General features: G+C 44.5%; 43 protein-coding genes and 1 tRNA gene (1 of these 44 cut by a window edge). 19 read left to right on the top strand and 25 right to left on the bottom strand.

The features are described from left to right. Position 1 precedes the first annotated feature (1 nt). From AAEO56_RS13325 to AAEO56_RS13335, 3 genes are all read right to left on the bottom strand, one after another. On the bottom strand, positions 2 to 292 hold the full coding sequence (locus AAEO56_RS13325; protein ID WP_341697565.1) for a GIY-YIG nuclease family protein: 291 nt from the start codon (positions 290 to 292) through the stop codon (positions 2 to 4). Between the two features lie 56 nt (positions 293 to 348). Beyond that, positions 349 to 422, bottom strand: a tRNA-Ile gene (locus AAEO56_RS13330). A gap of 79 nt (positions 423 to 501) precedes the next feature. Further along, positions 502 to 1,113 carry a hypothetical protein gene (locus AAEO56_RS13335; RefSeq protein ID WP_341697566.1) on the bottom strand — a complete coding sequence of 204 codons (612 nt, stop codon included), beginning with the start codon at positions 1,111 to 1,113 and terminating at the stop codon, positions 502 to 504. A gap of 126 nt (positions 1,114 to 1,239) precedes the next feature. Between AAEO56_RS13335 and AAEO56_RS13340 the strand changes: the two genes are divergently transcribed. Further along, entirely contained in the window at positions 1,240 to 2,592 is a 1,353-nt protein-coding gene (locus tag AAEO56_RS13340; RefSeq protein WP_341697567.1) for a Fic family protein, read from the top strand. Here the strand turns inward: AAEO56_RS13340 and AAEO56_RS13345 are convergent. After that, complete coding sequence (locus tag AAEO56_RS13345; protein ID WP_341697568.1) at positions 2,589 to 3,203, bottom strand: 2'-5' RNA ligase family protein; 615 nt, start codon at positions 3,201 to 3,203, stop codon at positions 2,589 to 2,591. The two genes, AAEO56_RS13340 and AAEO56_RS13345, sit on opposite strands and share 4 nt — an antisense overlap. Positions 3,204 to 3,394: 191 nt before the next feature. Beyond that, complete coding sequence (locus AAEO56_RS13350; RefSeq protein ID WP_341697569.1) at positions 3,395 to 3,952, bottom strand: 2'-5' RNA ligase family protein; 558 nt, start codon at positions 3,950 to 3,952, stop codon at positions 3,395 to 3,397. A 175-nt stretch (positions 3,953 to 4,127) separates the two neighbouring features. On the opposite strand from AAEO56_RS13350, the gene AAEO56_RS13355 reads away from it, so the two are divergent. Both AAEO56_RS13355 and AAEO56_RS13360 read left to right on the top strand, forming a co-directional pair. Next, positions 4,128 to 4,964: an AraC family transcriptional regulator gene (locus tag AAEO56_RS13355; RefSeq protein ID WP_341697570.1), complete on the top strand. Its 837-nt coding sequence runs from the start codon at positions 4,128 to 4,130 to the stop codon at positions 4,962 to 4,964. A gap of 64 nt (positions 4,965 to 5,028) precedes the next feature. After that, positions 5,029 to 6,000 carry a c-type cytochrome gene (locus tag AAEO56_RS13360; RefSeq protein WP_341697571.1) on the top strand — a complete coding sequence of 324 codons (972 nt, stop codon included), beginning with the start codon at positions 5,029 to 5,031 and terminating at the stop codon, positions 5,998 to 6,000. Positions 6,001 to 6,074: 74 nt separating this feature from the next. Here the strand turns inward: AAEO56_RS13360 and AAEO56_RS13365 are convergent, their stop codons facing one another. After that, positions 6,075 to 6,410 (bottom strand): hypothetical protein, encoded by a 336-nt coding sequence (locus tag AAEO56_RS13365; protein ID WP_341697572.1) that lies wholly within the window; start codon positions 6,408 to 6,410, stop codon positions 6,075 to 6,077. Positions 6,411 to 6,664: 254 nt separating this feature from the next. Here AAEO56_RS13365 and AAEO56_RS13370 point away from each other — a divergent pair, with 254 nt between their 5' ends. Beyond that, a complete protein-coding gene (locus AAEO56_RS13370) occupies positions 6,665 to 9,130 on the top strand; it encodes an AsmA-like C-terminal region-containing protein (protein ID WP_341697573.1) in 2,466 nt (821 codons plus the stop codon). Positions 9,131 to 9,258: 128 nt separating this feature from the next. Here AAEO56_RS13370 and miaE read toward each other — a convergent pair whose 3' ends face one another. The 3 genes from miaE to AAEO56_RS13385 form a co-directional block, all read right to left on the bottom strand. Continuing rightward, on the bottom strand, positions 9,259 to 9,840 hold the full coding sequence (gene miaE / locus AAEO56_RS13375; protein ID WP_341697622.1) for a tRNA-(ms[2]io[6]A)-hydroxylase: 582 nt from the start codon (positions 9,838 to 9,840) through the stop codon (positions 9,259 to 9,261). A gap of 139 nt (positions 9,841 to 9,979) precedes the next feature. Continuing rightward, positions 9,980 to 10,756, bottom strand: coding sequence for a TIGR03915 family putative DNA repair protein (locus AAEO56_RS13380; RefSeq protein ID WP_341697574.1), 777 nt, complete (start codon positions 10,754 to 10,756; stop codon positions 9,980 to 9,982). A 25-nt stretch (positions 10,757 to 10,781) separates the two neighbouring features. Then, positions 10,782 to 12,041, bottom strand: a complete 1,260-nt coding sequence (locus AAEO56_RS13385) for a putative DNA modification/repair radical SAM protein (RefSeq protein WP_341697575.1) — start codon at positions 12,039 to 12,041, stop codon at positions 10,782 to 10,784. A 421-nt stretch (positions 12,042 to 12,462) separates the two neighbouring features. Between AAEO56_RS13385 and AAEO56_RS13390 the strand changes: the two genes are divergently transcribed. Next, positions 12,463 to 21,417 (top strand): T9SS type B sorting domain-containing protein, encoded by an 8,955-nt coding sequence (locus tag AAEO56_RS13390; RefSeq protein ID WP_341697576.1) that lies wholly within the window; start codon positions 12,463 to 12,465, stop codon positions 21,415 to 21,417. A gap of 282 nt (positions 21,418 to 21,699) precedes the next feature. Here AAEO56_RS13390 and AAEO56_RS13395 read toward each other — a convergent pair whose 3' ends face one another. Further along, on the bottom strand, positions 21,700 to 22,290 hold the full coding sequence (locus AAEO56_RS13395; RefSeq protein WP_341697577.1) for a riboflavin synthase: 591 nt from the start codon (positions 22,288 to 22,290) through the stop codon (positions 21,700 to 21,702). A gap of 53 nt (positions 22,291 to 22,343) precedes the next feature. Between AAEO56_RS13395 and pdxA the strand changes: the two genes are divergently transcribed. The 6 genes from pdxA to accC all read left to right on the top strand — a co-directional run bounded on the left by pdxA (position 22,344) and on the right by accC (position 27,407). Further along, on the top strand, positions 22,344 to 23,408 hold the full coding sequence (gene pdxA, locus AAEO56_RS13400) for a 4-hydroxythreonine-4-phosphate dehydrogenase PdxA (protein ID WP_341697578.1): 1,065 nt from the start codon (positions 22,344 to 22,346) through the stop codon (positions 23,406 to 23,408). Between the two features lie 103 nt (positions 23,409 to 23,511). After that, positions 23,512 to 24,051 (top strand): YceD family protein, encoded by a 540-nt coding sequence (locus AAEO56_RS13405; protein ID WP_341697579.1) that lies wholly within the window; start codon positions 23,512 to 23,514, stop codon positions 24,049 to 24,051. 13 nt (positions 24,052 to 24,064) lie between these two features. Beyond that, positions 24,065 to 24,259 (top strand): 50S ribosomal protein L32, encoded by a 195-nt coding sequence (rpmF, locus tag AAEO56_RS13410; RefSeq protein ID WP_082482157.1) that lies wholly within the window; start codon positions 24,065 to 24,067, stop codon positions 24,257 to 24,259. Between the two features lie 159 nt (positions 24,260 to 24,418). Continuing rightward, positions 24,419 to 25,417, top strand: coding sequence for a beta-ketoacyl-ACP synthase III (locus tag AAEO56_RS13415; protein ID WP_341697580.1), 999 nt, complete (start codon positions 24,419 to 24,421; stop codon positions 25,415 to 25,417). Positions 25,418 to 25,442: 25 nt separating this feature from the next. Further along, positions 25,443 to 25,931 carry an acetyl-CoA carboxylase biotin carboxyl carrier protein gene (gene accB / locus AAEO56_RS13420; RefSeq protein ID WP_341697581.1) on the top strand — a complete coding sequence of 163 codons (489 nt, stop codon included), beginning with the start codon at positions 25,443 to 25,445 and terminating at the stop codon, positions 25,929 to 25,931. A 129-nt stretch (positions 25,932 to 26,060) separates the two neighbouring features. Continuing rightward, entirely contained in the window at positions 26,061 to 27,407 is a 1,347-nt protein-coding gene (gene accC, locus AAEO56_RS13425; protein ID WP_341697582.1) for an acetyl-CoA carboxylase biotin carboxylase subunit, read from the top strand. A 121-nt stretch (positions 27,408 to 27,528) separates the two neighbouring features. On the opposite strand, the gene AAEO56_RS13430 is transcribed toward accC, so the two are convergent. Then, complete coding sequence (locus AAEO56_RS13430) at positions 27,529 to 31,362, bottom strand: ice-binding family protein (RefSeq protein ID WP_341697583.1); 3,834 nt, start codon at positions 31,360 to 31,362, stop codon at positions 27,529 to 27,531. Positions 31,363 to 31,634: 272 nt separating this feature from the next. Here AAEO56_RS13430 and AAEO56_RS13435 point away from each other — a divergent pair, with 272 nt between their 5' ends. The 5 genes from AAEO56_RS13435 to AAEO56_RS13455 all read left to right on the top strand — a co-directional run bounded on the left by AAEO56_RS13435 (position 31,635) and on the right by AAEO56_RS13455 (position 34,771). Next, a complete protein-coding gene (locus AAEO56_RS13435; protein WP_341697584.1) occupies positions 31,635 to 32,015 on the top strand; it encodes a hypothetical protein in 381 nt (126 codons plus the stop codon). 27 nt (positions 32,016 to 32,042) lie between these two features. After that, positions 32,043 to 32,477, top strand: coding sequence for a hypothetical protein (locus AAEO56_RS13440; protein WP_341697585.1), 435 nt, complete (start codon positions 32,043 to 32,045; stop codon positions 32,475 to 32,477). A 105-nt stretch (positions 32,478 to 32,582) separates the two neighbouring features. Continuing rightward, positions 32,583 to 33,815, top strand: coding sequence for a serine hydrolase domain-containing protein (locus AAEO56_RS13445; protein WP_341697586.1), 1,233 nt, complete (start codon positions 32,583 to 32,585; stop codon positions 33,813 to 33,815). Positions 33,816 to 33,882: 67 nt separating this feature from the next. Further along, positions 33,883 to 34,269, top strand: a complete 387-nt coding sequence (locus AAEO56_RS13450; RefSeq protein WP_341697587.1) for a hypothetical protein — start codon at positions 33,883 to 33,885, stop codon at positions 34,267 to 34,269. A gap of 103 nt (positions 34,270 to 34,372) precedes the next feature. After that, positions 34,373 to 34,771 (top strand): hypothetical protein, encoded by a 399-nt coding sequence (locus AAEO56_RS13455; RefSeq protein ID WP_341697588.1) that lies wholly within the window; start codon positions 34,373 to 34,375, stop codon positions 34,769 to 34,771. A gap of 57 nt (positions 34,772 to 34,828) precedes the next feature. Here AAEO56_RS13455 and AAEO56_RS13460 read toward each other — a convergent pair whose 3' ends face one another. The 5 genes from AAEO56_RS13460 to AAEO56_RS13480 form a co-directional block, all read right to left on the bottom strand. After that, entirely contained in the window at positions 34,829 to 36,028 is a 1,200-nt protein-coding gene (locus tag AAEO56_RS13460) for a C1 family peptidase (protein WP_341697589.1), read from the bottom strand. A gap of 77 nt (positions 36,029 to 36,105) precedes the next feature. Beyond that, complete coding sequence (locus AAEO56_RS13465; RefSeq protein ID WP_341697590.1) at positions 36,106 to 38,007, bottom strand: S9 family peptidase; 1,902 nt, start codon at positions 38,005 to 38,007, stop codon at positions 36,106 to 36,108. 695 nt (positions 38,008 to 38,702) lie between these two features. After that, on the bottom strand, positions 38,703 to 39,818 hold the full coding sequence (locus tag AAEO56_RS13470; RefSeq protein WP_341697591.1) for an NAD(P)/FAD-dependent oxidoreductase: 1,116 nt from the start codon (positions 39,816 to 39,818) through the stop codon (positions 38,703 to 38,705). Then, entirely contained in the window at positions 39,815 to 40,546 is a 732-nt protein-coding gene (locus AAEO56_RS13475) for a DedA family protein (protein ID WP_341697592.1), read from the bottom strand. Before AAEO56_RS13475 ends, AAEO56_RS13470 begins: the two co-directional genes overlap by 4 nt. A gap of 26 nt (positions 40,547 to 40,572) precedes the next feature. Further along, the gene (locus tag AAEO56_RS13480) at positions 40,573 to 41,805 is read right to left on the bottom strand and encodes a dicarboxylate/amino acid:cation symporter (RefSeq protein ID WP_341697593.1); all 1,233 of its coding nucleotides are present in this window, start codon (positions 41,803 to 41,805) and stop codon (positions 40,573 to 40,575) included. Between the two features lie 249 nt (positions 41,806 to 42,054). Between AAEO56_RS13480 and AAEO56_RS13485 the strand changes: the two genes are divergently transcribed. The 3 genes from AAEO56_RS13485 (at position 42,055) to AAEO56_RS13495 (ending at position 47,461) form a co-directional block, all read left to right on the top strand. Beyond that, the gene (locus tag AAEO56_RS13485) at positions 42,055 to 45,663 is read left to right on the top strand and encodes a GEVED domain-containing protein (protein WP_341697594.1); all 3,609 of its coding nucleotides are present in this window, start codon (positions 42,055 to 42,057) and stop codon (positions 45,661 to 45,663) included. Between the two features lie 170 nt (positions 45,664 to 45,833). Next, positions 45,834 to 46,511, top strand: a complete 678-nt coding sequence (gene mtgA / locus AAEO56_RS13490; protein ID WP_341697595.1) for a monofunctional biosynthetic peptidoglycan transglycosylase — start codon at positions 45,834 to 45,836, stop codon at positions 46,509 to 46,511. Continuing rightward, complete coding sequence (locus AAEO56_RS13495; RefSeq protein WP_341697596.1) at positions 46,511 to 47,461, top strand: lipid A deacylase LpxR family protein; 951 nt, start codon at positions 46,511 to 46,513, stop codon at positions 47,459 to 47,461. Before mtgA ends, AAEO56_RS13495 begins: the two co-directional genes overlap by 1 nt. Positions 47,462 to 47,610: 149 nt before the next feature. On the opposite strand, the gene AAEO56_RS13500 is transcribed toward AAEO56_RS13495, so the two are convergent. The 9 genes from AAEO56_RS13500 to mscL all read right to left on the bottom strand — a co-directional run. Beyond that, on the bottom strand, positions 47,611 to 49,728 hold the full coding sequence (locus AAEO56_RS13500; protein ID WP_407934965.1) for a prolyl oligopeptidase family serine peptidase: 2,118 nt from the start codon (positions 49,726 to 49,728) through the stop codon (positions 47,611 to 47,613). A gap of 153 nt (positions 49,729 to 49,881) precedes the next feature. Further along, a complete protein-coding gene (locus AAEO56_RS13505; protein ID WP_341697597.1) occupies positions 49,882 to 50,256 on the bottom strand; it encodes a DoxX family membrane protein in 375 nt (124 codons plus the stop codon). A 140-nt stretch (positions 50,257 to 50,396) separates the two neighbouring features. After that, the gene (locus tag AAEO56_RS13510; protein WP_341697598.1) at positions 50,397 to 50,960 is read right to left on the bottom strand and encodes a type 1 periplasmic binding fold superfamily protein; all 564 of its coding nucleotides are present in this window, start codon (positions 50,958 to 50,960) and stop codon (positions 50,397 to 50,399) included. A gap of 18 nt (positions 50,961 to 50,978) precedes the next feature. Further along, positions 50,979 to 53,393 carry a TonB-dependent receptor gene (locus AAEO56_RS13515; RefSeq protein WP_341697599.1) on the bottom strand — a complete coding sequence of 805 codons (2,415 nt, stop codon included), beginning with the start codon at positions 53,391 to 53,393 and terminating at the stop codon, positions 50,979 to 50,981. Between the two features lie 176 nt (positions 53,394 to 53,569). Beyond that, positions 53,570 to 53,914, bottom strand: coding sequence for a hypothetical protein (locus tag AAEO56_RS13520; protein WP_341697600.1), 345 nt, complete (start codon positions 53,912 to 53,914; stop codon positions 53,570 to 53,572). A 188-nt stretch (positions 53,915 to 54,102) separates the two neighbouring features. Beyond that, positions 54,103 to 54,447: a DHCW motif cupin fold protein gene (locus tag AAEO56_RS13525; protein ID WP_341697601.1), complete on the bottom strand. Its 345-nt coding sequence runs from the start codon at positions 54,445 to 54,447 to the stop codon at positions 54,103 to 54,105. 78 nt (positions 54,448 to 54,525) lie between these two features. After that, positions 54,526 to 55,890 carry a hypothetical protein gene (locus AAEO56_RS13530; RefSeq protein ID WP_341697602.1) on the bottom strand — a complete coding sequence of 455 codons (1,365 nt, stop codon included), beginning with the start codon at positions 55,888 to 55,890 and terminating at the stop codon, positions 54,526 to 54,528. A 70-nt stretch (positions 55,891 to 55,960) separates the two neighbouring features. Then, on the bottom strand, positions 55,961 to 56,950 hold the full coding sequence (locus AAEO56_RS13535) for an aspartate-semialdehyde dehydrogenase (RefSeq protein ID WP_341697603.1): 990 nt from the start codon (positions 56,948 to 56,950) through the stop codon (positions 55,961 to 55,963). A gap of 433 nt (positions 56,951 to 57,383) precedes the next feature. Beyond that, a protein-coding gene (gene mscL, locus AAEO56_RS13540; protein ID WP_341697604.1) for a large conductance mechanosensitive channel protein MscL crosses the window boundary here: on the bottom strand, positions 57,384 to 57,671 show its 3' portion. It continues 114 nt past the right edge of the window; 288 of the gene's 402 nt are visible here — the last part of the coding sequence; the start codon falls outside the window, past its right edge — the gene reads right to left on this strand; it ends in the stop codon at positions 57,384 to 57,386.

Genomic DNA, 57,671 nt, shown 5'->3' on the forward strand with positions numbered 1-57,671 from the left:
CTCATTTATATTTTTGTTTCAGGTTATCGATAATTTCGGGATAAACTTTGAGATTTTGAATGTATTTTTTGCTTTTCATAGCTTTAATGTGCTTTTCGATTTTAAGCGCTTGCGATACCGACATGCATTCGATTAGGATATAAACTTCCCACTTCCCCGCTATTGTTGCGGTATAGCTTTTGTCATAGAAGCCTGAGTTATGCTTTTCCAGCCTTTCATCCATGCTTTCTTGTGTAAAGCCCACATAATATTTGTTCGAAAAAAGATTATAGAGGATATAACAGGCTATCATTAAATCAAATTTATAAAAAAACCCTTCACATTGCTGTAAAGGGTTTGTAAAACCAGTGGTCCCACCTGGGCTCGAACCAGGGACCACCTGATTATGAGTCAGGTGCTCTAACCAACTGAGCTATAGGACCGGTTTTGAGGTTGCAATATTACCACTATTTTTCATTGCATCCAAATTATTTTTAGGTAAATCTTACAATAATTCCCGGCTTAATTGGTCTTTATACTATTAGTAACCTTGGAGCCGCCTTTCACTGTCTTGTCTATCAGGGCAAAATGTTTTTTAAGGTAGGGCACAAAATCTTTTTTAACCTTATAGACCAGTTCTTTCTCGGTAGTTATAACCTTAATTTCAATGATGCCGGTAGTCATAAGAGTATCAAAATTCTGCTGCATGGTTTCGGTTGTGCCACCACCTTTTGGCATAAGTGCAAAAGCGCCATGGAAGGCAGCATTGTCACAATCCGAATCCGATATCTGTATACACTCTATCTTTGTGCCGTCCTCCAGTGTAAGGATAGCGCGGCTTTCCAGTTGCCTGAGGCACCCCAGCCTGTTATCGTTATGGACTATGTTGAGGTCAATATAATAGGTACCAACAAGTTTCCCCGCAGTGGTAGCCGACTGGTAGCCCGCCGCAAAGAATATGACCCCGCGGTTGCTCACGCTATCGTCCAGGTTAATTTCGCCGCCGCCCTTCTGGTTGCTCGTTTGTACAATACGGTTACCGGCAGTGTCGGTATTGTTTACAAATATCGTTTGTGCCTGGGTAGCCGTTCCGATAAGCAGTGATAATACCAGTGCCTTAAGGTTTACTTTCATTGTGTTTCGTTTTATATAGTGGCGATAAAAATACAAATTTAAGATTATACCATAACTGAAATATGATATTAGGTGCATTTTGGTAATAGGATGCTTTATAATATCTTTATAGGATAATTTTTTAATATGGGTTATAAAGATGTAAAGCATGCGATTGATACTTTAAGGGAGAAGATTGAAACTCATGGAAAACTTTCTGAAGATCAAAAAAAGAAGATAAATTATAAGTTCAGGCTGGAATGGAATTACAATTCCAATAGCATGGAAGGTAATACACTGACCGTTGAAGAGACGCGTAGTATCATGGTGGGCAATGTAGATATTCATCAAAAGCCCATTAAAGATGTTATCGAGATGAAGGGTCATGATGAAGTAATAAGTGATATTATTAAGATAGGAAAAGGTCAGTTACGGCTATCGGAAAAAAGGATAAAAGACATTCATTCCGGTATAATGTATGAAGACAATGAAGATGACAGGAAAAAGATTGGCCAATGGAAGGCCGTCAATAATTATATTATCAATAGAAAAGGTGAGCGTTATGATTTTCTTTCGCATGAAGAAGTTGTGTTTGCTATTCATGATTTGCTGAATCGTACAAATGCAGATATTGACATGCTTATTTCGCAAAAAAAAAATGCAAAGCATCCAATAGACATTGCATTTCAATTCCATTTGGAATTTTTGAACATTCATCCATTTTATGACGGTAATGGGCGTACAGCACGCATATTGACAAATCTTATATTAATCGCTTTCGGATATCCGCCTTTTTGGATTACTGAAAAGGAGCGCGACAGCTATTATTCTTATCTTGCAGACATTCAGGGGTATGGTGGGTCTGTTGGGTTGTTAGATGAGTATATGGCAAACCTAATATTACGTTCACAGCAGTTGGTTATGGATGCGATAGAGGGTAAAGATATTGAAGGGGATGATGATTTGCAGAAAGAAATCAGTATTTTAAAAAGACAACTTGAAGGAGAAAAATTTACTAAATCGCCCAAAATATTTTATGAAATTTTCCAGCATTCAGAAGCAAATATATGGCCTGAAATTGAAGGCCTTTTAAATAGTTTTAATGACTTCTTTGATGACAATAAAACATTTAGATATGTTAATCACATTAAAGAATTAGTGGAGAAACAAACTCTGGCAGCAATGTTTCAATCTTCAAAACATCCCGACACTCCCAAAATTTTTGGGCACGATATCTATGAAACAGATATCTTTAAAATAAAGTGGGAAAATCGTAGATATGGTTTGAAAAACGCAAAAAATGTTTCTGAATATACTATAGCGTTTAATCTACTGTTCGATGCAAAAAGTTATTCGATCGACATTGAGATTAATGATACACCTATTTTTGAATTATATTATGCTTATAACGAATTTCCTGATAAAGTAACAATTAAAGAATTGAAAAAAGTTTTAGGAAAAAAATTGCTGGAAAATATAAAATCCTCAATAAAAAACTAACTCCCCAGCGGCACCTCACTCACCGGCGAAAAATGTCCCGTACTCCCTGCAATGCGTCGTAGTATGGTAATGCGTTCGCAAAGCCATTCAGCGTTGTAATCAAAAGCAGCAAGGTCTTCAATGCGGTCAAAATCAGCGACCGGTATGTTCCGGGCAATGGTAATGTGCGGATAAATTGTTTTTTTAGGGCGTTTAGGCTTGTCGAGGATAGTTGTCTGGCGATAGCTGCGCTTTGGTTCGGGGGTTGGGTTCAAAAGCTCCATAATGGCGGTAACAGGCTCCGGGTTTTCTATCTTAAGGCATAGCGTGCGCGAAACATTGCCATGCTTAAGCACTTCATGTCCGGCAAGTGTAACAGTAAACGGCTCCATCCCTGCGGCTGCCTTCTTTACCAGCTTAATTATGGGCGCATTATCGGCCGCCTCTTTTTTGAACAGCGATACATGCGCCACCGAATTCCGGTTGTATGCCTCCAGCCCTATCATGCCGTGCAGTTCCTCCTTCATGCGATCCACTTCCTCTTTTATAATATCGGACGGGGAGAGCAGTATGAGGTACTCATAGACAGTCTCTTCAAAAAAACTCAATTGTCCGGTATTCTTCCTTGCCATTTTGGGGTTTTGTGGTGCAAAAATAACGTTTTTCGCGAGAAGTTGATTTCTTTATCACTTGATAAGGTTGTTCAGTATAAACGACACATAAGAGTGAGCACGTTTCGCTCCCTTCTCCTTGCGAGAGGGGCCGGGGGAGAGGACCTATCGGGCAAGAGTGAGCAACCCAAACTCCAAACCCAAACCTGTTTTTATTCCAAAGAATGCTCTGCTACCACATTCCATTTTTCCCCGTCATGCCGGAGCAGGTAAAAACGGTCGGCCATGAAGGAAGCGCTGTACTTTTTATGCTGGTAAACATCAATAGCCCGTGCATATTGTTCGGGTGTAAGGTCACGGTAGGCAATCGTCATGTGCGGATGAAAGCTTCTTTCGGTATAGGGGATAGAAATATACGGGTAGGCAAATTCAAACCCTTTCAGTATCGTTTTTTGCAGGCCTTCGAGCTTTGGGGTCATTACCGGCTTTACGTAGATCACGGGATTGTTCTTGTTGTCAAAGCTCCCGAAATCTTCAAGCTCTATTGTAAAAGGCTCCTTTTCGGGGCGCAGGTTCTCAAACCATTCCAAAAGGACATCATGCTCGCGGGCTTCAAGCTTAAAAGGGGCTTTCAGGGTAATGTGTGGCATGCTTTTAAGCGCCCTACTGCTATTGTAGTTCTGCGCAAAATCGTTCTTGAAGGCGGTCACTTCGTCAGAAACGGCATCATGGGGAATCAGGGCTATGAAGTATAGATTTTCGCGTGGCATATACAAATATAAGTTTTTTATCCGTTCGGTCATCTTCAAACGTTTTAGTGAAGTAAGTGTAAAATTTTTTCAAAAAAAGTTTCTATTTCACTGTCACTTTTTGCAATTATTTGCGTCTATAGGAAAAGTAGTGGTAAAATTGAGGACACTATAAATTGTTAGAATCTTAGTTTTTATGAAAATTACGTACGAAGAATTCAGTCCCTCTGCCGATTTGGCGCCCTATGTAGAATGCTATTGGGTACATTCTTTTACCGGCGAATCAGGAGAAGATTCGCCAGTGCAGCGCTGCCTTCCGTTGGGCATGGTGGAGGTGATCATTCACCCTGATGAGAACATTTCCGATCTACTGACCGAAGAGCAATGGCAACAGCTGCCTCGTTCGTTCTTTCACGGCATCTATAACAATCCCGTGTATTGGAAGATAAAAAGCAATGCACGCCTTTTTGGTATCCGTTTTAAGCCCGAAACATTTTCCACTCTTTTTAATGTGCCGGCGGCGTCGCTGTATTGCCATTTTGTAAGCCTCGAAACATTTTTGGGTAGGGAAGTCAGCGGCCTGCACCGTCCGCTATATGGTATAAAAGATATTGCCGCTATGGTAGCGCATTGCGATGGCTTTCTTTCGAAGCGCCTCGCCGACCTCGAGCTGCAGCACAATTATATTACCGAAGCTGCCGATATTATCCGCCATACAAAAGGAAACATTTCCATAGAAGAGGTGAGCAATTCGATATCCGTGAGCATGCGGCAATTGCAGCGAAGTTTTAAGGAAAACCTTGGCACCACCCCGAAAGGCTACCTGCGCATCATTCGTTTCAGGAATGCATTTTCGGCATTGGAGAGCGAACATGAATGGGCTGATATCACGTATGACCTTGGTTATGCCGACCAGGCGCACTTCATCCGTGAGTTCAGGGAATTTGCCGGGGATACCCCCAACAGTATCATCAGGAATGCCGAAAACATAAGGAAGAAGCCTTTCTCATTCACCGACAGCATCTTTTTATAGGATGTCGCTTTTTTTCAATGGAAAGAAAAACGGGCATAGCATCTTTGCAGTAAAATAAATACAAATGAAAAAGTTTTTAAAGATAGCAGGCTATATCCTGCTGATAATAGTGGTATTACTACTTGGGGCAATTGCTTACATCAAGATCGCATTGCCAAACACGGGCGAACCGGAATATGTAACTATCGAAAGGACACCCGCGCGCATCGAACGCGGAAAATACCTTGCCAATAATGTGGCGGTGTGTATGGACTGTCACAGTACCCGTAACTGGGGCCTTTATGCAGGGCCGATGGATCCGTCCGGATTTGGGGCAGGCGGCGAAGTGTTCAATCAACAAATGGGATTCCCCGGAGTTTTTTATGCACCGAATATCACACCTTATGCGTTAAAGGACTGGACGGATGGGGAGCTGCTTCGTGCCATTACTACAGGTGTGGATAAAGATGGCAAAGCGCTGTTCCCCGTAATGGGTTACCACCGTTTCGGGAAAATGGACAGGGAAGATGTATACAGTATGATTGCTTACATCCGGACTATTTCGTCTGTTGAAAAGGATATACCGGAGTCGCAACCTGATTTCCCGGTGAACCTGCTCATCAACACCATGCCTGCAAAAGCCGATTTTCAAAAGATACCTGCAGCATCCGACACGGTAAACTATGGCGCTTATCTTATAAATGCGACGGGATGTGTGGACTGCCACAGTAAAACCGATAAAGGCACTATTGTTCCGGGGACTGAATTCGGCGGGGGTATGGAATTCCTGCAGCCTGGAGGCATTGTGCGTTCACCTAATATTACATTTGATAAAGAAACAGGGATAGGAAGCTGGACTGCAGAAGCATTTACAGCACGGTTCAAAATGTATGCACATCCCGATTATAAACCGGCACAATTAAAAAAGGACGACCTCAATACCCCTATGCCGTGGAACATGTACGCGGGCATGAAGGAATCTGACCTGAAAGCCATTTATGCCTACCTGAAATCGCTGAAGCCGATTAAAAACAGAGTGGTGCGATACGAAAAATAAAGCAGTACGTATAAAATAGGTTTAGGTTTATTTTTTATCAGTAAATGCAGGTGCGGTTGTGCCTGCATTTTCATTTACTCGCCTACCAGTTTTGTTATATAAACATCGTCACCCATTACTGTTATTGCATATTTGCTTTTCCTCAAAAAGCCATGGACGGTCAATGGCACTTTTCGTTCAGTTTCGGGGCGTGCAATTACATGCCGGGTCTCAAAGGTTTCCTTACCGTCAAAAGTATAGTATATGGCGTTGGTAAACCTGTACCTGATGATAAGCGTGTCGTTGCTGTCAGCATCGGGCACATGGCTAAAGTACAGGAGTTTGATTTTCTTCTTTTTTTTTGGCAGTATTTCAAACGCGCGCCGGATTATTTGCACGCGTTGCGACAACCCATTTAGTAAAGCGGTCATAGTAAGGTGTTTTTTTAGTTGGTTTTTTAGCGTAGGGGTACGCACTTGTTGCACTGCGAAATTAAATGAAGAAAGCCAAAATAGGCCTGAAAAACACGTTTGTCTATACTTTATCTATATTTAGGATATACTAAATACTGGTTATGAGCGGGTAGATGGCACTATGCAGAATGCTAAATTTAACAAAGTTTAGGGTCTTTTGCGTTCGCAGAAGTGTAATTTTAATTGCTTGTCCCAATACGTAGCCGCAGAACATGAAAGAAAAATACACACGATTTAAAAAATTTGTAAAAGCAATAGCCATGCCCCGATGGGCAAGATGGGTTTTTCGCGGTGTGCTGGTGACTTTTTTATTTATGATCGTATCCTATGTTTCGCTGGCGTGGTATATCAATACCCACAAAGAGGAGGTGTTGGCATCAGTCACTGCCGAACTTAATGAAGGCCTTACAGGCACACTCGAAATAGGCGATATGGATCCAACTTTCCTGAGCGGCTTTCCACGTGTTTCATTACGGCTCGAGAAAGTTGTACTGAAAGACAGCCTCTATGCCAGGCACGGCAAAACATTGCTTAAAGCCGAAAGCCTCAACATTGCTGTAAATGCATTGGCATTGATGCGGGGTACTATTGAGATTAAAAAAGTTTCTATTGAAAATGCAGCTATAAACATGTATACCGATTCGCTTGGGTACAGCAACGCATCGGTATTTAAAAAAGGGAAGAAGGCGGGTGGCGAAGGAGGCGGTAGCTTCCCGGAATTGCGAAAGCTGGACCTGGAGGATGTGACATTTGTTATTGACAACCAAAAGTCGGGTAAGTTGTACAACTTTGCTATAGACGATCTCAGCGGCGGCATTGAGTACACTGATGGTGGCTGGGATGCTGATATAAGGCTGAACACAGTGGTACACAGTATGGCTTTCAGTACCCGTAAGGGTAGCTTTATCAAAAACAAAAGGGTGGAAGGAAAGTTTGATATCAGCTACGAAGAAACAGACAGCCTTATCGTTATCAAAAAGAACCCGCTCGAAATAGGAGGGGAAGACTTCTCTGTTGCGGCCCGCTTTAAAACGGGGGGTACTGCTGCAAAGTTTGCTATCAATATAGAAAATAAAAGTATCCTATGGCGTAATGCAGCCAACCTTCTTTCTCCGAACATTACCGGTAAGTTGCTGATGTTCGACCTTAAAAAACCGATTGGAGTAAAGTGCGATATCATTGGCGATTTTAATGAGAAGGGCGATCCGCTTATCCGTGTAAATGCGGAAGTGGAAGATAACACCCTCGATACGCCCGGCGGAACTTTGGGTAATTGTAGTTTTTTTGGTGTATTTTCCAATAATCATGTAAAGGAAAAAGGATTTAACGATGCCAATTCAGCTATAAAGCTATTCGGTTTTAAAGGCGACTATTCGGGCATACCCATCGCCATGAAAAAGGTCTTCATTCTTGATCTTGAAAAGCCGTTAGCAGTAGGTGATTTTTCTTCCAACTTTAAAATGGAAAAACTCAGTGGTATTATTGATACCGACCTGCTGAAATTTTCAAAAGGCACTGCCAATGTAAAATTGAACTTTAGCGCCGATATTGTTGATTTTAAATTATCGAAACCATTGGTTAAGGGCGTTGTATCGATAGAGGGCGCTAATGTAAGCTATGTGCCGAGAAAGCTGGATTTTAAGGATATCTCGGTAGCGCTTAATTTTACTAAAGACGACCTTTTTATCAGCAGGATAATCCTCAAAAGCGGAAAAAGCATCGTGAATATGGATGGGAGCATAAAAAACTTCCTGAATTTGTATTATACCGATCCTGCCAAGATCGTACTTACCTGGAACATCTATAGCCCGCAGCTCCACCTTGGCGAGTTTATGGGGTTTTTGGGCAGCAGGCAGCGCACCCGTGCAGCCGCAGTTAAAGCAAGCAAGGGCAACGTCACCGAAGACCTGAACCTGCTTTTTGAAAAGAGCAATGTAGATATGAAGCTAAGAGTGGACAAGTTGTATTATAACCGTTTTTTTGCAACAGATGCCAAGGCTGATGTGTTGCTTACCGATAATGGTGTAGTAGTGAAAAATGCCGGACTGAAGCATGCGGGTGGCAGCCTTATAATTAATGGAACTATGCTGCAGCAGGGGAAAATCAATAAATACAGCCTGGATGCCGTGATAAATGATGTTGATATCAATAAGTTCTTTTATGCCTTCGATAATTTTGGTATGGAAACGCTGAAATCCAACAATCTGAAAGGGCTTATGACTTCAAAAGCATCAATTACCGGCAGTATTACGGATTCAGGTATGATGGTGCCAAAATCGATGTATGGCAACGTTACCTTCGGGTTGAAAAAAGGAATGCTCCTCGATTTTGACCCGGTTAAAAATGTCGGAAAATTTGCTTTTCCTTTCCGCGACATGAAAAATATTGAGTTTTATAACCTGAACGGCAAGCTGGACGTAAAAGGCGAAAAAGTCACCATACACCCAATGAAGATAAATTCGAGCGTACTGAACATGGATGTAGAGGGTGTGTATTCTTTTGGCAGAGGTACTGAAATATATGTAGATGTGCCACTTAGAAACCCTAAAAAAGATAAAGATATCACTGATAAAAAAGAACTTGCCGAACGCCGGAATCGCGGCATCGTACTTCACCTGAAAGCAGTAGATGATGGAGACGGGAAGGTAAAAGTCAGGTTGGGAGGGAAGAAGGAGTAAAAATAGTCGGATGTCGGAAGTCCGATGTCTGGAACTTTGAAGTTGAAAGTCCGATGTATCATGTTCCGAATCTACGCTCAGGCTTCCAACCTCGACCTCGGACTTCGGACCTCCGACTTAAAACTTCCCTACCCATGTATCGCTTCTGAGTTTCCGTAACTTTGAATGAGTTCGCCTTCATATTCCAGCCATTCTGCCCAACGCTTATCTACATCTACGTCTTCGGCATACTTTCGGGCAAAGCCTAAAAAGGTAGTGTAGTGCGTAGCCTCCGAAACCATAAGGTCATAATAGAATTTTGCCAGCTCCTTATCTTTTATATTTTGTGATAATACCCTGAAACGCTCGCAGCTACGCGCTTCGATCATGGCAGCAAAGAGCAGCCTGTCAATAAATGAGGTATTGCGGCTACAGTTTTTATGGGCAAATTTCATTAACTGGTTTACATAATCATCACGCCTTTCCCTGCCGAGGGTATAGCCGCGCTGTTTTATAATTTCGACCACCTGCCTGAAATGTTCCATCTCTTCCATGGCGATCTCAGCCATTTTTATTACCAGGTCCGCGTGTTCAGAATTATTTGTGATCAGGAATATAGCATTCGAAGCCGCCTTCTGCTCACACCAGGCATGGTCGGTAAGAATTTCTTCCAGATTCGATTCTGCAATATTGGCCCAGCGGGGATCGGTAAGGAGTTTGAGTCCAAGCATAACATAAAATATCAGTGCCAAAAATACGAATTTCGATTTAAGTTGTCAATGCGGTTATTTGGTTATACGATTATTTGTTCCAACGCGGCATGCCTGTCATCTACTGCCAAATAACCGAATCGTCAAATAACCAAACAGACTAGTTCTTCCCTTCCTTCTCATTCAGGTATTTCCAGTACCGTTTCGGTACATGCTGAATGTGCAGTTTCATGTTTTTCCGCGCAGGGATATTGGTACTGTTGAAATAGTCTTTCCATAAAATAGAGGCGAGCTCCTCTTTTTCGTCGGTCAGTTCTGCCGGCAATAAGACTTTTTTAGTGTCGATGTTTGCCACAAATTCATACGTAATCTCAGTAACTGTGTGCAGGTCGTAGTACAGGCCATATTTCCTTCTGATATCATAAATGATCCATTGCTGATCGGCATAGCGGTCTTTAAAAAATTTTGAAACCAATGGCAGTACATTGAAATCGGGCTCAATCGGGCAGTAATAAATACCATCAGCTGTTTTCTGGAAACGGATAAATGCCTTCATCCGGTGCCTTTCCCGGCTTACGCTGCGTTCCATTTTCGATACGGCAATAATATGCGGGTTACCAAAATTATTTTCGGCGCCTGCCGGATTATCAAAAATATAACGCGCAAAATCGAACAGGTGCTGGAATGTCGCAGGGTCTTCCGAAAGATAGGTTTTGTAAAATTTCATACCCCATTCCGGTGCGATTTTTTTCCGTAGTCCATCCCAGACACGCTTTGCTTTTTCTTCGTCATTGATGATTTCGAGGGTTTCCTCAAGCATTGCAGGTTGGTAATATCTATTCCAGACCAACCGCGCTGCCTTTTCCCTGCGGTCATAAAATTCGAATAGTGCGGTAAGCAAACCTTCAAAAGAGCCGTCAAAAATATAAATAGTCATTCCCGCAAGATTTAAGATTCAACATTTAAAACAGGCTTAATTGGGTTTGGGGTACTTTCAGGTATTTGCTGGTGCTTTCGGCCAGGATGAGGTTCTTAAGGTGCGGTGCATCGGGTTCGTTGAGAAGGAATACGCTGTCGGCACAACGGATAAAATGCTTTGCGCGGCCATAGGCAATACCTATTTTTTGGAGTTGTGCGCTCCTCAATTTTCCAAACCTGCGCGCCTGCACGATCTTCTGAGCCGACCGTACACCAATGCCCGGCACACGCAGAATCATGTGGTAATCAGCGGTGTTTATGTCTACCGGAAACTGCTCCAGGTTGCGCAGCGCCCAGCTTAGCTTAGGGTCGATATCAGTATCCAGATGAGGGTTCTTCGGATTGAGCAATTCCTGGACGCCAAAACCGTAAAACCGCATCAGCCAGTCGGTTTGGTACAGCCGGTTTTCCCGAAGCAGCGGAGGCTGGCTGCCTATAACTGGCATGCGCGTATCATAACTGATGGGTATATAACCGGAATAATAAACCCTTTTGAGGCTGTAGTTTTTATAATACTGGTCGGCGCTGTACATAATTTCCATATCGGTTTCGGGAGTAGCGCCAATTACCATCTGGGTGCTTTGGCCGGCAGGCACAAATTTTGGGATACTTTTTATCAGCCCGGTTTTCTTCTCGTCCTTAAACTGGGTAATAGTATCTTTTATAAAACCAAGCGGCTTCTTTACATCCTCGTGCGATTTATCGGGTGCCAATAGCTTGAGACCGGTCTCTGTAGGCATTTCGAGGTTGATGCTCATCCGGTCGGCATACAGGCCCGCTTCGGTTAGCAATTCAGGACTTGCGCCCGGTATGGTCTTCAGGTGGATGTAGCCGTTGAAACGCTCTTCAAGCCTTAGCTTTTTCACAATGCGGACAAGACGTTCCATTGTAAAATCGGCATTTTTAAAAATCCCGGAGCTAAGGAACAGTCCTTCAATATAGTTGCGCCTGTAAAAGCTCATAGTTAGCTCCACAACTTCATCAACAGTAAATGCGGCGCGCTTTACATCGTTACTTTTTCGGGAAACGCAAAAAGCGCAATCAAAAATGCAGTGGTTGGTAAGCAGTATTTTAAGCAGCGAAACGCACCGCCCGTCTTCGGTATAGGTGTGGCAGATACCGTTACTGCTATCGCCAATTCCCTTATTGTCATTTTTGCGATTGCCGCCGCTCGAAGAGCAGGAAACATCATATTTTGCAGCATCGGCTAATATTCCAAGTTTTTCTCTTATCCTGTCATGCATGGTAGAATATTTTCTTCAAAAATAGAAGAAAAAATTATAATAATTAAATATTTTAGTGATTTAATTAGGGTTTTTTACTACGAGACTGTTATTATTGTAACAAAAGCGGTATAAGAATAGGTTTACCATACAAATTTTTATAATATTTGAGCTTTTAAGATTTAATTTTTAACATGAATTTAATATGTACACTTTATAATTTAACAAAATTGATGTAAATTTCACTTGATTTGAAATGATTACAGAAGGTATTTTAAACAATATGAAAAAGTAGGAAACCACCATGAAATTATTGGGAAAATATATTTTTTGATTAACATTTAATTTTATATTTGCCCGCGGAATTAAGGTACTGTATACTAAGTCCTTAAAACAAAAAAGGAAGCCCCCTAAAAAAAAATGCACGATTAAGCTGGAAGTTATGAAAAAAATTCTATTCTTTGCTATCCTACTATCCTCGTTAACAGGATTTAGTCAGGTGATTACGGTTAATACCACCCAGACCCCAGGCCAACTGGTTAACAACGTTTTAGTTGATAATTCCTGTTTGGTACAAATCTCCAATATCGTTACAAGCACAGGCTCAAATTTTGGGTCGTCTAATGGTATTGGCTCTTATCAGAACACAAACCCCGCTTTTCCTGTAACGTCTTCAGGTTTACTTTTGACAACGGGCCAGGCGTCGCTTTCGCCGGGGCCAAACAACACAGTCCTGAGTAATGGCGGTTCGTCTGCAACATGGATCGGAAATACCCAGCTTGAGGCAACGCTTGCATCGGCCGGTATCAACATCCTGTCTAAAAACGCAACGTTATTCCAATTTGACTTTATACCGAACTCTTCAAATTTTGGGGTTGATTTCCTTTTTGCTTCAGAGGAATATGGTGCATTCCAGTGTACATCGAATGATGCCTTCGTAGTGCTTCTCCAAAATCTTGATGACGGTTCGCAGCCCTTCAACGTTGCCGTTGTACCATCAACTACCCAGCCAATAACTGTTGGCAACATCAGGAATTTCCAGTTCCTTTCTACATGCCCTTCCCAAAATGAGGCATGGTTTGGAGTATTCAATGGTGGTTCAAATGCAGCCGGCGCTGCCATAAATTATAACGGGCAAACCAAGCTGATGCATGCAGGAAGTACCCTTGTGCCGAATGCCCACTACCGCATTAAATTCATTATAGCAGATGACGGAAGAACGCTTGGTACCGACGGTGATTATGACTCAGCGGTATTTATCCCTGCGGGAAGCCTTAACCTTGGGCAAAAAGTGTTTGCACAGGATTTCACTCTTGCTAATGGAAATGCGCTTTGTTATGGGCAAACTTATGTGTTAAACACAAACCTGGATCCGACTATCTATACTTTTGAATGGAAAAAAGATGCTGCGATTCTTCCCGAAACCAGCCCTGCTCTCACTGTTGATGAGCCGGGTAACTATACAGTTACCATAAGCCGTCCCGGCCTGGGGTGTGTAACATCACAATCTATAGTGATAGAGTACAGGCCCGAAATTCCGGCGGCCCAGCCAATCAACTTGTATAAATGCGAATCCAGCTCGCCTACCTATACCTATGATCTTTCGATCAATACACCTTTATTATTACAGGGGCTTCCTAGTAATACAGTGGTAACCTACCACGCTACGCAGGATAATGCTAATGGCGATGCAGGAGCACTGCCTACAATGTATACCAGCGCACCCGGCGTGACAATCTGGGCCAGGGTTGAAAATCCGGATACAGGATGTTTCACACTAAGGTCGTTCCAGTTATTAACGTCTCCGGCCCCAACAGCTAACGCGGTGCCTAATATTACGCTTTGTGAGACTACTCAGGGTTCCAACAGCGCTTTATTTAACCTGACCCAACAGAGTGCAACTATATTAGGGGCACAGCCGGCAGCTGAAAATACAATTAGCTATTTTACCTCTATTGCAGCAGCCAACCTTGGTACGCCTGCTATTGATACCCCTGACAGCTTTACAGGGACAAGCCAGACTATATATGCCAGGATACAAAAAGCATTCGACCCGCAGTGCTACTCAATAACAACATTTAACCTTGTTGTTACGCCACTTCCGGTGCTTCCTGCTACAGGTACTATAAATGCCTGTAACAGCTACACACTTCCGGCATTGGCCAATGGCAGCTATTTTACAGGTAATGGCGGTACAGGGACAATGATTGCGGCCGGAACTGTGCTTACCACATCCCAGACTATTTATGCCTATGCGCAGTCGGGTGGTACGCCAAATTGTGCCAACCAATCGGTGCTTACTATTAATATTATCAATACGACTACTGCACCGGCAAACGTAACGGCCTGCCAAAGCTATACGCTGCCTGCCCTGAATCCTGGTGAAGAATACCATTATGTTCCAAATGGCGGAGATGCCGCTGTACCTGCCGGTACTGTTATCACGGGCATTGGACCACATACGATATATTTCTATATCCCTGCAGCAGGTTCATGTACGGCAAATAATAGCTTTGTTGTTACGATAACAAATTCCGCGGTAATTACAACATTGCCTGATGTTACCTCATGCGAGCCATTTATACTTCCTGATCTGCCTAACGGTCAGCGTTATTATACGGGTTCGGGTGGTACCGGTACGCAGCTTTTTGAAGGTGCAGCAATAACAACACCGCAAACTATTTATATCTATAACAATAATCCGAGCAACCCTTCGTGTACTGCAGAAAGCAGCTTTGTTGCAAATATAAATTTTGTTGAGGCTTCCGAAAAAGAAGACCAAACTAGGTGTGGTGTTTTCCAGCTTACCGGACTGACTTCTGGAACTTACTGGACACAGCCTGGCGGCCCGGCCGGTGGCGGTACGCAGTTATCTGCAGGTCAGAATATAACTACAACCCAAACAATATATATCTATGCGGCCAGCCCCAATGGTGCTTGTACTGATGAAAACAGCTTTACGGTAACCATCAACCCGCAACCGGCACTGGCTTTCATACCGAATATAACTGCCTGTACAAGCTACACATTGCCTTCATTAGGTGCCAACGTTCAGTATTATTCAGGCCCTCTTGGTACCGGAAACGTAATCCCTGTCGGTACGGTTCTTACCGCGTCACAAACGATCTATGCTTATACCGACCCGAATGAATTCGGATGCAGGAGGCAAAGGCAATTCATGGTAACCATAATTGATGTTAGTTCAGTTGTACCTGATGACGTTACTTCATGTGGTTCGTATACATTGCCGGCATTGTCTATGGGGCAGTACTATACAGGCCCATACCCAACAGGCTCACAATTGGCTCCCGGCACTAGCATAACAAGTACCCAGGATATATGGGTACGTATAACCTCTAACACCGCACCGGTGTGTGTGTCTGAAGACAGTTTTACAGTTACGATCAAGCCAAACCCGGTATTACCGCAGGTTCCTAACGTAATTGCATGTGACAGCTATGCACTGCCCGCGATAACTGTAACCAACGGAACGGCAAATTACTATACAGGTGCGCAGGGTACCGGTACAATGCTTCCTGTAGGAACATTAATTACATCGACCCAGCAAATATATATGTTTGCACAATCCGGAGGTACACCAAACTGTACACGCCAAAGGGTGTTTACTGTGACGATTGTACAGAACGGTACTATTGCGCCTGCGAACGTTACGTCATGCGGGCCTTATACACTGCCTGCTTTAGAAGTTGGTAATTATTTTACGGCTGCAAATGGTGGAGGTACGCAACTAGCCGCCGGGACCCCGATCACGACATCACAAACCGTCTACACGTATGCTGATGTGAATTCAGGCACTAACTGTACTGTTAATAACAGCTTTTCAGTTACTATAAACCCGGTTCTGCTTGCTGACGATCCTGCGGATGTGGTTACATGTGTGCCCTATGCATTGCCTGCGCTTACTAACGGAAACTACTTTACCGGTCCGGGTGGTACAGGCACGCAGCTAGCGGCAGGTACTATAATTACAGATACTCAGACATTATACGTATACAATTCGGTGCCTAATACGGTAAACTGTACTGCAGAACATGATTTCACAATTACAGTTGAGGAAATCGATGTCCAGAACCTTCCGGATGTACTGATATGCGACGGATATGTATTGCCGGAGATCCCGGTAGGAAACTATTATACAGGATCTGGCGGTACTGGCACACAGCTAAGTGCGGGTGATCTTATTTCGGCCGACCAGACAATATATATGTATGCAACCACCACCACTACGCCACCATGTAGTGATGAGGAAAGTTTTACAGTAACTATCAAGCCTGCCCCGGTTATTGACAACCCTGGCAATGTTGGATCTTGCGGCCCTTATACTTTGCCTGCACTGACAAACGGCCACTATTACCCAGGCCCTGGCGGAACAGGTGGTGAATTTCCTGCAGGGCAGGTTATAACCGAAACGACAACATTATATATATTTGACCGTACCGGTGGTACGCCTGATTGTACCGCTGAGAACGTTATGATGGTCATTATAAACCCTGCGCCGCCTGTAGATGTAGCGGCATGTGGCCAATATGTACTTCCGACACTTGATGTAGGAAACTATTTCACAGGCCCTGCCGGTACCGGTACACCTAAGTTTGCAGGAGACATTATTACAACTACACAGGATATGTATGTGTATGTAAATCTTGGCCCAGGTGTAAACTGTACCGATAACAATAAGTTCACGATAACCATTACACCATACCCTGTACTGGCTCCTGTTACAGATGTAGCGATATGTGATAATTATGAGCTTCCTGCACTAGCTGTAGGTAACTATTTTACAGGCCCTAACGGAACAGGCAACATGCTTCCGGCAGGAAGTTTTATCACATCCACACAAACAGTTTATGTTTATGCGGTAAACGGCACTGCGCCTGCCTGTCCAAGCGAAGCGAGCTTCCTTGTAACAATATACAACACGCCACTAGTAGATGCACGTTCTGATGTTTTGGCTTGTGGAAGCTATGTCCTTGATGACCTTATCGTAGGAAACTACTTTACAGGACCGGGCGGTACAGGCACACCTAAATTTGCAGGTGATGTGATCAGCACCACCCAGACAATGTATATCTACGGTACATCGGGTACCAACCCGAACTGTGTTGGTGAAAACAGCTTCCTTATAGAGGTATTCCAGGTGAATCCTGACGATCCGGCAGATGTAGAGGTATGTGATACCTATACGCTTCCTGCGCTTACCGAAGGCGCGTATTATGCAAACCCAGGCGGCCCTGATCCGCTGGACCCTGCGGCTAACCCTGAAATCCCGGCAGGTACGGTACTTACTGCTCCTTATGACGCGGAGATGTATGTGTACTCACAAACCGGTGGTACAAGGATTAACTGTAACTCGGAAAATGCATTCCACATTAAGATCAATAAAACTCCTGTGGTAGACGATACCCAGGGCGATGTGGCGCAGTGTACACCATTTACGCTGCCAGCTTTAACGGTTGGAACCTATTATACCGGCCCTGGCGGAACAGGTACTGTACTTGCTGAAGGCTTCCAGGTTACAACGCCAAGGACAATATATATATATGCAGCAACAGGAACCAACAATATGTGTGCTGATGAGCACAGCTACTTTGTAGATGTGAATATCGTTACTGTACCAGAGAGAGGTGATGTTACAGCATGTGGACAGTATATACTGCCTGCGCTGCCTGCAGCTGACGGTAACTATTATACTGCACCTAATGGGGGAGGCACAATGCTTAACCCTGGAGATGCAATAACGACAGTAGGTAACAACATAATATATATATACAAACAGGCCGGAACAACAGTGATATGTAGCGATGAATCGGATTTTGTGGTAACTGTTATCCAGGCTCCGGTGCCTCAGCCTACCGATCCTTTGGTAGAGTGTGGTATAGATGATCTTGGGCATGCGATATTCGATCTTGTCCCTGCTGTTACGCAGATGCTTGGCGGACAGCCGAATGCAATTGCAACAGTACACGAAACGCTTTTGGACGCTCAGTTTGATAACCTTCCGATATCGAACGACCCTAATGCAGAGGTGAATACTGGTGAGTACCGCAACATCTTTGCAAATAACCAGACGCTTTATGTAAGGCTCGAGTCGACATTAACCGATTGTTACACAGTAGGCGAGATACAGCTTATCGTAAACCCACGCCCTGTAGCTACAGAGCCTGAGCCATACGAGATATGCGATAACGGTGCTAACGATACCGATGGTGTAGCAACTTTTGACCTTACAACTAAAGATGCTGAAATATTGGGCACGCTTGATCCTACTCAATTTGTAGTAAGCTATTTTAATAATGTTGACGGCGATATAGCTACACCGGCAAGCTATCCTAGCGCGACCGACCTTATCTCTGCAAAAGTGACCAACCTTGCTACAGGATGTTTTGACATCGTGGAGCTTCAGCTTACCGTGAACCCGCTTCCGGTAGCCAACAACCCTGTACCATATTCGCTGTGTGATATAAACAATACGGGTGATGAGATAGAGGTATTTGATCTTAATACGAAAATAGATGAGATCATTACTACGCCTGGCGGTGTTCAGGATGGTATTAATGTGACCTTCTTCCATAACTATAATGATGCGGTTGCAGGAACAGGCCCTAGCCAGATACTAAACCCTGAAGCCTATTCGAACACTGTAGCTGTTGAGGCTATCTTTGTAAGGGTAGAAACCGAGGCTACAGGCTGTTACAGGATTGTGCTTCTTGATGTAAGGGTAGAGCCGGTACCGGTACTCGTACCACCTACAAATGATGATCTTACTGTGTGTGATACCGATGGTAATGGTATTGGAGTATTCAACCTTGATGCCCTTGTAGCGGATATGATGAGTGGTGCGCCAAATCTACAGGTAACATTCCACCTGACCTCGCAGGACGCTTTGGACGGTAACAACCCTATAACAGGCGACCTTGCCAACTATCATAACGTAAATCCTTACCTACAGTTCCTGTACGTAAGGGTAGTAAATACCGTAACCGGCTGTACTAGGCTGGAGCCGTATGTGCTTACACTAAGGGTTGAACCCGCACCACAGGCACCGGAAGATCTTGAGGACCTGGTGCAGTGTGACGATCAGGATGCTAACGGCCAGGATGGCAAAGCGTTCTTTGACCTTACAGTACAGGATGCAGTAATCCACGCGTTCCTTGGCACTAACCCGACTACACTTACAATCCACTATTTTGTAAGTGAGGCCAATGCCAATAACGGTGCGCCGAGGATAACCAACCCTGCAAACTATAACGGCACAGATGGCCAGACAATATGGGTAAGGGTGGAACTTCCGGATACGGAATGCTACAGTCTTACAACGTTCCAGCTGGAGCTGAACAAGCCATTGCTTATTACAACACCAACAATGCTGGCGCTGTGTAATGAAAGTCTTGATCCTACCGGTACAAATAATGATGGTATAACAGAATTTGACCTTACGGTAAAAGATGAGGAGATACTGGGCATATTTGGTGTAGGCCATGGCAACATAGTAAGTTACTTTGTGACTGACCCACGTGTTGACCTTACCGCTACGCCTATTGCGAACCCTGCGGCTTATACAAATGTTGACCCTGCAGGAGCTGCGATCAACCCGCAAACTTTGTTTGTAATGGTAACAACACCGGATGGATGTAAAAGCTACACTACACTAACGATAAAAGTGCTTCCGTTACCGGTACCTGATACTACGCCGGATCCGCTTGTACAGTGTGACGTTAACGGCTCGCCTGACGGAATGGAAATATTTAACCTTACCGATGCAGCTGCTGACATAAGGAATGGTGATACCACAATGGTGCTTACCTACTATGAAACTGAACAGGATGCTAATGACAGGGTGAACCAGATACCTAATATCACGGCCTACAACAGTGCCAGCAGGACGATATGGGTAAGGGCAGAAGCCAACACCGGTAATGCGTCAGACCCTGTGTGTTTCCAGATAGTGTCTTTCGAACTTGTGGTAAACATGCTTCCTGAATTAGGCAATGCAGGTGTGATAGAGCCGTATGCGATATGTGAGCAGAATACCGATGGCATCGCTACTTTCGACTTCAATACGCACATGGATGAGATTCTTGGTGCTGGTGTTGACCCTGCGGATTATACCATCAGGTTCTACAGGAATACAACTGATCTTGGTAACAATATTGCAATGCCGTATATCTATACAAACACAAGTTCGCCAAACATGCAGAACATCATCGTGTATGTTAAAAATAATGATACGGGTTGTGAGAACACTGCACCGCTTACCTTATTGGTAGAAGAAGCAGCAATAGCAAACCCTATCACAACGACGTTCTTTGAATGTGACTACGACGGAACTAATGATGGTAAGTTTACTTTTGACCTGACCGTTGTTGAGCCTGAAGTATTGGGCACGCAAAACCCTGCTACATATAGTGTGAAATATTATACTACCCTTCAGGATGCCGAGGACGATACCAACGCGATAGCAGATCCTACAGCTTACCTTAGTGAGCCGGATTACCAAATGATATGGGTAAGGGTAACTAACGAATCGACCGTAAGCGGATGTAACGACATTACTACACTTGAGTTATTCGTTGAACGTATTCCTGAGCCGGAATTGGTTACCGACCATACAACAGTTTGTATTGACTTTGTAACAAATGCCCCGGTACGATTTGCAACCATTGACAGCCAGCTTGATGCTACGCACACGTTTGTATGGTCTCATGATGGTGTTGTAATGGCAGGCGAAAACGGCCCTACCATCACGGTTGGAGAGCCGGGAAGCTATACAGTAGTTGCTACCAGCGCTACAGGATGTGTGTCTGACCCTATTGCTCCTATCGTAATCGAGAAGAGCGGACCGGCAAGCCCGATAACAGCTACCGGTTACGTTGTAGGCAATCCTTTCAGCGACAACCAGATCATTACGGTTCTTGTTGATGGTTATGGCGAATACCAATACAGCCTTGACAACGGCCCTTGGCAAAACTCGAATGTGTTCGAGAACGTTTCGCCTTATCCTGTAAACGAAGACCAGCTTGGACATATCATCCATGTGAGGGATATTGCTACAGCCGATCCATGTGATGACCTTAACCTGCAGCTTGACCTTGATAACGTGAGCCCGATAGATTTCCCTAATTTCTTTACACCGAATGGGGATGGATATCATGACTACTGGCAGCCTTTCGGACTTTGGGATCAGCCGGCAGTGGTTTACATCTTCGACCGTTATGGCAAGCTGCTGAAACAGATAAGTACAAGCTCTGACTCAAATGGATGGGATGGTACATTCAACGGGCAGCCAATGCCGGGCGATGACTACTGGTTCACGATACAGTACACAGTAGGTACCGAGACAAGAGAATTTAAATCGCACTTCGCACTTAAACGATAAGCGATAAAGAATATAGAATTGAAAAGGGCATCCATTTACGGATGCCCTTTTTGCATTTAAATATTTCTCTTCCAATTCAGGTAGTATATATTCAAAAATAATTGATATTCAACCCACAAAGGATATATGCCCTGCAAGGACATGATAGTGAGGTCGGCATGAATGAAGCTCGGCCTTGAACTTTTGCTTCTTTTGTTTCAAGACAAAAGAAGGTGTTTGTCGCCCAACAACATAACTTCAGACCTTCCTACCCCGGACATCCGACATCCGACATCGGACAAATCAACTCCTCAATGCCTGCAGCCTCGCCACATATTTCCCTATCACATCAAATTCAAGATTGACGATAGTGCCCGGCTGTATGTTTTTAAAATTGGTATGCTCATAGGTATACGGAATAATCGCCACACTGAATTCATGCTCCTTTGAGTTGACTACCGTAAGGCTTACACCATTTACCGTTATGGAGCCTTTCTCAATGGTAATGTTATTTTGGAACTTGTCATACCCAAAGGTAAAGTACCAACTGCCGCCCACCTCTTCTACCGAACTGCAGATGCCGGTCTGGTCTACATGCCCCTGTACGATATGCCCGTCCAGGCGGTCGCCCAGCTTCATGGCACGCTCCAGGTTCACGATACCGCCCTCATGCCATCCCTTAAGGTTGGTCTTGTCCAGAGTCTCCTTTATTGCGGTTACGGTATAGCTATTGCCGTCAATAGATACGACTGTGAGGCACACGCCATCATGGGCTACGCTCTGGTCTATTTTCAGTTCCTGAGTTATGTCAGAGGTAATGGTTATGTTATAATTGCTGTTATCGTGCACTATTTGTTTTATAGTCCCCGCTGTTTCAATAATTCCTGTAAACATGCTGATTAATTTTACTAAATTTGTAACTCCAAAATTAAGCAATAATCAGCACCATGACAAAAAAGGCAGAAAATGTAATTGTAGGCATATCCGTAGGCGACCTGAACGGTATAGGGAGCGAAGTGATCCTGAAGACCTTTGAGGATACCCGCATGCTGGAATTTTGTACGCCGGTGATTTTTGCTAATGTAAAAGCGCTGTCTTTTGTAAAAAAAAGCATGGAACTTACATGTAACCTGCATGGTATTGACAATATTAGCCAGATGGTTATCGGCAAGATCAATGTGCTTAACGTTTGGAAGGAAGGCTTTAACGTTGAGTTTGGCAAAGAGGACATGATGGCCGGGTCGCTTGCAATCAAATCGTTTACCGAAGCAGTTACGGCCTTAAAACAAGGCGATATTGACGTACTGGTTACAGCGCCCATAAACAAGCACAATATACAATCTGAAGATTTTAAATTCCCGGGACATACGGATTACCTCAATGAGCAGTTGGAAGGCGATTCGCTTATGCTGATGGTACAGGATAACCTTCGCGTAGGCCTGCTAACCGACCATATACCTGTTAATGAAGTATCGGCACACCTGACTGAAGCATTGATAAGAAAAAAACTTACCACCATCAATAAAACTTTAAAGCAGGATTTTGGCATCGGCAAGCCGAAAATTGCGGTACTTGGCGTTAATCCGCACAGTGGCGATAACGGTGTTATAGGCAAAGAGGATGACGAAGTGGTAAAGCCGGCGCTTAAAAAACTGTTTGAGGAAGGTGTTATGGTTTTTGGGCCATTTTCGGCAGATAGTTTTTTTGGCAGCGGCCAATATGAAAAGTATGATGCGGTTATTGCGGCCTACCATGACCAGGGGCTTATACCGTTCAAAACATTGTCTTTTGGCAATGGTGTAAATTACACGGCAGGCCTTGAGGCAGTGCGTACATCGCCCGATCACGGCACTGCTTATGAGATTGCAGGAAAAGGAGTTGCAGATTTTAATTCGTTTAAAGAAGCGGTTTATCTGGCGCTGGATATTTACCAAAACAGGGCTGTTTATAAGGAATTGACTAAAAACCCCTTGAAAATCAGGGAAAAGCAGGAAGAAAAAAAATATTCATAACGGTTTCAGATTTACAATAATTTTCTATCTTTGCACGCTCGAAATATGTTGTAATGAATGAGTTGCAGCCTTTTTTGATAAAAAAATTAAAAAAACTGGCGAGATGAAAGCGAACAAAGATTTTTTAATCCCGTTCGTGGGGTTGAAGCAGGGGAAGCACCAGTTTGAGTTTGAAATTAATAAAACGTTCTTTGATGACTTTGGTTTTGACGAATATAACAACGTCAATATTAAAGTAAATCTTGTTTTGGAGAAGAAGAGCACCATGCTGGAGCTCAGCTTTAAGCATAAAGGTACGGTTAATGTGCCTTGCGATTTGTCAAATGAGGATTTTGACCAGCCCGTAAAAGGCAAGTTGAGCCTTATTGTAAAATTTGGCGATGAATATAACGACGATAACGACGAAATGCTTATTCTGCCGCATGGCGAATATCAGGTTAACGTTGCACAGTACATCTACGAAATGATCGTGCTTTCGGTTCCTTCAAAACGGGTACATCCCGGAATTAAAGACGGCACACTGGATGCCGAAATATTAGACAAACTGAACGAGCTTGCTCCGAAAGAAAATAAGATTAAAGAAGAACAAAAAGAGAATACAGATCCCCGTTGGGACGAATTAAAAAAACTGTTAAACGGATAAAATAATATAGAAAATGGCACATCCTAAGAGAAAAACCTCGAAAACAAGAAGAGATAAGAGAAGAACACATTATAAAGCATCTGTTCCTCAAATTGCTACATGTCCTGTAACAGGCGAAGCACATTTGTACCACAGGGCTTACTGGCATGAAGGCAAAATGTACTACAGGGGCCAGGTAGTTATAGACAAACAGGAAGCTGTTGCTTAATTATTTAAGATACATGGGTAAAACTCTCACAACGTGAGAGTTTTTTTGTTAAAGACCATTTATTTTTAAATTAAGGTAACTAATTGCAATTCAGTATATATTTTTTTTGTAATTTCCACCACTTTTCAAATTCCTTACCTGAATTGAAAAATTTATCCTATGAGTAAAATAACAGCCGCCATTACAGCAGTAGGTGCCTATGTTCCGGATTTTGTGCTTTCCAATAAGTTGCTTGAAACGATGGTTGACACTAATGATGAATGGATTACAAGCCGCACCGGGATTAAAGAAAGGCGCATTCTGAAAGATAAAGATAAAGGGACATCCTTTTTAGCTATAAAAGCAGCCGAAGACCTGCTTAAAAAAAGCGGTACAAAGCCCGAAGAGATTGACATGGTCCTTTTGGCCACCACAACCCCGGATTTGCCGGTTGCCGCGACTGCCGTATATGTTGCTACACAAATAGGCGCAGTCAATGCATTTGCTTACGACCTCCAGGCGGCATGCTCCAGCTTTCTTTACGGCATGAGCACAGCAGCAGCCTATATACAGGCTGGGCGCTACAAGAAAATACTTGTGATTGGCGCCGATAAAATGTCATCCATTATAGATTATACCGACAGGGCTACCTGCATCATCTTTGGAGATGGTGCCGGCGCAGCATTGTTTGAGCCTAACTACGAAGGGCTCGGGCTTCAGGATGAGATATTGAGGAGCGACGGCATTGGCCGTGAGTTTCTGAAGATCGATGCGGGCGGGTCGCTATTGCCGGCTTCACACGAAACGATTGATAACAGGCAGCACTATGTTTTCCAGGACGGGAAGACCGTGTTTAAATATGCGGTTTCCAACATGGCCGATATCAGCGAGAAGATCATGCAGAAGAACAACCTGACTAATGAGGATGTTGACTGGCTTATATCGCACCAGGCGAACAAAAGGATTATCGATGCCACATCGTCGCGCATGGGCCTTGATGATGCAAAAGTGCTTGTGAATATTGAGAAGTACGGAAATACCACATCGGCAACGCTGCCTTTGCTTTTAAACGATTTTGAACATCTTTTCAAAAAAGGGGACAACCTCATATTCGCTTCTTTCGGAGGCGGGTTTACATGGGGATCCATCTACCTTAAATGGGCATACGACAAAAAATAAACAACCTAAACAAAATTCGGAAATTATGGATATTAGAGAAATTCAAAACCTGATCAAGTTTGTGGCAAAATCCGGTGCTACTGAAGTTAAGCTCGAGATGGATGATTTTAAGATCACCATTAAAACTACAGATGCTGCTGCTGAAGCCACTGCATACGTTCAGCACATACCGGTAAACCAGCCAATGGCACAGGTACAACAGTCTCCGGCCGCACCGGCTGCCCCTGCAGCAACACAGGCCCCGGCTGCTCCTGCCGCAGATGACAATTCTAAATATGTTACGATAAAATCGCCGATCATTGGTACATTATACAGGAAGCCGTCACCGGACAAACCTGTTTTTGTAGAGGTAGGAAGCACGATATCTAAAGGTGACGTGGTTTGTGTTATCGAAGCTATGAAGCTGTTTAACGAAATTGAATCTGAAGTATCAGGCAAGATTGTTAAGGTATTAGTAGACGATTCCTCACCGGTTGAGTTCGACCAGCCATTATTCTTAGTAGATCCGTCATAGATCTGTTTTAAATGTTGAATTTTAATTGCTGAATTGAAAGATGAGGCCATTAAAATGATTTAAAATTTATAATTAGCTTCGCTCGGTTCGCCCTGCAGGCTCGGGTCAAAATTTAAAATAGTAAGAAAGATGTTTAAAAAAATACTTATTGCCAACAGGGGAGAGATCGCACTTCGTGTGATAAGGACCTGCAGGGAAATGGGAATAAAAACGGTAGCGGTATATTCAACCGCTGATGCCGAAAGCCTTCACGTAAAGTTTGCTGACGAAGCCGTATGTATCGGCCCGCCGCCAAGCAACCTTTCGTACCTGAAAATATCAAATATTATTGCTGCAGCGGAAATTACGAATGCAGATGCCATACACCCAGGCTACGGATTCTTATCTGAAAACGCCAAGTTCTCTAAAATATGTTCGGAGCACGGAATCAAATTCATCGGTGCATCGCCGGACATGATTGACAAAATGGGTGATAAGGCTACAGCAAAAGCGACTATGAAGGCCGCAGGCGTACCTTGTGTTCCCGGTTCTGATGGCCTCCTTGACTCGTATGAGCATGCTGAAAAGCTGGCCAAAGAGTTTGGCTACCCTGTTATGCTTAAAGCTACAGCAGGTGGCGGAGGTAAAGGTATGCGTGCCGTATGGAAACAGGAAGACCTCCTGAAAGCATGGGAAAGCGCGCGCCAGGAAGCGGCTGCATCTTTCGGTAACGATGGGATGTATATGGAAAAACTGATCGAGGAACCGCGCCATATAGAGATACAGGTTGTAGGCGATTCTTTTGGTAAAGCATGCCACCTTTCTGAAAGGGACTGCTCGGTACAACGCCGCCACCAGAAACTTACCGAAGAAACCCCTTCACCATTCATGACCGATGAGCTTCGCGAAAAAATGGGAGCTGCTGCTGTAAAAGCTGCTGAATACATTAAATACGAAGGCGCCGGTACTGTTGAATTCCTTGTAGACAAGCACAGGAACTTCTACTTTATGGAAATGAATACACGTATCCAGGTAGAGCACCCTATTACCGAGCAGGTAATAGACTATGACCTGATACGCGAACAGATAATGGTAGCTGCCGGGATTCCGATTTCGGGCAAAAACTACCTGCCGCAGCTGCATTCTATCGAGTGCCGTATCAATGCGGAAGACCCTTATAATGACTTTAGGCCGTCGCCGGGCAAAATTACTACCCTGCACATGCCGGGAGGCCATGGTGTAAGGCTGGATACCCACGTATATTCAGGTTATACAATTCCACCAAACTACGACTCCATGATCGCCAAGCTGATCACTACTGCACAAACGAGGCAGGAAGCTATCAACAAGATGAAGCGTGCACTGGATGAGTTTGTGATCGAGGGCATCAAAACAACGATACCTTTCCACAGGCAGCTGATGGACGAGCCGGATTATGTAGCCGGTAACTATACCACTAAATTTATGGAAGGCTTTCATATGAAAGACCCACAATAAAGAGAAACCCCGGCGTAAGTCGGGGTTTCTTGTTTAATATTACTACTGCTGTAGTCATAAGGCAGAATAAAAAAGTCCCCCGTATTGCTACGAGGGACTTTCAGTTTATAAAGCTATTGGCTTATAGCTTCACTATTTTAAATGAAGCATTTTTGCCACTATCTGAGGTCGCTTGCAGAAGGTAAGTCCCTGCGGCCAAGTTCTCAACATTTACCTTAACGGTATTTTCTGTAGAAGACTGTTGTAGTACCTGCTGCCCTAAAAGATTAAACACAGCTACATTTGTAATTGTTACATCTCCAGAAACAGTTAGCATATCCGTCACAGGATTTGGGTAAACAATGATTTTCTTAAGGTCAAAAGATACTGTTCCTAAAAGTTCATTGGCAGTAACTTCAAAATAATCACTTTCACATCCATTGGCCATTTGTGAAGCATAATACGTTTCACCATCTGTCAGGACTGTAGACGTTGGAATACTTACAAGTTCGCCATCTGTCATTATGTACCATACTACATTCGAGCCTGATACTTCTAAAGCACCAACAGTTTCTCCAGTATTAAAATCCTGGATGCTGTTCCCTGTAGGCATAACCGGTATAGCGTTGATTGTAACCGCAACAGTAAGTGCGTTGCTTTCGCATCCTCCTACCGTCTGTGAAACAAAGTAATTCCCTGAAACCAGTACAGCTGAATTGGACAACGCTGCACCACCATTGGTAAGCGACCACTGCATTGAGGCGCCTGTTGCTGAAAGGTCAGCTACAGTAGCTCCTGCACAAAAAGACTGTGTTGTATCGGCTGTTGGTACCGCTGTGGTGTTTATAGTTACATTAACCAGGGCTGCAGGGCTTTGGCACGTAGCTACAGTCTGCCTTGCAAAGTAGGTTCCTGCTGTAAGTACGGTGTTAGCATTCAAAGCTGCGCCTGTGGCAGTAGCCGACCATGAAATGGTACTTCCGGTGACGCCTGTTGCCTGAAGGTCTGCAACGGTAGCGCCTGCACAAAGTTGTTGTGTGTTGTCAACTGTCGGCATAGCCGGTATAGCGTTGATTGTAACCGCAACAGTAAGTGCGTTGCTTTCGCATCCTCCTACTGTCTGTGAAACAAAGTAATTTCCTGAAACTAATACAGCTGAATTAGACAATGCTGCACCGCCATTAGTAAGTGACCACTGCATTGAAGCGCCGTTAGCTGACAGGTCTGCAACAGTAGCTCCTGCACAAAAAGACTGTGTAGTATCTGCTGTTGGTACCGCTGTGGTGGTTATAGTCACATTAACCAGGGCCGCAGGGCTTTGGCACGTTGTAACCGTTTGCCTTGCAAAGTAGGTTCCTGCTGTAAGTACGGTGTTAGCATTCAATGCTGCGCCTGTGGCAGTAGCCGACCATGAAATGGTACTTCCTGTAACGCCTGTTGCTTCAAGATCGGCAACAGTTGAGCCTGCACAAAGTTGTTGTGTGTTGTCAACTATCGGCATAGCCGGTATTGCGTTGATAGTCACTGCAACATTAAGGGCATTGCTTTCGCATCCTCCTACCGTCTGTGATACAAAGTAATTTCCTGAAACCAATACAGTCGAATTAGACAACGCAGTACCGCCATTAGTAAGCGACCACTGCATTGAGGCACCTGTTGCTGAAAGGTCTGCTACAGTAGCTCCTGCACAGAAAGATTGTGTAGTATCGGCTGTTGGTACAGCTGTAGTGTTTATAGTTACAGTAACCATTGCTGTTGTACTTTGGCACGTAGCCACAGTTTGCCTTGCAAAGTAAGTTCCTGCTGTAAGCACAGTGTTAGCATTCAATGCTGCGCCCGTTGCAGTAGCCGACCATGAAATGGTACTTCCGGTGACGCCCGTTGCCTGAAGGTCGGCAACAGTAGAGCCTGCACAAAGTTGTTGTGTGTTGTCAACTGTTGGGGCTACAGGGATAGTGTTGATAGTCACAGCAACAGAAAGGCCGGTGCTTTCGCATCCTCCTACCGTCTGTGAGACAAAGTAATTTCCTGAAACCAGTACAGTTGAATTAGACAATGCTGCTCCGCCATTGGTAAGCGACCACTGCATTGAAGCGCCGTTAGCTGAAAGGTCTGCTACAGTAGCTCCTGCACAGAAAGACTGTGTCGTGTCGGCTGTTGGTACAGCTGTAGTGTTTATAGTCACGGTAACCATTGCTGTTGTACTCTGGCATGTAGCCACAGTCTGCCTTGCAAAATAGGTTCCTGCTGTAAGCACGGTGTTAGTATTCAAAGCTGCGCCTGTGGCAGTAGCCGACCATGAAATGGTACTTCCTGTAACGCCTGTTGCCTGAAGATCTGCAACGGTAGAGCCTGCACAAAGTTGTTGTGTGTTGTCAACTGTTGGTGCCGCCGGTGTGGGAGTAATAGTAACTGTTGCACCAACCCGTATGCTTTCGCAATCATTAACCGTTTGTGATACATAATAGGTCGCAGTAGTCAATGCCGTTGCGGGTGTTAATGCCGTTACTGCAGTTTGAGAAGTGTACCAGTTGAATACAGCGCCTGTAGCGCCTGTAGCGGTTAGCTGTGCAACTGTTCCCGATGTACAAAAGTTTTGTGCAGTTACTACCGGTGCTGCAGGTGCAGTACACGGAACAACTACAGTTCCGCAGCCGGGAGTCATTTCTGCATTTATAGCAGTGGTAGTCAGGGAACCATTTATAGTAAGCGCCCTTCCTGCCAGTATTGTGCCTGTATTAAGGATAAGCGCCCCACTATTTACAAGTGTGCCTTTAAATTCAGAGTAATCATTAATGTTTACTGCTCCGGTAACCTTCCAGAAAACATTTTTCGCCTGTGCGCCATTTATCAGCATCACTTTTGCGTAGGTGCTGGTTGTAAGGGCACCGCTTATTTTAATCACAAATATTGCGTTAGCGTTATCCTGGGCATCCAATATAATGTTATTGGTAAGTACCGTTTCTGCATTAAGCAGGTAGGTATGTGGCGTCAGCACCAGGTCGTTGCCAAATTGTGCAGGATATAGCAATTCAATATCATGCGCTAATACATTCATAGCATTATAAAGCGAAGTTAAGTCCGCAGCAGCTTGTGTAGTAGACGTGTCAGGATTAGCGTGTATAGTCCCTGTTACATTCAGGGCGTCAAATCCTGTTGTCAATCCCGAGTTCGTGCCTATATCGCCAATAACATGAGATACACCTGTATTCGTAACCTGCCCTGTAGAAGAAAACAATGTATAACAGGCTACTGTGCCCATAACCGGAGCAGCAGGCCCTGTAAGCAACGGGCTTCCACATCCTATCGGAGTATGAATTTCAACACCGTTAACGGTAATAGCCCCTGTAGTTGTTAATGCCCTTCCTTCCAGCGATACGCCGGACCCCATTACTATCGCAGCATTGTTTGCGATCATTGTGCCTTTCATGGAAGTTCCCGAAGCCAGGCTAATAAGTCCTTCTACTTTCCAATACACATTACATGCCTGTGCATTGTTTGTCAGCACTACTGATGATGCTGCACTGCTTGAAAATGCGCCCTCGATCTGTATAATGAATACTGCGTTTGCATTTCCCTGACCGTTAAGCGTTAATATGCCGTCAAGTGTTGCTGTTCCGCCAATCGAGTAATTACCGGCATTAAGTACCTGGCCGTTCCCTAAAAGGGGGGCAGGAAAAAATGTTGGTATAGAACCATCTAATTGGTTGTATGCCGTCAGAAGGTCTGCTGATGATGTTACAGTCGCACCATCATTGGCATGCATTACGCCATTCACATTGCCAAAAGCAGTGCTTGATCCGTTATTTGTCCCAACATTACCGGTAATATGTGACAGGCCATTATTGCTCACCGCTCCATTTGAGGAGAATAAAGCAAAATTGGCTGTGGTGCCAAGAACTGGCGCCTGGCAGAAACTGTAATTTGGAAAAGCCAGTAAAGCAAAGCCAAACAGAATTAATAAAGTTTTTTTCATTTCAGGTGAATTAATTGCAGTTGAAGTACTGCAAGGGCGTAAAGGTGGTCTTTAAAACTCCCAATAAGTTGCCAATTAACAAAATATAATGTATTGGAAGTCTTAAAAAATCATATATTAGCTATAATAGTTAATAAATAACTTTATTTTTTTGTGAATATTTCATTTTTTTGGGAATTATTACTAATAGTTTCCAAACATGACAATATTATATTTTGATTTTTGCACTATTATTTAATTATCTTGCACTATAAAATCATTAATCAATAATTATGAACTCAAAGATCAAAACGGCAGTGAAAGCGCTGGTAAGCACAATGTTTTTTATAGTCCTAATGACAAATGCAGCCACAGCACAGGAAAAAGACAAAGCCACTGAAGGCGCTAAAGTTGTTACAACGCAAATGAAGTCGCAGTTGGCGCTAAATGACAGCCAGTACACCAAAGTGATGGATGTCAACAAGACATTCCTTCAAAAAGCCGCAGAAGCCGAAAAAGGCACGACCAATGCAACGGAGAAAGCCAAAAAGATAAAAATGTTTACTGATGAGAGGGATTCAAAATTAAAATCGGTGCTTACCGAAACCCAGTATAAAACCTATACGGCCAATAAAGCAGCGTATGGCAAAAAATTCAGGGAATTTTACCAGTAACGAAAAAGAAAACCAACCAATCTAAATATGAATAAATTTATTAAAGTAATTGCGGCCACAGCCCTGCTTTCGGCTGCCGCATGTTCGGATGCGCCGGTAGCTATAAAAGCATCGGATATCTGCAACGAAGAGAATAAAGATGTTTTGGTAACAACAGAAGGCGTTATACAGTTGCCGGACAGTTTTTATACCACAGGAGGTTCTGTAACCATGGCTTTCGAGGCTCCGGCCGGAAAGTACAGGATACCGGCGCTGCATATTTATACAGCTAACAAAAGCGGTGAAAAAAAGAATATGATGGAGCCGCTTAACGAAGGGTTTGACGAAGCCGATGTAAAGATTTACGACGATAAAGGCGGGATGATAAAGCTGGGCGACAAGATACGGGTAACCGGTGAAGTATGGGGCGGCAGCAAGGAGTGGTGTGAGATCAGCGTTGAAAAGATCGAGAAAATAAACTAATTACTCTGTCAGGGAGATGTAGGGTATTTTGGCCCTATAATGTTTTCATATACATCCCGCGAAGGCGGGATTTTTTATGCATTCGCTTTAATTAATCCAATTTATATGAATAAGCTTTTTATAATTTTCCTGGTATTTTCCTGTATTTCCTGCCGCGATAAACATCCGGCAACTGCTAAAGTCCCTGTTAACCCTACGGCCGACTCGCTGACCGCTAAGCTGCACACGCTTGCCGCACAGGGATATTTTGCCGGTTTTTCGGTTGCCGTGGTAAATAAAGACAGCGTACTTTATGAAAACGGATTTGGCACCTCTAACCTTAGCTCCGGAGAAAAGTACACCGCCCAAACCACCCAGCCGGTAGCTTCAGTGTCAAAAACACTTATAGGTTTAGCGCTGCTTAAGGCACAGGAAATGGGAAAACTGAGGCTATCCGACCCGATAAATAATTACCTGCCGTTTAAAGTACAGCCCGCTTTATTTCCGGATAAAGAGATCACGATACAACAGCTGGCCACGCACACTTCGTCCATCCACGATAATTACCAGTACATGGACAGGTCCTATATCCTTGATGATGCTTCGGAAGCGGTTCCCACAGGATATCCCCAAAAATTTAATCAGCCTTCAGCCAATATTGGTATGGAAGAATTCCTGCGTGGTTTGTTTTCGGAAGAAGGGAAGTACTATGCCGAGGACAACTTTACAGGTTTCGCGCCGGGGCAATTTTATGAGTACAGCAACCTTGGCGCTACGATGGCTGCCCTGGTTGTAGAAAAAGCGGTAGGCATGCCTTATGATGCATTTGTTGAACAATATATCTTAAAGCCGCTGCAAATGGATGATTCAGGCTTTTACGGAAGGGGAAAGGAATTCAGTAACAGGTCTAACCTTTACACTGGCAAAAAAGTACCACTGCCGTTTTACCACTGCATCACTTATCCTGATGGCGGTCTGGTGACTTCTGCACACGACATGGCGCTCTATTTGCAGGAACTTATAAAAGGTTATAAAGGTAATGGGAAGCTGCTCACCGCTGAAAGTTACAAACAGTTTTACACAAGCTACCTTGGCCCAAAAAGTTTTATGGATGGCCGTGAAAGCGAAAATCCATTTAGCGACGAATACAACTCCGGTCTTTTTATCGGCTTTAGCCCAAAAGGTTATATCGGGCATACCGGAGGCGATCCCGGGATATCTTCACTTATGTTTTTTGACCCCGAAACAGGTATTGGCCGCTTTCTTATGATTAATACCGACATCGATGACAAGCCCGGCAATGACGCTTTCTATGCAGTTTGGGATGCTATGGGCACAATTGGCAAAAGCGATAAATAAATCTGATCGTATTACATTGGCATGGTTTTTATATCTTTATATTCCGTTAACCTTTAAATATCAGAAAATGAAAAAATTAATGCAGGGAGCAGGCCTTATCGTGGCGCTGTTCTTTTTTACTGTTTCAATGTCCGCGCAGGACCGTAAGGCCGAAGCCCGCGATCCCGAAAAGATAGCAAAACTCCTTACGGATAATATGAAGAAAAAGTTCTCCCTTACGGATGACCAATATAAAAAAGCGTATGACGCGAATTTTGAATTTATCAGCGCTTCACAGGGATTAAGGGCATCTGAAGAGGGCAGAGCCGAAAAAGTGGGCAAGCTTAGGGACCTGGACAGCGCCAGGGATGAAAAAATGAAAACTATACTCACTGATGAGCAGTTCAAGGAATTCCTGGTAATGAAAACAGAGAACAGGGAAAAAATGAGGGAACGCAGGAAGTCAAGAGAATAAAAGTATAAATCCCGCTTAGGCGGGATTTATATTTGCGTAAACATTAACTTAACAAAAGGTTAAAGTAGGAGAATAAATATGCCGGCACTTTTACTTTTGGCAGATGGAGAATATGCCGCTTTTTTCCAATTCATGTGGAAAAATATATGCTGACGATGTGGTTTTTGCTTATGATAATGGTGAAAAAAGAATTGCCATAGAGAAAATTAAGGCGGTTAATTTTGATACCCGTCTTACACGTAAAGCATTGCTGTTGCTTTTTTTGCCATTACCAGTTTTTTTATTTATCTATCTGGAAAAGACAACGCACAACTTGCTTCGATTGATGGGATTAGGTACTATGCTTGCCATTTTTGGCCTTGCTGTTTTTTTTGCCGAAAAAAAATACCGGATAACCATTATAATGGCTGACGGGTCGAAAAAAAGCATTAGTGTTTCAAAAGCCAACCGGAAAGATGCTAAATTTTTTTTAGATAAGCTTAAGCAAAATAGCAATGTATAAAAAAAGGGATCCCGATAGTTTTGCTATCGGGATCCCTTTTTATAAAAATAATAGATATTATTTTATATCCATCTTTTTCGAAAGCTCTTTTGGTATACCGCCTTTGTTAAGCAGGATAGCCGTAGTTTTATACTTTACAAAGTTTTTGCTCATATACAGGTAGCCTTTATAATCGTTGGTAGCGCCCCATGAGTTTTTCACGATGTAGTACTCTTTGCCGTTTTGGTCTTTGCTAAGGCCTACAATGTGCATACCGTGGTCATCGGTAGTCTGGTAGTTATCGAATGCTTTCTGGCGCATATCTTCGGTAATTTCCATTTCTGCCTGCGGCCCTTTAAAGATATTTTCTTTTTCTTCAGCAGTCATGTCTGCTGCGTTCTTTGCAGGAATGTAAGCTACGCCGTTTTTCCAACTGAAGCCTTTTTCGCTTACGTCGCCTGCCCAGCCTACAGTATATCCTTTTTTAAGGGCATTGTCTATAATGTCGGTAAGGTCATTCATCTTTACGTTATACACCTGGTCAAGCGACCAGTTGTCCGGCACCATAAGGACAAATTTCGAGTAGTACGGGTGCTCCATTAGCGAAGATATTTCCACATACTCATCAGGATTGATGCCTATCACTTCTTTTGCAAAAGTCTGTGGCGTATATTTTTTTCCTTTGTAGTCAAAGTTTTGTGGTACTTCACCCAGATACGTATCGATTACCGCTGTATAAGCTTTTATCCAGTTAGGGGATAAATCGCCGTTAGGATTTTTTACGGCTGCCTGAAGTACGCCTTCGCCCATAGCAGCCATTTCGCCAAACTTATTACTGGTAGTGCCATAGTTAAGCCCGGTATAAACACTTTGCGGCAACGCGCCATATTTGCGGTACATATTAATAACATCATGCAGTGCACCACCGTCGCCAAGGGTAATGGCGCCATGCATCCTTACATAATTTTTGCCTTTTTCCACATAGGCATTACGGGCGGTATAGATCTGTGAGATCTCTACAGGCTGTTTGCCCATGCGTATCATTTCCGACTCCAGGAAAGAGTTGGCCGAATAGCTCCAGCAGGTACCTGACGACCCCTGGTTCTTTACCGGGGTGTTCTCGATATTTATCACGTCGGTAAACTGGAAAGAATCTTTACTGTTTGCGCTTTGGTTATTCTTAAGGGAGTTTACCAGGTAATCCTGCGCAAAACCCACTTGCATTCCCGCTACAAGCAGCGATGCTGCCAAAAACGGTTTTACTGAAAATTTATACATAGTCTATTGTTTAGTTTCGTTCAATCAAGGTGCTAAAATACAGAAAATTTACAAAACCTTAACGATTTATGCGATTCCTATAATGTTTCTTTAAGCCACCTGAAAAATTCGCCTTGCCACACCAAAGCATTTTGAGGCTTTAGTACCCAGTGGTTCTCATCGGGGAAATATACAAACCTGCTTTTGATGCCCCTCAGCTGCGCCGCCTGGAAAGCCTCCTGGCCCTGCCCGATAGGTACACGATAGTCTGTCCCGCCCTGGTAAATCAGGATCGGCGTATCCCATTTGGCTACGTTATCAATCGGGTTGAATTTTGAATAGGTTTTTTGTGCAGCCGCATTATTTTTATCCCAATACGGCCCGCCACTGTCCCAGTTGGTAAAGAAAACCTCTTCAGTAGTGCCATACATGCTTTGCAGGTTGAACACACCGTCGTGGGCTATAAAGGTCTTAAAACGCTTGTTGTGTATACCGGCAAGGTAGAATACCGAGTAGCCTCCGTAGCTTGCGCCAACTGCTCCCAACCGCGCTTTATCTACATACGGCTCTTTGGCAACATCATCTATCGCCGAAAGGTAGTCGTCTATCACCTGCCCGCCCCAGTCTTTACTGATGGCTTCATTCCACTCCACGCCATGTCCCGGCATACCGCGGCGGTTAGGCGCAACTACAATATACCCCTGTGCCGCCATCACCTGGAAGTTCCAGCGGTACGAATAGAATTGCGTCAACGCACTTTGCGGCCCGCCCTGGCAGTACAGCAGGGTAGGGTATTTCTTTTTCGCATCAAAATCGGGAGGCAGTATTACCCACACCAGCATCTTTTTGCCATCGGTAGTGGTAACGTACCTCTTCTCGGTTTTGCTTAATTTGATGCCTGCATAGAATGCATCATTCACTTTGCTAAGCTGCATCCACGTTTTCTTTTTCAGGTCGTAGCTGAAAATTTCCGTAGCGTGGTTCATGTCAGCCCTTTCCAGGATCACCTTATCACCGGTAAAATCTACTATGCTGTTGACATCAAAATAACCGTCAGTAACCTGTTTTACGGTAATTGCTATTTTAGTAAGCCCAGGGAAGTTCACTTCAAAAAGCTGCTTGGTTCCATCTACCGCTGCAGTAAAATATACTTTCTTACCGTCAGGGCTCCAGGTAAAGCTGTCCACGGTCCCGTCCCATCCTGCGGTCAGGTTAATGTCGGTGCCTTTAAAGCGTACTATTATATCGTTCTTATCGGCTTCATAACCGTCACGCTTCATCTGCAACCAGCTAAGGTCGCCCTGCGGAGAGTAAGCAGGATTCGTGTCATACCCCGGATTGTTCGGCGTTAGGTTTTTGGTTTGCTTCGTAGCCACATTGTATTCGTACAAGTCGGTATTGGTGCTGATAGCATACGCCGTACCTGCTTTTTTCTTGGAAACGTAGATGATGCTCTTTCCGTCGGGCGACCAGCAATAATCTTCTTCACCTCCGAAAGGTTTTTGCGGCGAGTCATAGGGCTCATTGGCCATGATGTCGATAAAACCGTCTTTGTTATCAACGGGTGCGTAGCCTACATGGTTGTGCGTACCGTCGTTCCAGGTATCCCAGTGGCGGTAATCAAGGCCGTCATATACCTGCGCGGTAGATTTTTCCAGTTCAGGATAATGATCTTTTCCCAGTACTTTATCCACTTTAATTTCTTTGTGTGAAAGCAGCCATTTGCCATCCGGCGAAACATACTTGTCTTTCAGCAGCTCTTTATAATCCTTTGTTTCAACGGGAGTGCCGCCGCCTACAGGGATGGTATAAAATTTTGAGTCCGATTTGTTTTCCGCAACATTAGGGATCGAAACTTTATAAACAATGCTTTTCCCGTCTTTGGTGATGCCCAGGGTGCTTACCCTGCCCACTTTCCAAAGCAGTTCGGGCGTCATGTGCTGTTGTGCCGAAGCCGATAATCCCATGATGCTTAAGGTTAATAGAAGAATTTTTTTCATAATATCATTTGGTTATAAAAACTTTACCAAAAATAAAACTATTGGACGGTATTTGGGTAGCTCTGTTACAGATTTAATATGAAAAGATTGGCCTCACCTCCTCCCGATAGCTATCGGGACTCTCCAAAAGAGAGGGGAGGAGCTACACTCATGCCCGATGTATACCTTGTTCCATTTCGAACGTAGCTTGCGGAGAGAGAAATCTCTTTTAGGTACAGTGCAGCTATTCCCCCTTTGGGGGTTAGGGGGCTTGGAGCGAAAGGCTTGGGCATTTTCAGCACTGGCAATTCCTGCTTTCAGCTTTACCCCGCCGGAAAAGCGGGGGTACCGCCTCTATCAGGGCTATTGAGGAAAGTTTTTGTGTATTTGGAGTCGTTTGAGTAAGCCCGTCCTGGCGCCCCTCACCTTTGGAGAGGGCTTGGGGGGTGAGGTCATTGTAGTAACAAAAAAAATCGCTTTGTTTTAGGCTCCTCAAAGTCTCTGACTTTGTGGCTGTGTTCAAAGGTCTCCGGCCTTTTCTATGCATGTCAGAGACATGCCATCGCTTCCACAAAGTCAGAGACTTTGCGGAGCAATTATGGCCTATATTAACTACGCGATAATCCTTGTGTGTTTGAATCGTCAGAGTAAGCACGTCCTTGCTCCCCTCTCCTTTGGAGAGGGGCCGGGGGTGAGGATTTTTCCAAGTCCCATTATCAGGAAACCAAATCCCCCAATTCCATACCCACAATACTTCCTATCGCCACACCCATTCCACCAAGCCTTACGCCGCAATACACGTGGTCGGATAATTGCTGTACAATAGGGTTCTTCTGGCTGCCCAATCCCATGATGCCGCTCCAGCGGTGTTCAATTTTAAAGTCGGTGCCGGGAAGGATAATCTCGCGGAGCATTTTCTCCAGTTGGTTTTGGATAATTTCCGTTTGCCCGAACTGCGTTGTGGTTTCGCCTTCAAAGTCGAGGTTGCGCCCGCCACCAAAAAGGATACGGTTGTTGATATTGCGGAAGTAATAATACCCGCGGTCAATATGGAAAGTGCCGCGTATGTCGAGATTGGGAATCGGTTCGGTAATAAGTACCTGTGCACGGGCGGGGGTAACGGCGCCATTGGTAATACTCCCTGCAAACCCGTTGGTGGTAAATAATAATTTCTTTGTAGTAAAGTTGAAATCACCGAGGCTTACGGTTACGCCATCCTGCTTTTCGTAGTAAGCGGTAACGGTCTGGCTGTTCAGTATGAGTATGTTTTGGGCAACGGCTTCTTTTAGTAAAGCCTGCATCATCAGCCCGGTATCTATCTGCCCTTCGAACGGATTGAATATTAGGCACTCCTGAATTCCCCTAAAATCAAAGCGGTCAACTTCCTTTGCAAATACATCAGCCTTAAAGAGCGGCCGCAGCACTTCATTCACAAAAGGCATTTTGCGAAGGCATTCCTCATAACCGGCTGTGTCGTCTTTTAGGAAAAGCTCATACCCACCATACGGCTTAAAGTCGATGGCAGCATCGCCCAATCTTTTACGCAGCAACTGTAATCCCTGCCAGCGTTTTTGTATAAGGGAGATAACTTCTTCTTCAGTATGGTTGTTCAGGTCGCTTATGATTTCGGAAAGACTTCCAAAACAAGCGAACCCCGCATTTTTGGTACTTGCACCCTGTGGTAACGGACCTTTCTCAAGGACAAGTATTTTGCATTCAGGAAAACGCTCCCGAAGCCTTAGTGCAGTATGTAACCCCACGATCCCGCTGCCCACTATGGTAAAATTGACACCGGTAAACCAGTGCTGGATTTCCCAATAGCTAAGGTTCATCGGGGCATGATGTTGGTTTCATCATCATTTGCCTCCTCAATAGCTTCCTGCTCTGTTACCTTATTGCCTTTAAGCGCATTGATAACAAGCGGCACGGTAGTGACAAGCACGATTATAATAATGATGTATTCGATATAGGATTTTAGGTCAATATCCCACCAGCTAAGGAAAAGCTCCTGCAGGTAGTGTCCTGCAAATATTAGCGTGAAAGCCCAAAGAACGGAACTAATGATATTGAACAGCATGAATTTTTTCTTCTCCATTTTCACCACACCGGCTATGATGGGCGCGAAGGTGCGGATGACAGGGAGGAAACGGGCAAAGATGATCGCCCTGCCGCCGTGCTTTTCAAAAAACTCATGCGACTGTATAAGGTATTTCTTTTTGAACCAGAAAGAATCTTCTTTCTTATAAAGATACGTCCCGCTTTTGGCACCAAACCAATATCCGAAGGTGTTACCAACAATTCCGGCTAAAGCAACAAATATGGATAGCACCGTTACATTGAGGAAATCGCTGTCCATAGGCATAACGGTCGCCATGAGCTCATTGCTGTAAATTCCGGCAAGAAACAAAAGGCTGTCTCCCGGAAGGAAGAACCCGGCAAAAAGCCCGGTCTCTGCAAAAATGATAAACAGTACCACGTAGATACCTACTGCTACTCCGCCAATTTGAAGGTTAATATAAAATTCAGGGTTTAATAAGTCCGTCCAGTGAAAACTGTCCATATATTTTTTGTGTTTTTCTAATTGAATTAATCTCTTTTAACTTCCCATTTATCCACCGCGCTGGTAGCAAGCGCATTTCCAAGTACATTGGTCATACTGCGTGCCATGTCGCAAAAATGGTCGATGGGTAATATAAGTGCGATGCCCTCAGGCGGTATACCGAACATCGCGCACGTAGCCACTACAACTATAAGCGATGCCCTTGGCACCCCCGCAACACCTTTACTGGTAAGCATAAGCACAAGCAACATAAGTAATTGTTTTTCGAGCGGCATGTCAATACCATATACCTGCGCTATGAAAAGGCTGGCAAAGGTCATATACATCATACTCCCATCAAGGTTAAACGAATAGCCTAAGGGTAAAGTGAACGAAACGATCTTAGGGTCACACCCAAAACGCTCCAGCTCTTCGGTAAGTTTTGGGAAAACCGCCTCGCTGCTCGTAGTCGAGAATGCGATAAGCAACGGACTTGCAAGCCTCCTGAGCAATAACCACAGCCTGTTGCCCAATATCAGGTAACCCACAGCCAGCAATATAACCCACAGCAATGCTATACCAAAGGCAAAAGCCGCAAGGTAATTGGCGTAGAGCTTCCAGATGTCGAACCCGTAAACAGCAACGGCAGCGGCAACAGCGCCAAACACACCGAACGGCGCTACCCACATAATGTAGCTTACCATTTTCAGGATGGCATGGGATATAATGTCGAGCACTTTTATTACCGGTTTGGCAAGTTCACCAAGGGATGATAATGCAATACCGAATAATATAGAGAATATAACGATCTGTAATATTTCATTGGTGGCCATTGCCTCTACGATACTTTTTGGCACCACATGCGTAACGAATTGTTCGAGTGAGAAAGAGTGTGTCCCTTTTACAAGCTCGTCTGCAGGGGCAACGCTTTCCATAGTCACTTCGGTGTTTTTGCCCGGCTCCAGCCAGTTTACCAAAGCCATGCCAAGCAGCAGCGATACCAGCGAAGCCGAAAGGAACCAACCCATCGCTTTTGCGCCAACGCGGCCTACCAGTTTCATGTCGCCCATTTTGGCAATGCCTACTACAAGTGTCGAGAATACAAGCGGCGCAATGATCATCTGTACCATACGGATGAAAATCGTGCCCAGCAACTTCAGGTTAGCAGCAAACTCTTTTGCCTCTTCCTTCGGGTACCCGGTGTAAACGAAATAGCCAAGGCCTACGCCTAAAACAAGGCCGGTAAGTATGGCTATAAATAGTTTAGTGTTGCTTTTCAAACAAATAGATTTTAAGTGCGTGAAATTACTCATATTTTTTCAAACCATCTTTAGTATAAGGCGATTTAAGTTCCTGTTTTTAATTTTTTGCACTCATTTAACGGTTTTGGTAATAATATATCATTTTTAAATATTTATGTATTTTGTGAATATTTTTATTAATTAATTAGATTATGATATTTTTTTCACAAAAAAATAAAGCATTGTTTAAAAAATATGCTACTTTTATTCAAACTGAATTTATAAAAAATGAAAAGAACATTACTTACCATTGCACTGGTTGTTTCCGGATTTGCATTTGCACAGGAGGGCAAATTGTTCTGGAAAGCCACACCGGAGAAAAGCGGTATCCTTACATTTAAGGATAGGGAAACGCTTCCTTCAAAACATTTGTATAACCTGGACATCCCATCGCTGAAAGCCGAACTGGCAAAAGCACCGCTGAGGGGAACCGTAAAATCTTCCGTGATCGTTTATTTCCCGAATGCCGAAGGTACGCTGGAGCGCTTCCGTGTTGTTGAAGCGCCCGTTATGGATCCCGAACTCGCTGCACGTTACCCTGAGATCAAATCCTATGCAGGCCAGGGCATCGACGACCCGACCGCGGTTATCCGTTTCAGTCTTTCACCACTTGGACTCCAGACCATGATGACAGCTGCCGACAGGCCAAGCGTATTCATTGAGCCGTATTCTACCGACCTCAAAACCTATTCCGTTTACAAAAGGACGCAGAAAACCCAGCCTTTCACAAAATTTGATTGTGAAGTGATGGACCATGCACAGCGCCAGATCGCCGCAACCGATTTGGAGCAAAGGCCTAACGCCGATGACGGCAAGCTGCGTACCTACCGCCTTGCCATGAGCGTAACGGGAGAATATACCGCTTACTATGGCGGTACCAAAGCGCTTGCACTGGCCGCCATCAACACGACCATGACCCGCGTGAACGGTGTGTTCGAAAAGGATTTTGGCGTAAACATGATCCTTATCTCCAATACCGATTCCGTTATCTACACAAGCGCATCTTCCGACCCTTACGGCAGTACCGATGCCAATTATAACAGCGAACTACAGTCGACACTCACGAGTGTTATCGGCAATAGCGCTTATGATGTAGGCCATCTCATGTCGGCTATTGGCAATAACGGTAATGCAGGCTGTATCGGCTGTGTATGCGCCAGCGGCAAGGGCAGCGGCTTTACCACCAGCACCGCACCCGTAGGCGATAATTTTGACATCGACTTTGTGGCTCACGAAATGGGGCACCAGTTTGGCGCTAACCACACGTTTACATTCGATAACGAAGGTACCGGCGTACAGAACGAGCCGGGCAGCGGAACGACCATTATGGGCTACGCGGGCATCACCGGCGCTACCGATGTGCAGGCGCACAGCGACCCGTTTTTCCATGCCGTGAGCATCCAACAGGTGACCAATTACGTAAAAACAACTACCTGCCAGACCAATACCACAACCGGCAATGCCGTACCGACTGCCAATGCCGGACTGGATTATACCATACCAAAAGGAACGCCTTTCATGCTGACAGGTTCCGGTACCGATGCCAATGACAGTGGGCTTACCTACTGCTGGGAACAGATGAATTCCGGTACGGTATCTACAACCTACCCAAGCGTGACGGCAACTTCAGGGCCGGCATTCAAATCGTTTGTACCGTCTTCGGGCGGGTCCCGTACTTTCCCAAGGATGGCTACCATCAAAACCGGTGCTACCTCATGGCAGTGGGAAGCGGTGCCGAACGTAGCCAGGACAATGAACTTCAGGCTTACCGTGCGTGATAACCACGCGGGCGGGCCGGCAAATAACAGCGACGATATGGTAGTGACCGTAAATGCAACCGCGGGGCCATTCACAGTAAGTGCACCAAACACCGCAGTATCATGGGCTACCGGTTCAACACAAACCGTAACGTGGAATGTAGCCGGTACTACAGCCAATGGCGTAAACGCTGCGAATGTGGATATCCTGCTTTCTACCAATGGCGGCGATACCTATCCGATTACCATACTAAGCGGCACACCAAATGACGGTACGCAAACCATCACAGTCCCTAACAATCCCGGTACTACCAACAGGATCATGGTAAAAGGCTCCGGCCATATCTTCTTTGATATTTCTAATACCAACTTTACCATTACCGCAAGTGGCGGAGGAGATGTTACCCCGCCAAGCACACCGCTTAGCCTTACCGCATCGGGCACTACACAGACCACGACCAACCTTTCATGGTCGGCATCTACCGATAATATTGGTGTAACAGGTTACGATGTGTACCAGGGCGCAACGCTGAAAGCCAATGTAACCGGAACTACCTATACGGTGACAGGATTGACAGCTGCAACAGCGTATACCTTCTCGGTAAAAGCAAAAGACGCGGCAGGCAATGCCTCTGCATCGAGTAATACGGTGAATGTGACAACCCTTGCGGCTACCGGTAGCTATTGTGCATCGGCAGGGACTAATGTATCGGACGAATATATCAGCAGGTTACAACTGGGCACAATAAACAATGCTTCTACAGGAGGCGCGGGCGGCTATACAGATTTTACATCCCTATCAACCAACCTGAACAAAAGCACGGCTTATACTGTAACCGTAACGCCAACATGGACGGGTACGGCATACGCAGAAGGCTATGCAGTATGGATAGATTATAACGGCGACAAGGATTTTGATGATTCCGGTGAACTCGTTTGGAGCAAAGCCGCCGCTACCACAACCCCTGCCGCCGGAAGCTTTACAGTTCCTGCCACGGCAGCCACAGGCGCAACAAGGATGCGGGTTTCGATGAAATACAATGGCGTAGCAACGGCCTGCGAGACCTTCTCGTATGGTGAAGTGGAAGATTATACCGTAAACATCCAGGCGGGCACTGCCGATACAACAGCACCGACAGCACCAACCTTGAGCGCTTCGGGCACGACCCAAACTACGACCAATCTTTCCTGGACAAGCGCTACCGACAACGTAGGCGTAACCGGATATAACGTGTATCGGGGCGCAACCCTCATCACAAGCGTGACAGGGACAACGTATACAGTAACAGGCCTTACTGCAGCTACAGCCTATACCTTCTCGGTGAAAGCCAAAGACGCGGCAGGTAATATTTCTGCGGCAAGCAATACAGTGAATGTAACCACGCTCAGCAACACGTTAACCTACTGTACTTCCAAAGGGAACAGCGTAAGCGATGAATACATCGGAAGGGTGCAGTTTGGAACCATAAATAACCTCTCGGGTGCCAATGCGGGCTATGGCGACTTCACTTCGCTTTCCACATCGGTAAGCAAAGGCAGTGCCTATACCATTACCATCACACCAACATGGACAGGCAGCGCCTATAGCGAGGGCTATGCGGTATGGATTGACTATAATGCCGATGGTGATTTTTCCGACACAGGCGAGCTGGTTTGGAGCAAAGCAGCTTCTACAACAACGCCGGTAAGCGGTTCGATAACCATCCCTTCAACAGCAGCAACAGGCGCAACACGTATGAGGGTTTCGATGAAGTATAATGCCATACCTACGGCCTGCGAAGCTTTCTCTTATGGCGAAGTAGAGGATTACACCGTGGTTATTGGTGGTTCGGCAAGGGAAGTATCCGCTGTTTCCAACATAGCGATCACACTCTATCCAAACCCTTCAGAAAACGTACTGAACATCACGAACATATCCGAAAAAGCGGCTTACACGATATATACCATAGCAGGGCAGGAGGCCGGGAAAGGTATTCCTGTAAGCGGTGCTGTTGATGTATCGCGCCTTGCAGCAGGAAGCTACCTCATTGAAATAAATGATAACGGCAACCGTTCGATACTGCGATTTATAAAGAAATAATTTGTTACTAACCCGATGTTGAAATGGCCGTCTCAGTAGAGGCGGCTTTTTTTGTGCCGTAATGTTCGAAGATATCAAGTTCGCAAAATAATCAAACAAGCATATTCAATTATTATAGCTTCTTTGGATTATAATAATTCGTAATTTCGCGACTGTTAAACCCATGATCTATGTTTCGAAAGTTTTTCCGTATCTTTTTTAAAATATGCCTTTGGTTTATCGTGTTATCCGTTGGGTCGGTTGTGCTGTTCCGGTATATCCCGGTGCCGTTCACGCCATTGATGGTAACCAGAGCGTTGGAGCAGAAGTTCGACGGTAAAGAAATGACTTCAAGCCATGATTGGGTACCGCTTTCGGAAATTTCGCCCAACCTGCAAAAAGCGGTCATCGCCAGTGAAGATGACACTTTTCTTACGCACCACGGCTTTAATTTAAAGGCAATTAAAAAGGCGTATGCCGGTAATGAAAAAGGCAAAAGGCTGAAGGGTGGAAGTACCATATCGCAGCAAACGGCCAAAAATGTTTTCCTGTGGCAGGGAAGGAGTTATATCCGTAAAGGGTTTGAAGCCTATTTTACGGTATTGATAGAATTGCTCTGGAGCAAGGAGCGCATTATGGAAGTGTACCTGAACAGTATCGAAATGGGGCCGTATGTTTATGGCGCACAGGCAGCATCACAGCACTGGTACCATAAAGATGCCGCCAACCTTACTAAAAACGAGGCGGCAGGCATTGCAGCGATCCTTCCAAACCCTTATGTTTACAGGGCCACACGCTCTTCGGGTTACACCGAAAGGCGCAAAGGCAGGATCGTGAAGCTAATGCGCTACGTTAAACTCGACTATTAATGCATAAGCAGTACCTTGCCATTGCAGCCTTGTTTTGCTCTGCTCTTTTATGGGCACAGAAGCCTGCTGAAATAGGCATAGTATCTGATAACGACCTGTATTCCTCACCTATAAACGACCAGTATTATACCAACGGGATCGAATTATTCTACCGCTATCTTGGCAAAAGAAGTGATGAGAAAGTAGCCAAGAAAATTACAGAATTCCGCATCGGGCAGTACATTTTCAATCCGCAGTCAGTACGCGCCGGCGATATCAATGTAAACGACAGGCCTTTTGCCGGCTACCTGTTCGCCCAGGCGGGCATTACTACTTTTTATACCAGCGAAAGCGTACTTAATCTCAATATCCAGGCAGGGGTTGTTGGGCCGGAGGCGTATGCCGAGCAGGTTCAGGAAGGGCTTCATAAGCTTTTTCACTACCCAACCGTACAGGGGTGGCAGTATCAGATAACCACCATACCCGCAATACAGGCCAATGCTGTTTATTCACAGAAAATTTTCAGGGACACGTATAAAGAAAAAGTCGACTTCCACCTGCAGGGGGAAGCCAGTGTGGGAACAATATGGACAAGCGTTTCAGTAGGCCCAATGGCACGCATAAGCCTTCGCGGATTATTGGTACCCATGTATGACTCGGCGCTTCATGGGGCGACCCTCAGCCAGGACCGCGATTACAAGAACAAGCGCGACCTGTTCCTTTATCTTAATCCTTCATTGCAGTACATGCATCATGATGCTACTATAGAGGGCAGCCCTTTCAATGATTACAGCCCTGTTACTTTCCCATTGATCCCATTCCGCTTTAATGCCGAGGCAGGCATAAAGTACCGCCGCGACCAGTGGAATTTTACCTATGCCTTCCACTATAGAGGCAAAGAACTCTCCAATAATGTCATTACCGGATTTTATTACGGGTCGATACAGGTTGGGTATTTGCTAGCCCCCTAAAGCCAGCCCCCTAACCCCCGAAGGGGGAATTCCACGATTGCTTAACCTATACGCAGACACATTCAATGTGTCTCTACATTTTAGGGTAACAACCGTACTGTCGGCACGTTCCGTCTCCCTCTCCTTCGGAGAGGGTTGGGGAGAGGACTTTAGGGAGCCGGATTCTTACCCATATTATACAATGTAAAAGCCTGCACATCGCTCAACTCGGCAATGGTTTGTGCCACCGATTTTCCCGCACCATGACCTGCATTTACATCAATACGTATCAGCACCGGTGCTTTTCCGGCTTGTGCTGCCTGTAGCGCTGCGGCAAACTTAAAACTGTGTGCGGGTACAACACGGTCATCATGGTCGCCGGTAGTTATCAATGTTGCGGGATAGCTTGTCCCCGGCTTAATATTGTGTAGTGGCGAGTAGCCTTTCAGGTAGTTAAACATTTCAGCGCTGTCGGCAGATGTGCCGTAATCATAGGCCCAGCCTGCACCAGAGGTAAAAGTATGGTAACGCAGCATGTCGAGCACACCTACCGCGGGCAATGCTACTTTAAACAAATCGGGGCGCTGTGTCATGGCAGCGCCTACCAGCAATCCGCCGTTCGATCCGCCCCTGATAGCAAGGTAATTGGATGAGGTATACTTATTCGAAATAAGGTATTCGGCAGCGGCAATAAAATCGTCAAATACATTTTGTTTTTGCATTTTCGTGCCGGCATCGTGCCACTTCCTTCCATATTCACCACCACCGCGCAGATTGGCTACTGCATATATACCTCCGTTTTCAAGCCACACAGCATTGGCAATGCTGAAGGTTGGGGTCAGGCTGATATTGAATCCGCCATAGCCGTACAGCATGGTCGGGTTGGTGCCGTCAAGCTTCAGGTCTTTTCGATAAGTGATGATCATTGGCACCGATGTGCCGTCTTTGGATTTATAAAAAACCTGCTTCGAAACATAATTATCACTGTTGAAGCCTACGTCCGGTTTTTGGTAAATTTTTGATTGGCCTGTATCAGTATCAAACGAATAAATCGTTCCGGGAGTAAGATAATTGGAAAAAGTATAATACAGCTCATCCTGTTTCTTTTTCCCGGTAAACCCTGCCACAGTACCCAGTCCGGGCAGGTCGACCTCACGGATAAGGTTGCCGGCAAAGCCATATTGTTTTACTGTCGAAACAGCGTCTTTCATATATTGCGCAAAAATAAACCCGCCACCGGTTGAAGGCGACAGCACATTCTCTGTTTCAGGTATAAAGTCTTTCCAGTTGGTCTGTTCCGGATGAGCGGAATCAACGATAACAATCTTGCCGTTCGGCGCTTTAAAGTTGGTGTATATGAACAGGCTTCCGCCGCGGTTTTCAAGCACCTGGCTGTCGCTGTCAAAATTATCGGTAAGCGCTATGACCGTACTTTGCGGTTTGCTCAGATCCTGGATATAAAGCTCTTTTCCGGATGTAGAATTAGCCGCCGTAATCACGAGGTAACGCTCATCTTCAGTCAGGTAGCCGCCTACATACCTTCTTTTCTGGCTTTCGCCGAAAATAACTCTATCCTGCTTCTGGCCGGTTCCAAGTTTGTGGTAGTAAAGTTTATGGGTATCGGTCTTTGCCGAAAGCAGGCTGCCTTCCGGTTTCTCGTAGGTAGAATAATAAAAACCTTCGCTGCCTTTCCAGGCGATGCCGCTAAACTTTACATTTTCGATAACTTCTCCTGTAAGTTTTTTATTTATAGCGTCCATTACAATAATCTTTCCCCAGTCGCTGCCGCCTTCAGAGATCATGTAGGCCGCCATATCGCCTGCTTTGGAAAACTGTATCTGTGCAAGTGATGTGGTGCCGTCTTTAGAGAAAGTATTTGGGTCGAGAAATAACTCGTCATTGCCGTTCTTATCCTTTCGATAAAGCACCGACTGATTTTGCAGGCCGTTGTTTTTATAGTAATAATAGTACCCGCCTTCCTCGAATGGCGCAGAAATCCTTTCATAACTCCATAGCTTCTCCATCCGGGCCTTTATAGCATCGCGAAAAGGTATTTGTGCGAGGTAGTCAAAGGTAACTTTGTTTTCTTCCGTTACCCATTTAGCTGTTTCGGCAGAGCGGTCGTCTTCCAGCCAGCGGTAGGGGTCGGGTACTTTAGAGTCAAAGTATGTATCGGTGGTTTTGTCTTTTTTGGTTACAGGATATTTTATCTGCCGGAGTGTCTTGGGTGTTTGTGCATTCATGGTAAAGCCGAAGGCCACAGCCAGGGCCAGTACGGTATTTTTCATTTGTTAGTATGTTAGATACACAAAAATAACAATTCCATTAAAGCAATTCCACAAAGACATACAAAGGACACAAAGTTTCCCAAAGATGTAATGGAAACAATGCCTTTGCGCATCTTAGCGCCTTCTTTGAGAAACTTTGCGAAATAGCTGATTTTATGTAAACAGCGGCTTATATTTCTGGCGGTGCTTGTACAGCAAAATGCCGTTCATTATTACAACCAGTAACGCCGTAGCAATAGCAGGTACGTCCAGGAACAGGTGGAAAAGCAGAATATTTAGTGACAGCGGCACGAGCAGCAACAATACAAATGGCACCCATTTTTTAATGAGGAGCATTAGTCCTATGAGGATCTCAAAAACAGCTACAATCGTGAGTATGTATCCCGTATCGGCAAGCGATTCCATAAAATCTGCTGCTTCTTTAGAAGGCTGGGGTAAAGGGATAAAGGCGTATAATTTATTAATGCCGAATGCAAGAAGGATAAGCCCGAGCAATATCCTGACGATTTTGGTAAATTGTGAATTCATAGAAGTAAAGTTTTAGCATGTATGAAATTTTGAAATTTTACTAAAGTTAATAAAATATTTCTCAGTATTTTAAGAAAACATTTGTAAATAAAAAATCCCCGCCTTCTGGCAGGGATTGAATTACTAAAACTATTTGAGAATTATTCCACTACTACAGAAAAATTCACCTGTGCATCGGTGCTTCCACCTGCATTGGTAATAGTGCCGCCGGAAACGCCTTCTGCCGATTTATTCGGCTGGTGCCTCAATGTTACGGTCAGGCTGCCGGCCCCGGGTGTAGTTGTTGCGGTAAACAAAAATGACAATCCCACAGGATGCCCGTCCGCATCTTCATCGGCATAAGTAAACGTGCCGATACCGCTGTGCTGGAAAAATATCTGGTGCTGTGTCCCTTCTTCCTGTATTTCGCCGGTAATTTCTTCCGCGGGATTTGTCAGTTCGTTTAAAAAATTGACAGCGCCTTCATACGCTCGCCCTGCCGTAAAACTCCCTGAAACACTAACTACAGGAGCATCGGGCCCATCGCCGTCAAGGTCGCGCGAAATAAGCACAACCGGTGTGCCGCCACCCACAGGCGTAAAAGTCGCCGATACCGTTGTAATGACCTCTTCTTCATTCACAGGGCCGTTGTTGTCGTCACTGCTGCAAGAGGAAAAAGAAGTAATTGTAATTAGTGCTAAAGCTAAGATTCTGAAATTTTTCATGGTAAAATGTATTGATGATTAATAATTCAATTTTAATTGTAACTGGAAATTGCGGCCTATATCGTCGGTGTAAAGGCGCTGCCTGTTGAGGTAATCGCGGTAGGCTGTATTGAAAATATTATTGACTGAAACGTTAATTGATGCCATCGTTTTGCCTAATGAGAATTGCATCCCCGAAGTAAAGTGAAGCAGTTGGTAACCGTCCGGCGGCGTACTGATGTCCACCAATGTCGGGACCAGCACGCCATTTACAGGAACATCGGCATAAAAGTTATTTTGGGGATAGCGCGTTTGTTTGAATATCGCTTCACTGCGTAATTCCATAAAAAGTCTATGCCAGTCGGTTTTATACCGAATGGTATTACTTATATTGAGTGGCGGCATGTCGATAAGCGGTTCATTCTTTGTTGTGTTGTCGGCATGTACATAGGCGAAATTAAAGCTGTGGGAAAAATGGCTGCTGATATCCCAGTCGGTATGCAGGTCAAGCCCCGCCATCAGCACGTTGTCCTGTCTGTAGTTGTACACAGGGAAGGTACCGCGAATGGTATATTCCACGCCGGTAGGGCTGAGGTAAATGAAATCGGTTATGGCGTTGAGGTAAGGCGTGGCTTCGAAACGGAAAGCACCGCCGGTTTTAAGCAATGTAGCCGACAACTTTAATGCCTTTTCTTTTTTGATCGCCAAATTTCCCAGCTCGATCGTACCGTTGCTGTGATGCAGCCCGTCGCTGAAAAGTTCTGACGGATTGGGGTTGCGCATGGCAAGCCCGGCATTCGCCAAAAGATCAATAGCTGTAGAAAGTTTTTTCCGTATTCCGAGGCTTGCCGAAATATTGTGGTAGGTGAACTCCGGATTGGTCAGCCATTGTGTACCATAGTCCGCAGTAATAAAACGGTCGAATACGCCATTGTAGCCCAGGTTATCCCAACGCGTTTTTTGGTAATACTTTGTGGCGCTCATGTGTGAAAAGTCATAACGCAGCCCTGCCTCACCACTAAGTGTTTCCGAAAAGGAATGCGAGACAATGCCGTACGCCCCTGCGTCATATTTATCATAGGTTGGTATTAGCGGGCGGATACCCGTATCAGGGCTGGCATCATTGAATTGTGCCGATCCGCTCATTCCGGCTTTTAATGTAGTGTTCTCTTTCTCCTGCTTCCAGTCGGCATTTACCGAATGGGTAGCCAGCGTAAGGTCGAGCGCAGGGATATCCGCAAAGTTGCCACGCCTCAAATCGTATTCTTTCCGGTTATTAAGCTGGAAAGCATATTGCAGAGACAGTGAACTATCGTCATCAAGCTGCTTGTTGAAATTGGCCTTCGCCAAATGGTGCTGCACTTCCTGCCTTGGCGCCCCGATGTTGTAGGTAAACGGCTCCACCACATCCGGCTGTCCGTTGTTGATGGCCCGCACGAGGTCGGCTACATTGCCAATGTGGGTCGCTTTCGCAATACCGATAGTCGCATTATAAAAACTATACGAAACCGAAGCATCATACGTATTGCCAATGTACTTCACATCACCCGCAAAGTTTGCCTCGCGATTGCCTGTGTTCGAGAGGACATAATCCGGCGTTTCCCTGTCACCCATATATTTGAACGTGCCACCCTCATTCCACGCCCAGCCTTTATCATTTCCCTGGTGCAGGGCAGAAGAGAGGCTGCCGCCGCGGCCATTCGAATCGGCAGTCATGATAGTCCTGCCAAAAAGCGTGTCCTTCAGCACTGACACCGGCTCAACCACAACCAACCCGCCTATCGCATCGCCCCCATACTGCAATGCCGAAGCACCCTTTATGACCGATACCCGCCCCGCCGAATTAATGTCGAGGTTAGGCGCATGCTCGGTACCCCATTGTTGGTCTTCGAGACGTACATTGTTCGAAATGATAGGCACCCGGCTGCTGTGCAACCCATTAATAACAGGCTTCACGATAGTGCTGCCTGTCTTCAGTGAGTACACGCCCGCTATTTCCTTAAGCGCATCACCAAGGCTGGCATTGCTGTATTTTTCAAGGGTTTCCGTTCTTAGTCGCTGCTCATGGACAGTGTTTTTCGAAACGGAATTGTTTTCTGATAAAACCACCTCTTTAAGTTGTGTGCTTTCAGGTTGAAGGACAGCATCCAGCACCATATCACTATAAACATCCACAACGGTGTCCAGTGCCTTATAGCCGATATAGGAAATGACAACACGATGCTGCCCGGATGGGATGCCGTGTACTTCATAATGGCCATCAGGCGAACTTACGCCCTGCCATTGTTCAATATGGATGTGTGCCCCATCAAGGGGCTTGTTTTGCGGTGCGGCCACATTCCCGCTGATGATGTGCTGGGAATATGCGCACCCGCTTCCTGCCAGTAAGGCGAGGATAAGGATATAAATTCGCATGATAGATTTCTTGGAAATGAATAAAGAATAATTCTTCATCTTTTGCTTGGCCTCACCCACTCCCGATAGCTATCGGGACTCTCCAAAGGAGAGGGGAGCAGGACGATACTACATCATACAATTGTTAACCGACTCCAATAATGCCGGAAACAATTATTTATATGAGTAAGCAGGTTTGAGTGCCCTCTCCTTCGGAGAGGGGTCGGGTGAGGCCCCTATACTACCGGCGGCCCCCTGTGCGAAAACAAGCTTCCGGCGAATGCCGCACTGCCTTCTATGCTGCTAAAAGTGTAGGGTATGGGTGTAAATGGAAAATCGAGCCTAAGGCAGAATTCCTGTGGCGCGACAAAGTAGTCGAAATGGAAATTGCAGACAGAGCAATCGTCGTCTTCATGCTCATGTCCGGCTTTGCTAAAATGTTTGGTTTCCTTTTTAAGGCTGTGGCGATGTGTACTTTCCGCAAAATGCTGGTGGCTGAAAGCATGAAAAGACTGGTAGGCCGTTGTGAGTAGCACAACAGCCATAAGGGCCAGGTTGAATATGGCGAACTTTCTTTTCATTACCACAAAGGTAAATGAAAAAGTATTACAGAATGCAATTAAGTTGCATTTAGGTGAAAATTGAACGCAGATGACACGGATCTAGGCGGATGGTCACAGATTTTTTAGGGCACCGCGTATGTCATTTCGAACGGAGCTTGCGGAGTGAGAAATCTCTTGAGGCTTTCCCTATGAAATACAAGAAACAATTATTTATCCTTCAAAAACTCCCCATCGATGATCAGCAGCTTTGCGCCAGTAACTGAGATAGACCGATGCGAGCTGAGATCATCAGACACAATGTAGCTCATGCCTGCACTAAGTTCTATTCTGCCGCCGCTTTCTTCCTCACTTATAAACGACCCTTCAAGGCAATGCACAATATGCCCTTTCTGGCACCAATGGTCGGCGAGGTAATTTGCGGAATATTCTACGATACGCACACGCAGGCCGTCAAATTGCAGCGTCTGCCAAAAGGAAGCCCCTGTTGTGCCGGGATGCTCTTCTTTAGGGATGGTTGTCCAGTCGATGTGGAGGAAGGGGATTGGGGTCATAAATTTATATTAATATCGTTATCATCAAGTCGTAATATGTTATTAGGATAGAAGAATGGCAAAATATAGTATTAGATATTATTTCAACCCAGAAATTCCAACTAGATTGCCTACTGCATGCCCATAAACACAATTATCTCCATTTTTCACAAAATTTTCCCAAGGTTTATTTAAGCATCTATCAGTATTAATAATTCTATTTGGTAAATCACATACCGTATAATACGGACATTTACTTGTTGCAATCCTGGAATCCATTAATGCAAACATTGCCCAGTGAGCTTTCAAATAATTTAACTGACAGTTCATTATCTGATTTAAAAAATATGGTAAAACATCATGACTATTAACTTTTATGTTATCAGTTTCGAACGATTTTATAAAATCTCTATTAACTAGATTTTCATCACCTTGACGTTCTTGTAAAACATCACAAGGATTTACCATTTTAAATACTAAGTAATTTAATATTTCTTTGTTTAAGATGTTATTGCGAAATGCATTGAGTTCAAAAAGTAAATCTCTTTCCCTGTAATATAAACACATCTCTATTTTTTCATATACTCTTTTTATAGCCTGATAAGAGGGTTCGCGATTCTCGTAGACTTTAAGGATTGAAATTAAATCCTCTAAAATAATATTTGATATTTGTGAAAATATTGGCTTAATTTCATCAGACAATCTGTCAATTGACTCTTGCATTGTATGAAAGCCTCTTAAAGCCTTATAGTCTTTAAATAAAGAATTTAAGGATAATGCAGGATTTGTCGTTAGTAGAGACAACGTTCCAATGCATGCTAATTCATAATTACTTAAAGGTTCTCCATTAAAATATGCAGAAAGTTTACTGAGCATTAGATATGGTATTTCAGGTATAGAATCACCATCATCGTAGATTATTTTTTCAATCGAATTTGCAATACTTTCTTCGATATAATCACTGTTTAAATACATATATTTTTGTGAAATACCTTGAGGTGTATCAAATTCAATTTTAACTTTTGATCGTTTAAAAGGAACCTTACAGTCTCTTAAAGTTAAGTGAGCATCTTCACCTAAAACTTCGCTAACAATTCTGAAATTATTTATCTCTAATTCCTCGGGATTGTCTATTCCGCCTTCATTGTAAGCAATAAACATATCATTAATTTGACTCAAGAGTATTTTATCTTCTGCGGTTAGTACAGAAGTATCAGACATACCATTCCCTTCTTCGGTCAATGTTTTTGAAAATATTGGGAATAATTGATAAAATAGTGCAAAATCTCTAACACGCACCGTTGTTGAAATGTTCATTAGAAAATGCCAATATTCGTGAGTAAATATTGAATATTCTTTAACTGGAATTTCTTCATCAATTTTTCGATTAAAGATATTGACACTAGGTGATAAACCAATTAAAAATACATTCGAAAAATATCTTGCTAAAATCTCGTTTTTCATTCTAGAAGTTTAATTAAAAAACCCGCAACACCTCTCAGCATTGCAGGTTATAAATATACTTTAAATTCTTTTATACTAAACCGTTAGCAACAAGATACTCCGCTATCTGTACCGCATTGGTAGCAGCGCCTTTACGTAGGTTATCGGCAACGATCCACATGTTAAGTGTGTTCGGCTGGCTCTCGTCACGACGGATACGGCCCACGAAAACATCGTCTTTGCCCTCGGCATAAAGCGGCATCGGGTAGGTGAACGTATCAAGGTTATCCTGTATTGTTATTCCTGAAGTGTTGTGCAGGATGGTGCGTACTTCGTTCACGTCAAAATCATTGGTAAACTCCACGTTAACCGACTCGCTGTGCCCGCCCACAGTTGGGATACGCACGGTCGTAGCGGTAACATTTATAGAATCGTCGCCAAGGATCTTCTTGGTTTCGCGCGTCATTTTCATTTCTTCTTTGGTGTAGCCGTTGTCCTCAAAAACATCGATCTGCGGGATGGCATTGCGGTGTATCGGGTACTTGTAGGCCATTTCGCCCTGAATGCCAGCGTACTCGTTCTCCAACTGTTTTACTGCCTTAACACCCGTACCGGTAACCGATTGGTAGGTCGATACCACCACACGTTTGATGTTGTATTTTTTATGCAGCGGTGCCAGTGCCAATACCATTTGTATGGTAGAGCAGTTCGGGTTGGCTATAATTTTGTCGTCTTTGCTTAGTTCACCAGCGTTGATCTCCGGAACCACCAGTTTTTTGGTCGGGTCCATCCTCCAGGCGGAAGAGTTGTCGATAACTGTCGTGCCTGCTTCAGCAAATTTCGGTGCCCATTCTTTAGAAGTATCGCCGCCTGCCGAGAAAAGCGCTATTTGCGGCTTCATGCTTACGGCGGTCTCAAGGCTCACTACCTTGTATTTATTTCCCTTGAATTCGATCTCCCTGCCCACCGACTTTTCCGAAGCCACGGGTATCAGTTCGGTCACGGGAAAATTTCTTTCTGCCAGTACTTTAAGCATTACTTCGCCTACCATTCCGGTAGCGCCTACAACAGCAACTTTCATATTATGATATGGTTTTAATGAGTGTCAAAAGTAGTAAATGAATTTGTTTTTTGCCACGAAATACACGAATTCCACAAATTTGATTTTCTCACTTGCATTAAAGCTAATTATTGATAATCTGTGTGTTCTATCTAACACATTAGTTTTATGAGTATGAAAGCTATACCACAAAGGCGCACAGAGCAGGCGCAGAGTTACACGGAGAATTTAGATAATCACCTTTGGTGAGAGGTCACAGTGCGCGATCGCTAAAAACATGCGGCTCTGTGTTCTCGCAAGGCACTTGCAAACTCAAATCACTCTGCGTGACTTTGTGCCTGCTCTGTGCGCCTCTGTGGTAGTTCCTCATTCTGGCAAAAAAAGACAAAAAATAACCGTCCACGCAGGACGGTTTAGTTAGACATCAGAATATATAGTGTAACGGAAACGTCTTTTATAACTGCCTGCTGTTATTGGCTTTCAGCGCATCGCGAATCTCCATAAGCAATTTTTCCTCATTGGTAGGTGCAGGCGGTGCGGCTGGTTTTTCATCATCTTTCTTTCTTGCGGCGTTAATGCCTTTTACCACAAGGAACAGCACAAATGCCACAATTAGGAACGAAAGGACATTCGAAAGGAACAGGCCGTATTTAACAGCCGTACCCGGTATGGTAAGCTCTGAAAGGTTCTCGATATGGGCCGCCTTAAGCACGGGCGTTAAGATAAGCGGTGTGATGATATC

The sequence above is a fragment of the Flavobacterium arundinis genome (genome assembly GCF_038289855.1).
GTDB classification, from domain to species: domain Bacteria; phylum Bacteroidota; class Bacteroidia; order Flavobacteriales; family Flavobacteriaceae; genus Flavobacterium; species Flavobacterium arundinis.

What these genes read in the sequence shown, in the direction of transcription:
- AAEO56_RS13325 (WP_341697565.1), bottom strand. Translation starts at nt 292, where the DNA reads ATGATAGCCTGTTATATCCTCTATAATCTTTTTTCGAACAAATATTAT.
- AAEO56_RS13335 (WP_341697566.1), bottom strand. Translation starts at nt 1,113, where the DNA reads ATGAAAGTAAACCTTAAGGCACTGGTATTATCACTGCTTATCGGAACG.
- AAEO56_RS13340 (WP_341697567.1), top strand. Translation starts at nt 1,240, where the DNA reads ATGGGTTATAAAGATGTAAAGCATGCGATTGATACTTTAAGGGAGAAG.
- AAEO56_RS13345 (WP_341697568.1), bottom strand. Translation starts at nt 3,203, where the DNA reads ATGGCAAGGAAGAATACCGGACAATTGAGTTTTTTTGAAGAGACTGTC.
- AAEO56_RS13350 (WP_341697569.1), bottom strand. Translation starts at nt 3,952, where the DNA reads ATGCCACGCGAAAATCTATACTTCATAGCCCTGATTCCCCATGATGCC.
- AAEO56_RS13355 (WP_341697570.1), top strand. Translation starts at nt 4,128, where the DNA reads ATGAAAATTACGTACGAAGAATTCAGTCCCTCTGCCGATTTGGCGCCC.
- AAEO56_RS13360 (WP_341697571.1), top strand. Translation starts at nt 5,029, where the DNA reads ATGAAAAAGTTTTTAAAGATAGCAGGCTATATCCTGCTGATAATAGTG.
- AAEO56_RS13365 (WP_341697572.1), bottom strand. Translation starts at nt 6,410, where the DNA reads ATGACCGCTTTACTAAATGGGTTGTCGCAACGCGTGCAAATAATCCGG.
- AAEO56_RS13370 (WP_341697573.1), top strand. Translation starts at nt 6,665, where the DNA reads ATGAAAGAAAAATACACACGATTTAAAAAATTTGTAAAAGCAATAGCC.
- miaE (WP_341697622.1), bottom strand. Translation starts at nt 9,840, where the DNA reads ATGCTTGGACTCAAACTCCTTACCGATCCCCGCTGGGCCAATATTGCA.
- AAEO56_RS13380 (WP_341697574.1), bottom strand. Translation starts at nt 10,756, where the DNA reads ATGACTATTTATATTTTTGACGGCTCTTTTGAAGGTTTGCTTACCGCA.
- AAEO56_RS13385 (WP_341697575.1), bottom strand. Translation starts at nt 12,041, where the DNA reads ATGCATGACAGGATAAGAGAAAAACTTGGAATATTAGCCGATGCTGCA.
- AAEO56_RS13390 (WP_341697576.1), top strand. Translation starts at nt 12,463, where the DNA reads ATGAAAAAAATTCTATTCTTTGCTATCCTACTATCCTCGTTAACAGGA.
- AAEO56_RS13395 (WP_341697577.1), bottom strand. Translation starts at nt 22,290, where the DNA reads ATGTTTACAGGAATTATTGAAACAGCGGGGACTATAAAACAAATAGTG.
- pdxA (WP_341697578.1), top strand. Translation starts at nt 22,344, where the DNA reads ATGACAAAAAAGGCAGAAAATGTAATTGTAGGCATATCCGTAGGCGAC.
- AAEO56_RS13405 (WP_341697579.1), top strand. Translation starts at nt 23,512, where the DNA reads ATGAAAGCGAACAAAGATTTTTTAATCCCGTTCGTGGGGTTGAAGCAG.
- rpmF (WP_082482157.1), top strand. Translation starts at nt 24,065, where the DNA reads ATGGCACATCCTAAGAGAAAAACCTCGAAAACAAGAAGAGATAAGAGA.
- AAEO56_RS13415 (WP_341697580.1), top strand. Translation starts at nt 24,419, where the DNA reads ATGAGTAAAATAACAGCCGCCATTACAGCAGTAGGTGCCTATGTTCCG.
- accB (WP_341697581.1), top strand. Translation starts at nt 25,443, where the DNA reads ATGGATATTAGAGAAATTCAAAACCTGATCAAGTTTGTGGCAAAATCC.
- accC (WP_341697582.1), top strand. Translation starts at nt 26,061, where the DNA reads ATGTTTAAAAAAATACTTATTGCCAACAGGGGAGAGATCGCACTTCGT.
- AAEO56_RS13430 (WP_341697583.1), bottom strand. Translation starts at nt 31,362, where the DNA reads ATGAAAAAAACTTTATTAATTCTGTTTGGCTTTGCTTTACTGGCTTTT.
- AAEO56_RS13435 (WP_341697584.1), top strand. Translation starts at nt 31,635, where the DNA reads ATGAACTCAAAGATCAAAACGGCAGTGAAAGCGCTGGTAAGCACAATG.
- AAEO56_RS13440 (WP_341697585.1), top strand. Translation starts at nt 32,043, where the DNA reads ATGAATAAATTTATTAAAGTAATTGCGGCCACAGCCCTGCTTTCGGCT.
- AAEO56_RS13445 (WP_341697586.1), top strand. Translation starts at nt 32,583, where the DNA reads ATGAATAAGCTTTTTATAATTTTCCTGGTATTTTCCTGTATTTCCTGC.
- AAEO56_RS13450 (WP_341697587.1), top strand. Translation starts at nt 33,883, where the DNA reads ATGAAAAAATTAATGCAGGGAGCAGGCCTTATCGTGGCGCTGTTCTTT.
- AAEO56_RS13455 (WP_341697588.1), top strand. Translation starts at nt 34,373, where the DNA reads ATGGAGAATATGCCGCTTTTTTCCAATTCATGTGGAAAAATATATGCT.
- AAEO56_RS13460 (WP_341697589.1), bottom strand. Translation starts at nt 36,028, where the DNA reads ATGTATAAATTTTCAGTAAAACCGTTTTTGGCAGCATCGCTGCTTGTA.
- AAEO56_RS13465 (WP_341697590.1), bottom strand. Translation starts at nt 38,007, where the DNA reads ATGAAAAAAATTCTTCTATTAACCTTAAGCATCATGGGATTATCGGCT.
- AAEO56_RS13470 (WP_341697591.1), bottom strand. Translation starts at nt 39,818, where the DNA reads ATGAACCTTAGCTATTGGGAAATCCAGCACTGGTTTACCGGTGTCAAT.
- AAEO56_RS13475 (WP_341697592.1), bottom strand. Translation starts at nt 40,546, where the DNA reads ATGGACAGTTTTCACTGGACGGACTTATTAAACCCTGAATTTTATATT.
- AAEO56_RS13485 (WP_341697594.1), top strand. Translation starts at nt 42,055, where the DNA reads ATGAAAAGAACATTACTTACCATTGCACTGGTTGTTTCCGGATTTGCA.
- mtgA (WP_341697595.1), top strand. Translation starts at nt 45,834, where the DNA reads ATGTTTCGAAAGTTTTTCCGTATCTTTTTTAAAATATGCCTTTGGTTT.
- AAEO56_RS13495 (WP_341697596.1), top strand. Translation starts at nt 46,511, where the DNA reads ATGCATAAGCAGTACCTTGCCATTGCAGCCTTGTTTTGCTCTGCTCTT.
- AAEO56_RS13500 (WP_407934965.1), bottom strand. Translation starts at nt 49,728, where the DNA reads ATGAAAAATACCGTACTGGCCCTGGCTGTGGCCTTCGGCTTTACCATG.
- AAEO56_RS13505 (WP_341697597.1), bottom strand. Translation starts at nt 50,256, where the DNA reads ATGAATTCACAATTTACCAAAATCGTCAGGATATTGCTCGGGCTTATC.
- AAEO56_RS13510 (WP_341697598.1), bottom strand. Translation starts at nt 50,960, where the DNA reads ATGAAAAATTTCAGAATCTTAGCTTTAGCACTAATTACAATTACTTCT.
- AAEO56_RS13515 (WP_341697599.1), bottom strand. Translation starts at nt 53,393, where the DNA reads ATGAAGAATTATTCTTTATTCATTTCCAAGAAATCTATCATGCGAATT.
- AAEO56_RS13520 (WP_341697600.1), bottom strand. Translation starts at nt 53,914, where the DNA reads ATGAAAAGAAAGTTCGCCATATTCAACCTGGCCCTTATGGCTGTTGTG.
- AAEO56_RS13525 (WP_341697601.1), bottom strand. Translation starts at nt 54,447, where the DNA reads ATGACCCCAATCCCCTTCCTCCACATCGACTGGACAACCATCCCTAAA.
- AAEO56_RS13530 (WP_341697602.1), bottom strand. Translation starts at nt 55,890, where the DNA reads ATGAAAAACGAGATTTTAGCAAGATATTTTTCGAATGTATTTTTAATT.
- AAEO56_RS13535 (WP_341697603.1), bottom strand. Translation starts at nt 56,950, where the DNA reads ATGAAAGTTGCTGTTGTAGGCGCTACCGGAATGGTAGGCGAAGTAATG.